At 61.8% G+C, this 57,671-nt stretch carries 45 protein-coding genes and 1 tRNA gene (2 of these 46 only partly in view); 16 read left to right on the top strand and 30 right to left on the bottom strand.

Annotated elements, in window-relative coordinates; genetic code table 11:
* Both prfB and lysS read left to right on the top strand, forming a co-directional pair.
* Nucleotides 1–828 (top strand): peptide chain release factor 2 gene (prfB, locus tag BRD58_RS15225; protein WP_107775223.1); it begins 271 nt to the left of the window's first position. Within the gene, nucleotides 1–828 belong to an annotated coding region that runs on past the window's edge; the region does not span the whole gene.
* A gap of 9 nt (nucleotides 829–837) precedes the next feature.
* A complete protein-coding gene (lysS, locus tag BRD58_RS15220) occupies nucleotides 838–2,355 on the top strand; it encodes a lysine--tRNA ligase (RefSeq protein ID WP_012849747.1) in 1,518 nt (505 codons plus the stop codon).
* Nucleotides 2,356–2,438: 83 nt separating this feature from the next.
* Here the strand turns inward: lysS and BRD58_RS15215 are convergent, their stop codons facing one another.
* The gene (locus BRD58_RS15215) at nucleotides 2,439–3,434 is read right to left on the bottom strand and encodes a YadA-like family protein (RefSeq protein ID WP_073383548.1); all 996 of its coding nucleotides are present in this window, start codon (nucleotides 3,432–3,434) and stop codon (nucleotides 2,439–2,441) included.
* 440 nt (nucleotides 3,435–3,874) lie between these two features.
* Here BRD58_RS15215 and BRD58_RS15210 point away from each other — a divergent pair.
* A tRNA-Gly gene (locus BRD58_RS15210) sits at nucleotides 3,875–3,948 on the top strand.
* A gap of 141 nt (nucleotides 3,949–4,089) precedes the next feature.
* Here BRD58_RS15210 and BRD58_RS15205 read toward each other — a convergent pair.
* From BRD58_RS15205 to BRD58_RS15165, 9 genes are all read right to left on the bottom strand, one after another.
* Nucleotides 4,090–4,692 carry a DUF5384 family protein gene (locus tag BRD58_RS15205; protein WP_015462269.1) on the bottom strand — a complete coding sequence of 201 codons (603 nt, stop codon included), beginning with the start codon at nucleotides 4,690–4,692 and terminating at the stop codon, nucleotides 4,090–4,092.
* Nucleotides 4,693–4,704: 12 nt separating this feature from the next.
* Nucleotides 4,705–5,220 (bottom strand): hypothetical protein, encoded by a 516-nt coding sequence (locus tag BRD58_RS15200; RefSeq protein ID WP_012849744.1) that lies wholly within the window; start codon nucleotides 5,218–5,220, stop codon nucleotides 4,705–4,707.
* 708 nt (nucleotides 5,221–5,928) lie between these two features.
* Complete coding sequence (gene lpxL, locus BRD58_RS15195) at nucleotides 5,929–6,855, bottom strand: LpxL/LpxP family Kdo(2)-lipid IV(A) lauroyl/palmitoleoyl acyltransferase (protein WP_012849743.1); 927 nt, start codon at nucleotides 6,853–6,855, stop codon at nucleotides 5,929–5,931.
* 556 nt (nucleotides 6,856–7,411) lie between these two features.
* Entirely contained in the window at nucleotides 7,412–10,459 is a 3,048-nt protein-coding gene (locus BRD58_RS15190) for a chondroitinase family polysaccharide lyase (protein WP_073383543.1), read from the bottom strand.
* Nucleotides 10,460–10,520: 61 nt separating this feature from the next.
* Nucleotides 10,521–13,589 (bottom strand): chondroitinase family polysaccharide lyase, encoded by a 3,069-nt coding sequence (locus BRD58_RS15185; RefSeq protein WP_012849740.1) that lies wholly within the window; start codon nucleotides 13,587–13,589, stop codon nucleotides 10,521–10,523.
* A 28-nt stretch (nucleotides 13,590–13,617) separates the two neighbouring features.
* On the bottom strand, nucleotides 13,618–15,708 hold the full coding sequence (locus tag BRD58_RS15180; protein ID WP_015462265.1) for an autotransporter family protein: 2,091 nt from the start codon (nucleotides 15,706–15,708) through the stop codon (nucleotides 13,618–13,620).
* A gap of 35 nt (nucleotides 15,709–15,743) precedes the next feature.
* A complete protein-coding gene (locus BRD58_RS15175) occupies nucleotides 15,744–16,628 on the bottom strand; it encodes an OmpG porin family protein (protein WP_073383539.1) in 885 nt (294 codons plus the stop codon).
* A 148-nt stretch (nucleotides 16,629–16,776) separates the two neighbouring features.
* Nucleotides 16,777–18,342 carry a sulfatase family protein gene (locus BRD58_RS15170; RefSeq protein ID WP_034167933.1) on the bottom strand — a complete coding sequence of 522 codons (1,566 nt, stop codon included), beginning with the start codon at nucleotides 18,340–18,342 and terminating at the stop codon, nucleotides 16,777–16,779.
* A gap of 454 nt (nucleotides 18,343–18,796) precedes the next feature.
* Nucleotides 18,797–19,732, bottom strand: coding sequence for a LysR family transcriptional regulator (locus tag BRD58_RS15165; protein ID WP_073383535.1), 936 nt, complete (start codon nucleotides 19,730–19,732; stop codon nucleotides 18,797–18,799).
* A gap of 145 nt (nucleotides 19,733–19,877) precedes the next feature.
* Between BRD58_RS15165 and lysA the strand changes: the two genes are divergently transcribed.
* The 3 genes from lysA (at nucleotide 19,878) to hycA (ending at nucleotide 24,458) form a co-directional block, all read left to right on the top strand.
* Nucleotides 19,878–21,137, top strand: coding sequence for a diaminopimelate decarboxylase (gene lysA / locus BRD58_RS15160; RefSeq protein ID WP_015462263.1), 1,260 nt, complete (start codon nucleotides 19,878–19,880; stop codon nucleotides 21,135–21,137).
* A 416-nt stretch (nucleotides 21,138–21,553) separates the two neighbouring features.
* Complete coding sequence (flhA, locus tag BRD58_RS15155) at nucleotides 21,554–23,686, top strand: formate hydrogenlyase transcriptional activator FlhA (RefSeq protein WP_073383531.1); 2,133 nt, start codon at nucleotides 21,554–21,556, stop codon at nucleotides 23,684–23,686.
* Between the two features lie 301 nt (nucleotides 23,687–23,987).
* Complete coding sequence (hycA, locus tag BRD58_RS15150) at nucleotides 23,988–24,458, top strand: formate hydrogenlyase regulator HycA (RefSeq protein ID WP_012849732.1); 471 nt, start codon at nucleotides 23,988–23,990, stop codon at nucleotides 24,456–24,458.
* A 47-nt stretch (nucleotides 24,459–24,505) separates the two neighbouring features.
* On the opposite strand, the gene hypE is transcribed toward hycA, so the two are convergent.
* The 18 genes from hypE to galR all read right to left on the bottom strand — a co-directional run bounded on the left by hypE (nucleotide 24,506) and on the right by galR (nucleotide 44,107).
* Nucleotides 24,506–25,534 carry a hydrogenase expression/formation protein HypE gene (gene hypE, locus BRD58_RS15145; RefSeq protein WP_069579291.1) on the bottom strand — a complete coding sequence of 343 codons (1,029 nt, stop codon included), beginning with the start codon at nucleotides 25,532–25,534 and terminating at the stop codon, nucleotides 24,506–24,508.
* A gap of 2 nt (nucleotides 25,535–25,536) precedes the next feature.
* Nucleotides 25,537–26,655 (bottom strand): hydrogenase formation protein HypD, encoded by a 1,119-nt coding sequence (gene hypD, locus BRD58_RS15140; RefSeq protein WP_012849730.1) that lies wholly within the window; start codon nucleotides 26,653–26,655, stop codon nucleotides 25,537–25,539.
* Between the two features lie 3 nt (nucleotides 26,656–26,658).
* Complete coding sequence (gene hybG, locus BRD58_RS15135) at nucleotides 26,659–26,952, bottom strand: hydrogenase maturation factor HybG (protein ID WP_012849729.1); 294 nt, start codon at nucleotides 26,950–26,952, stop codon at nucleotides 26,659–26,661.
* Nucleotides 26,952–28,070, bottom strand: coding sequence for a hydrogenase nickel incorporation protein HypB (gene hypB, locus BRD58_RS15130; RefSeq protein WP_073383526.1), 1,119 nt, complete (start codon nucleotides 28,068–28,070; stop codon nucleotides 26,952–26,954). The genes hybG and hypB overlap by 1 nt, the downstream gene beginning before the upstream one ends.
* Nucleotides 28,071–28,095: 25 nt before the next feature.
* Nucleotides 28,096–28,437 carry a hydrogenase maturation nickel metallochaperone HypA gene (gene hypA / locus BRD58_RS15125; RefSeq protein ID WP_015462258.1) on the bottom strand — a complete coding sequence of 114 codons (342 nt, stop codon included), beginning with the start codon at nucleotides 28,435–28,437 and terminating at the stop codon, nucleotides 28,096–28,098.
* A 70-nt stretch (nucleotides 28,438–28,507) separates the two neighbouring features.
* The gene (hypF, locus tag BRD58_RS15120; RefSeq protein ID WP_069579287.1) at nucleotides 28,508–30,832 is read right to left on the bottom strand and encodes a carbamoyltransferase HypF; all 2,325 of its coding nucleotides are present in this window, start codon (nucleotides 30,830–30,832) and stop codon (nucleotides 28,508–28,510) included.
* Between the two features lie 307 nt (nucleotides 30,833–31,139).
* Nucleotides 31,140–31,682: an electron transport protein HydN gene (hydN, locus tag BRD58_RS15115; RefSeq protein WP_015462257.1), complete on the bottom strand. Its 543-nt coding sequence runs from the start codon at nucleotides 31,680–31,682 to the stop codon at nucleotides 31,140–31,142.
* Nucleotides 31,683–31,859: 177 nt separating this feature from the next.
* Nucleotides 31,860–34,004 carry a formate dehydrogenase subunit alpha gene (fdhF, locus tag BRD58_RS15110; RefSeq protein ID WP_078057759.1) on the bottom strand — a complete coding sequence of 715 codons (2,145 nt, stop codon included), beginning with the start codon at nucleotides 34,002–34,004 and terminating at the stop codon, nucleotides 31,860–31,862.
* Nucleotides 34,005–34,309: 305 nt separating this feature from the next.
* Nucleotides 34,310–34,789 carry a hydrogenase maturation peptidase HycI gene (gene hycI, locus BRD58_RS15100; RefSeq protein WP_015462255.1) on the bottom strand — a complete coding sequence of 160 codons (480 nt, stop codon included), beginning with the start codon at nucleotides 34,787–34,789 and terminating at the stop codon, nucleotides 34,310–34,312.
* Complete coding sequence (locus BRD58_RS15095) at nucleotides 34,782–35,225, bottom strand: formate hydrogenlyase maturation HycH family protein (protein WP_012849721.1); 444 nt, start codon at nucleotides 35,223–35,225, stop codon at nucleotides 34,782–34,784. The genes hycI and BRD58_RS15095 overlap by 8 nt, the downstream gene beginning before the upstream one ends.
* Nucleotides 35,222–36,043 carry an NADH-quinone oxidoreductase subunit B family protein gene (locus BRD58_RS15090; RefSeq protein WP_012849720.1) on the bottom strand — a complete coding sequence of 274 codons (822 nt, stop codon included), beginning with the start codon at nucleotides 36,041–36,043 and terminating at the stop codon, nucleotides 35,222–35,224. Before BRD58_RS15090 ends, BRD58_RS15095 begins: the two co-directional genes overlap by 4 nt.
* On the bottom strand, nucleotides 36,040–36,597 hold the full coding sequence (locus BRD58_RS15085) for a formate hydrogenlyase complex iron-sulfur subunit (protein WP_034167937.1): 558 nt from the start codon (nucleotides 36,595–36,597) through the stop codon (nucleotides 36,040–36,042). Before BRD58_RS15085 ends, BRD58_RS15090 begins: the two co-directional genes overlap by 4 nt.
* Before the next feature lie 19 nt (nucleotides 36,598–36,616).
* Nucleotides 36,617–38,317: a hydrogenase large subunit gene (locus BRD58_RS15080; RefSeq protein WP_073383522.1), complete on the bottom strand. Its 1,701-nt coding sequence runs from the start codon at nucleotides 38,315–38,317 to the stop codon at nucleotides 36,617–36,619.
* 75 nt (nucleotides 38,318–38,392) lie between these two features.
* The gene (locus tag BRD58_RS15075; protein WP_078057758.1) at nucleotides 38,393–39,331 is read right to left on the bottom strand and encodes a respiratory chain complex I subunit 1 family protein; all 939 of its coding nucleotides are present in this window, start codon (nucleotides 39,329–39,331) and stop codon (nucleotides 38,393–38,395) included.
* Nucleotides 39,332–39,343: 12 nt separating this feature from the next.
* A complete protein-coding gene (locus BRD58_RS15070) occupies nucleotides 39,344–41,245 on the bottom strand; it encodes a proton-conducting transporter transmembrane domain-containing protein (RefSeq protein WP_034167938.1) in 1,902 nt (633 codons plus the stop codon).
* On the bottom strand, nucleotides 41,242–41,856 hold the full coding sequence (locus BRD58_RS15065; protein ID WP_073383517.1) for a 4Fe-4S dicluster domain-containing protein: 615 nt from the start codon (nucleotides 41,854–41,856) through the stop codon (nucleotides 41,242–41,244). Before BRD58_RS15065 ends, BRD58_RS15070 begins: the two co-directional genes overlap by 4 nt.
* Before the next feature lie 186 nt (nucleotides 41,857–42,042).
* Nucleotides 42,043–43,053, bottom strand: a complete 1,011-nt coding sequence (locus BRD58_RS15060; RefSeq protein WP_012849714.1) for a LacI family DNA-binding transcriptional regulator — start codon at nucleotides 43,051–43,053, stop codon at nucleotides 42,043–42,045.
* Nucleotides 43,054–43,099: 46 nt separating this feature from the next.
* Nucleotides 43,100–44,107: an HTH-type transcriptional regulator GalR gene (gene galR / locus BRD58_RS15055; protein WP_012849713.1), complete on the bottom strand. Its 1,008-nt coding sequence runs from the start codon at nucleotides 44,105–44,107 to the stop codon at nucleotides 43,100–43,102.
* Between the two features lie 593 nt (nucleotides 44,108–44,700).
* Here galR and aas point away from each other — a divergent pair.
* The 4 genes from aas (at nucleotide 44,701) to BRD58_RS15035 (ending at nucleotide 50,591) form a co-directional block, all read left to right on the top strand.
* Nucleotides 44,701–46,860 carry a bifunctional acyl-ACP--phospholipid O-acyltransferase/long-chain-fatty-acid--ACP ligase gene (gene aas / locus BRD58_RS15050; RefSeq protein WP_073383513.1) on the top strand — a complete coding sequence of 720 codons (2,160 nt, stop codon included), beginning with the start codon at nucleotides 44,701–44,703 and terminating at the stop codon, nucleotides 46,858–46,860.
* Entirely contained in the window at nucleotides 46,853–48,043 is a 1,191-nt protein-coding gene (gene lplT, locus BRD58_RS15045) for a lysophospholipid transporter LplT (RefSeq protein WP_012849711.1), read from the top strand. Before aas ends, lplT begins: the two co-directional genes overlap by 8 nt.
* Nucleotides 48,044–48,163: 120 nt before the next feature.
* Nucleotides 48,164–49,606 (top strand): alkaline phosphatase, encoded by a 1,443-nt coding sequence (gene phoA / locus BRD58_RS15040; RefSeq protein ID WP_073383509.1) that lies wholly within the window; start codon nucleotides 48,164–48,166, stop codon nucleotides 49,604–49,606.
* A 142-nt stretch (nucleotides 49,607–49,748) separates the two neighbouring features.
* Nucleotides 49,749–50,591 (top strand): polysaccharide biosynthesis protein, encoded by an 843-nt coding sequence (locus BRD58_RS15035; RefSeq protein ID WP_073383504.1) that lies wholly within the window; start codon nucleotides 49,749–49,751, stop codon nucleotides 50,589–50,591.
* Between the two features lie 72 nt (nucleotides 50,592–50,663).
* Here BRD58_RS15035 and BRD58_RS15030 read toward each other — a convergent pair whose 3' ends face one another.
* Together BRD58_RS15030 and mutH are read right to left on the bottom strand one after the other, a co-directional pair.
* Nucleotides 50,664–51,380 carry a TerC family protein gene (locus BRD58_RS15030; protein WP_012849708.1) on the bottom strand — a complete coding sequence of 239 codons (717 nt, stop codon included), beginning with the start codon at nucleotides 51,378–51,380 and terminating at the stop codon, nucleotides 50,664–50,666.
* 87 nt (nucleotides 51,381–51,467) lie between these two features.
* Complete coding sequence (gene mutH, locus BRD58_RS15025; protein WP_015462249.1) at nucleotides 51,468–52,154, bottom strand: DNA mismatch repair endonuclease MutH; 687 nt, start codon at nucleotides 52,152–52,154, stop codon at nucleotides 51,468–51,470.
* 690 nt (nucleotides 52,155–52,844) lie between these two features.
* Between mutH and rppH the strand changes: the two genes are divergently transcribed.
* From rppH to truD, 6 genes are all read left to right on the top strand, one after another.
* Nucleotides 52,845–53,378, top strand: a complete 534-nt coding sequence (gene rppH / locus BRD58_RS15020) for an RNA pyrophosphohydrolase (RefSeq protein ID WP_012849705.1) — start codon at nucleotides 52,845–52,847, stop codon at nucleotides 53,376–53,378.
* 12 nt (nucleotides 53,379–53,390) lie between these two features.
* Nucleotides 53,391–55,637, top strand: coding sequence for a phosphoenolpyruvate--protein phosphotransferase (ptsP, locus tag BRD58_RS15015; protein ID WP_034167940.1), 2,247 nt, complete (start codon nucleotides 53,391–53,393; stop codon nucleotides 55,635–55,637).
* A gap of 82 nt (nucleotides 55,638–55,719) precedes the next feature.
* On the top strand, nucleotides 55,720–56,064 hold the full coding sequence (ftsB, locus tag BRD58_RS15010; RefSeq protein ID WP_012849703.1) for a cell division protein FtsB: 345 nt from the start codon (nucleotides 55,720–55,722) through the stop codon (nucleotides 56,062–56,064).
* 53 nt (nucleotides 56,065–56,117) lie between these two features.
* Nucleotides 56,118–56,849 (top strand): 2-C-methyl-D-erythritol 4-phosphate cytidylyltransferase, encoded by a 732-nt coding sequence (gene ispD, locus BRD58_RS15005; RefSeq protein ID WP_015462246.1) that lies wholly within the window; start codon nucleotides 56,118–56,120, stop codon nucleotides 56,847–56,849.
* Between the two features lie 3 nt (nucleotides 56,850–56,852).
* On the top strand, nucleotides 56,853–57,326 hold the full coding sequence (ispF, locus tag BRD58_RS15000) for a 2-C-methyl-D-erythritol 2,4-cyclodiphosphate synthase (protein ID WP_012849701.1): 474 nt from the start codon (nucleotides 56,853–56,855) through the stop codon (nucleotides 57,324–57,326).
* Between the two features lie 3 nt (nucleotides 57,327–57,329).
* Nucleotides 57,330–57,671 carry the start of a tRNA pseudouridine(13) synthase TruD gene (truD, locus tag BRD58_RS14995; RefSeq protein ID WP_012849700.1) on the top strand. The gene runs 705 nt beyond the window's last position, so 342 of the gene's 1,047 nt are visible here — the first part of the coding sequence; the start codon lies at nucleotides 57,330–57,332; the stop codon falls past the right edge of the window.

The following is a 57,671-nucleotide window of genomic DNA, read 5'->3' as shown; positions in this document are numbered from 1 at the left end:
GACGACGAAGAGACCTTTAACGAGGCCGTTGCCGAACTCGATCTGCTGGACGTGAAGCTGGGGCAGTTGGAATTCCGCCGCATGTTCTCCGGCGAATACGACAGCGCCGACTGCTACCTGGATATTCAGGCCGGCTCCGGGGGAACCGAAGCGCAGGACTGGGCCAGCATGCTGCTGCGTATGTATCTGCGCTGGGCTGAATCCAAGGGCTTCAAAACCGAGATTATCGAAGAATCTGAGGGTGAAGTGGCCGGACTGAAGTCCGCCACCATCAAAATCAGCGGTGACTATGCCTACGGCTGGCTGCGTACTGAAACCGGCGTACATCGCCTGGTGCGCAAGAGTCCGTTTGACTCGGGCGGCCGCCGTCATACGTCGTTCAGCTCCGCCTTTGTTTATCCTGAAGTGGATGACGATATCGATATCGATATCAATCCGGCGGATCTGCGTATCGACGTTTACCGCGCCTCTGGCGCCGGTGGTCAGCACGTCAACAAGACGGAGTCCGCCGTGCGTATTACCCACATTCCGACCGGGCTGGTAACGCAGTGCCAGAACGACCGTTCTCAGCATAAGAACAAAGATCAGGCCATGAAGCAGATGAAAGCCAAGCTTTATGAACTTGAGATGCAAAAGAAAAATGCTGAGCGGCAGCAGATGGAAGATACCAAGTCCGATATCGGTTGGGGGAGTCAGATCCGTTCTTATGTGCTGGATGATTCCCGCATAAAAGATTTACGTACTAGCGTTGAGACACGTAATACACAGGCCGTGTTAGATGGCGACCTGGATAGGTTTATTGAGGCAAGTTTAAAAGCCGGGTTATGAGGAAACACTATGTCTGAACAACAGCAACAAGGCGCCGAACAGGCTCTGGACTTAAACAACGAAATGCAGACTCGCCGCGAAAAACTGGCGGCTCTGCGTAAGGAAGGCATCGCTTTCCCTAACGATTTCCGCCGCGACACCACCTCTGATAAGCTGCACAGCCTGTATGACGGTAAGAGCAAGGAAGAGTTGGAAGCGCTGAACGTTGAAGTTTCCGTTGCCGGGCGCATGATGACCCGCCGTATCATGGGTAAAGCCTCTTTCGTTACGCTGCAGGATATGGGTGGCCGTATTCAGCTGTATGTTGCCCGTGACGATCTGAAAGACGATGTTTACAGCGAACAGTTCAAGAAGTGGGACCTGGGTGACATCATCGGCGCACGCGGTACTCTGTTCCGTACTCAGACCGGCGAGCTGTCTATTCATTGCCACTCTATCCATCTGCTGACCAAGGCCCTGCGCCCGCTGCCGGACAAATTCCACGGTCTGTCTGACCAGGAAACCCGCTATCGCCAGCGCTATCTGGACCTGATCGCCAACGAATCTTCCCGCGAGACTTTCCGTACCCGCTCTAAGATCCTGGCCGCTATCCGCAACTTCATGGTCAACAAAGGCTTCATGGAAGTCGAAACCCCGATGATGCAGGTGATCCCGGGGGGCGCATCCGCCCGTCCGTTCATCACCCATCACAATGCGCTGGACATCGATATGTACCTGCGTATCGCGCCGGAGCTGTACCTGAAGCGTCTGGTGGTCGGTGGTTTCGAGCGCGTGTTCGAAATCAACCGTAACTTCCGTAACGAAGGCGTCTCTCCGCGTCATAACCCTGAGTTCACCATGATGGAACTCTATATGGCCTACGCGGACTACAAAGACCTGATCGTGCTGACCGAAGAGCTGTTCCGCACCATCAGCCAGGATGTTCTGGGCAGCAGCGTGGTGCAGTACGGCGATCAGACCTTCGATTTCGGCAAGCCGTTTATCAAGATGAGCATGAAAGAGGCCATCTGCCACTACCGTCCGGACATCGCCTCTGCCGATCTGGATGATATGGAGAAGGCCTGCAAGATCGCCGAGTCTCTGGGCATCAAGATCGAGAAAAGCTGGGGCCTGGGCCGCGTACAGTGCGAAATCTTTGATGAAACGGCAGAGAGCCAGCTGATTCAGCCGACCTTCATCACCGAATACCCGGCAGAGGTTTCTCCGCTGGCGCGCCGTAACGACGAGAACCCGTTCATCACCGACCGCTTTGAATTCTTCATCGGCGGCCGTGAAATCGGTAACGGCTTCTCCGAGCTGAACGACGCCGAAGATCAGGCAGAGCGTTTCCTGGATCAGGTGAAAGCCAAAGATGCTGGCGACGACGAAGCCATGTTCTACGACGAAGACTACGTGACCGCGCTGGAGCACGGCCTGCCGCCGACCGCCGGTCTGGGCGTGGGTATCGACCGTATGATGATGCTGTTCACCAACAGCCACACCATCCGTGACGTGATCCTGTTCCCGGCGATGCGTCCGCAGAAATAAGCCGGTCTTAATCGCTTATCCGCCCCGGCTATGCCGGGGCTTTTTTTTGCCATCGCGTTGCCGCTGACGCCGGTTTTCGCCGGTTACCAGCCATAGGCAATACCGGCCCCCACGACATTCCCCTCGGCGCTGTTCCACGCAGAGGCCAGACGAATGTCGGTGCGCGGCGTGATCTGGTACTGCGCCCCGACGGCCACCGCGTTGGCGTTCTGATAGTTGGCGACGCCAACCCCAACGCTAAAGGTCTGCCGGGTGGTATAGGGAATATCGGCCATCGCGGCGACGGAGGCGATGCCGCCGTTGCTCTCGTTATGCTGGTCGGTCATCTGCTGCTGCAGCCGGTTGACCCGTCCTTCTACCGCATGGCCGAATCGGTTAAGGCGCGCATTGGCTGCCTGCATATCGTTACGCTCTGTATTGCTTAAATTACGGCTATATCCCTGCAGCTGGCTGACGTTGACCGCATCCGTCGCCTGCGTGCCTGCGCTGAGGTTGGTGAGCTGGCGCGTGCTGCCGGGGGCGCCGATAGAGACGCTGTTGACGCGCGCGGTCTGGCTGTTGGCGCCGAGGGCGATGCTGTTCATATAGGATGCTTGGCTATCGTTGCCCAGCGCCATGCTGCTATACCCGGATGCCCGCCCGCTGACGCCGATGGCGGTGGAGTAGCTGGCGCTGGCCTGGGCATCGTCGCCCAGCGCTATCGCATTATCGGGCGTGGCACGCGCCCCATCGCCGAGCGCCGTGGAGTGCTGTCCTGCCAGGCTGGCGGCACCGGCGGCCAGCCCAGACTGTTGGCTGCGGCTTTCGTTACCGATGGCGACACTGTTGGCGCCGCCGGAGTAGGATTCGGCGCCGATGGCGGTAGCGGCATCGCCGCGGGTGCGACTGCTGGCGCCGAGCGCCGTATCATAGTTACCGTCCGCGCAGTTACTGTCGTTGCCCAAATGCACATCCAGAAGCCCGCGGTGGGCGGGCGCGACGCTGGGGAGTACCGGCGCTGGCGCCGCGACGGCGCCGTCGAACGGTGAGAGGGTCAAGAGAACGGCTGTAGAAATAATACCGATGCGGAATAGGGACATCGTAATATCCTCTTTTTTATCAATGATGGCTCAAGTATTAAAACTGTTAGATATTATGATGTTGTATTTGTAATCTGCCGTTTTCTTATGCAAATTGCGCTCTGTATTTTTAGATAAGCTCCCCCAGTGTCAGTTTTCGGTTGCAAAGGTTTTCTCTGACACATTTATTGGCTATTTCAGGTGATGAATTACGTTGTGATTACTGTTTCAGGTGATGTTTTAGGTCATGTTTCAATCATCATCCTCTCGTCCGCGTGCCGAGGGCATCGTGCGGCGGGGACAAAAAGGCAGAGCGTATACCGTGGAGAGGATGGGCGCGCGTGAAATGGCGAAGAAAGCGGCACATAGGCGGGCTTATAAGATATCTGCTGAAATATTCATCACTTAGCGCAGTTTTCTCTTGCTGCGGCGAGGGAAGTGACTATAATGGTTCACACATCGCGGGCGTAGTTCAATGGTAGAACGAGAGCTTCCCAAGCTCTATACGAGGGTTCGATTCCCTTCGCCCGCTCCAGATTTGCAAACCCTCGCCTCGGCGGGGGTTTTTGCTATTGGGGTTCCAGGCGCGCTCAATAACCGCCCCCGCTATAGTCCGCGGTTTTCAAGCGATAAAAAAAGGGACAGGCCGTCGCCTGTCCCATACCGTCAGAGCGGATCAGTTAAACCATCCGCTGGCCTTGTCTGCGGCGGCCTTGCCCGCATTCTCAATTCCGCTTCCCATCCGCTCCTTGAGGTGCTTATCGCCCTCGCTCTCGTTGCGAATGGCGTCGCCGACGGCGGATTTGTTGCTGATTTCAGCGCGCCGTTCAGCCGCATCCAGCTGCATCTGGTTTTTCTGCTCTTCATCAACCAGCTTGCTGCGGGCATGATTACGGGCTTTGGACAGCTCCAGCTCTGCGCGGCGAGCGTCCATCTCCATTTTCATGTTCTCCAGTTCCATCTGTCGCAGCTGATCTTGGTAGGACTGTTCGCGCTGCTTATCGGCTATCCGTTCCTGATGCGCCTCTCGCTGTGCGGCAAGCTGCTGCTGCTCTCGCTTGAGGCGGGCCTGCGCGGCGGCGCGCTGGCGCTGTGCGGCGATGGCCTGTTCATGGCGTAGATGGGCCTGGCGGGCGGCTTCTTCCTGCGCCTGCCTGCTGGCTTCCTCTCTCTCCCCCTGCTGTTCAGCGGCGGCAACCGCGTTTAGCTGGGATGAAAGCGGATTGGCGCAGGTCAGCGCCGGTATAGCCAGCAGCAGGGCGATTAATGGCTTGCGCATGGTAGACCCCGCTTATGACTTTTTCGGGCAGGCCGCGTTCGGCTGGATACGGGTTTCCCCTTGTTCCATCGAGATCACCAGTGCGATACCCGGCTGGAACTGACAGGTTTCGCCAACCTGAGTCGAGGTGTAGATCTTGCTGCCCTCTTTGTAGGTCAGGGAGACGCCGTGCACCAGGACCTTGTCTTTTACCAGTGAGCCCGCCGCAGCGCCGGTCGCGGCGCCGGCGGCACCACCGGCAACGGCGCCGGCCTTGGAACCATGCCCCAGGTTGTAGCCGCCGGCGGCGCCGGCAACGGTGCCCAGGATCGCGCCGACGGTCTGAGCCATCTCTTTGTTCTCTTTATTATCTACAGCAACCTTAGCAGGCAGAATAGAAATAATATTGACGGTTTTACTCTCCTGCTTCTGATTTAGCTGCGTCGGATTATAGACATCGGCGGCGTATTGGTCTGCATTATTCATACAGCCGGAAAGGAATAAAGAGGAGGTGACTGCCAGCAGTGCACAGGAAGTGTTAAATTTCATTTAATATACCATTCTCTGTCAAAAAACGCATGACGGCGCAAGACGCCGCGGCGGAATATCGTTACGCAAGAGTTCTCTCGCCGTCTGCGACGGTGAGTGAGAGGAAGAGGAGTTGGACAATCGAATTATTCTGCCAGTTTGATTATAAAAGCTGATGCATTTACATTCTAGGCGTTGATTATCGTCCCTGGTGCCCGCAAGGAACGATAGATTAATTTATAACTGATTGGATTTAACGCTTTTTATCTTCCGGAAGTGATTCTATGACCGATGCTTCATGCTGTAAACCCTGAGATTGGTGCATTGCGCTTTGGAAAACACTTAACATTTGACTTAGTGCACTATTGCTGACTATTGATTTGCGTTAATTCGCCGCGCTGAGGTAGGTAAGGTGTAATATATAAAAAGAGTTAATGTGTTTGTCGTGAATTTAGCAATATAGATAAACTGTTAGGTTATTTGATGATGGTCAAGCTGGAGGGTGCAATAGTATAAAAATTAGTTTAATGTTGGCTTGGTTTTCTCAGTTTATTACATGACTGTTGTGTGGTTTCTTCTATTATATTCCGTGTTGTTATTTTATGTTGTATAAATTAGCGTATTAAGCGTCATTACCGAGCGTCGCTCTGAGCCTTCGTTTGTTGGCCCGGCAGCGGATGTATATCAGGATATCGACTGCCGGGTAAACGATGCCGTGAGCGGTGTGACCTAACGGGTATACAGCGACGGCATACCTTCTGGGCGGGTCTTAAAGCGGCGGTGTAGCCAGAGGTACTGCTCCGGCGCACGCAGGATTTCGCGCTCGACGATGCGGTTCATGAAGGTGGCGGCCTGTACCATATCGTGCGCCGGGTAGCCTTCCAGCTCGGGCTCGATAATCAGCTGGTAGCCCTGAGCACCGGGTTTGCGGATCAGGACGGTGGTCAGTATCACGGCGTTGGATAGCCGGGCCAGGGTCGCGGTGCCGTTGGTGGTGGCGGCGCTGCTGACGGCAAAGAATGGCGCAAAGGAGCTGCCGCGCGGGCCGTAGTCCTGATCGGGGGCGAACCAGACCGCCTCGCCGCTTTTCAGCGCTCCGACGATCCCTTTTAGGTTTTTGCGATCCAGCATCTGCTTATTGCCGCGCGAGCGCCCGCGGGTCTGCAGGTACTCCAGCACCGGGTTGTTATGCGGGCGGTAGACCGCCATCATGGGGTTGCACAGTCCCATGACCCGTCCTCCGAGATCGAGCGACATAAAGTGGACGCCGACGACCAAGACCCCTTTTCCCTTCGCTCGCGCCGCCTGCATATGCTCCAGGCCGGAAACGTCAAACCAGCGGCGGATGCGGCGATCGGACCAAAACCAGGCGATGCCGAGCTCAAACAGAGAGATCCCCAGGGACTTAAAGTTTTCCCGGACGATGTGTTCGATCTGCGCCGGCGTTTTCTGTGGAAAGCATAGCGTCAGGTTTTGACGGGCGATGGAGGCGCGTCGGGCCATCAGTCGCATGGCGCACAGACCCAGAAAGCGTCCCAGGGCGCAGATCCAGCGGTAGGGCATCTGTACCAGCAGGTAGAGCAGGCCGATACCCAGCCATAGGCTAAAGTAGCGGGGATGCAGGAACGCCTGGCGGAAGTGAAACGGCTTTTTCATGGAAAACCTTATTTTTATCTATTGGACTGCGTATTCTTTTTATCGCGATAGCAGGATGGTGCTGCCATGACTTTTTTGATGTTATTTTTATCTGTGTCTTTGGGTGTTTTGATCTATTTAATTAATGTGAATTTATTTCCTATATATATTGACAGGTTTTATAACGTTTCTTTTGTATTATGCCTGTTTCCTGCCATGGCGACGCCGCGGGGGAGGGGGTCATGTCCGCTGGTCTCTGATTTTCAGATAAAACCGACTGTTAGCGGGTAAACGGCGCATCAGAGAAGAATGCCGGCGGGAAGATCCCGGGAGCGTAGGTCGAATAAATGCGAAATGTTTGCCCAATGGATGCAAACCAGCATCGCATTAACTCACGCACGGGGGGTTTTAGCAAGTTCTATTTTGTCAGGATAACGCGCTGGACGTAGAGGATTAGTCTGATAAATATTGTTGCGGCAGTGATATATAAAATATATTTACCGAGTGGGGCCTCAGGTTAAGCGTATCCGGGATGGCGAGGGGCGGCGTCGCCCCTCGCTTACCGACGGCGCGGACGTTAGCCGCGGTTGAGCGTGAGCACCAGCGGCTGCGCGGCGCGGGTGGTGACGCGCAGCAGGGTATTATCGCCCTGTCGGATCAGGCTGGCACCGTGGATCGGCTGCGCCAGCTGCCAGTGGCCTTTCAGCGTCAGCTGTGCGTGCTGGGGCGCCGGCTCACTGCTGCGCCAGGGGCGGGAGTAGATGCTCACCTCTTTCTGTTTACCGTCGGCGTCGCGCTGCTCGGGATCTTCCCCCTGATACAGCGCCAGGTCCGGGTTGACGATGCTCAGGCGCAGGGTGTCTTCGCGCGGCGCCAGCATGGCCATCAGCGGCGCGTCGGCGGCGAGCAGCAGACCGTCGCCCTGACGCTGGGCGGCGCGGAAGAAGGCGTAGCCCTCCTGTCCGCTGTTCTGGTCACGGACGGCGTGCAGCGTGTCGTCCTTTTGCAGAACCCGGTAAGCGGGTGCCTGGGTGCCGGGGTCATCGATGGCGATGGCATACTCATACCCCTGCTGCTGCGGTGCGCTGCCATGCAGCAGGCTGGCAACGGCAAACAGCCCCTGCGTCGGCGCATCGTTGCGATCGTCGAGAGAGTGCTGCTGGCGGTAGCTGACCCGCACCTGCTGACCCGCCGGCAGCCAGTAGCTGTTACCCGCCGGATCGACCAGATGGGCCGCGCCCTGCAGCGTCCGCAGGCTGTCCGGCTGATTGATTTGCTCTCCGTTGACGCCGATCGGCTGCTGCTGCGGAACGGCAAACTGGAACAGGGTGGTCTCCGTCGGGTGCTGGCGGTCGCTGTTGCTGATGCCGGAGCCCAGGGCGATCACGCGATTATCGAACAGGAAGTAAGATTTATTCGCGCGCAGACTCTCCTGCCCATACTTGCTGTGGCCGTGCAGCTTCATCGCAAACATGCTGTTGCCGTCCAGGGCGTTGGCGCCGACGTAGCTTTCCGTCGACAGCAGCATCTCTTCAATACCCGCCCCCGGCAGTTGGTTCAGCTGTGCCTTGAGCTGGGGATAGGGCAGGATCACCGTCGTGGTGCCCGGATAGCGGTTCCAGTCCCAGCCCGCGTGGCGGAATCCCTGTTGTGCCTTATCGGCCGGGATGATCTCCAGCTGGCCATACTGTAGGTAGCGGCCATAGCGGTTGTTCTTCTCATAGCTTTCGTTACCCACCAGATAGCGGCTGAAGCCGCGGGTGATGGCCAGCCAGGAGCGTCCGTCGTTCTGCTGCCCTGCGCGGCGCTGTATGGCCATTGCCGCATAGTTCATCGCCCAGGCGCCGCTGGGCTCGGCCTCGGCGGCGATCGCGGCGAACTGTGTCTCTCCGGCCAGGCGGGCATAGGCGGCGGCCAGCTCCGGATCGACCGACTGGCTGCCGTCCGGGGTGCCGGCCAGCGCCATCCACTTAAATGGCGCAATGGTAATGCTGTGCAGGCCGGTGGGGTGTCGACCGCTTAGGGTCAGCGGGATCTGGGTCTCTTTGGTGTAGATGCGCATTTTGAGCAGCACCTCTTTCAGCCGCTGGTGCGCGTCCGTCGGCAGGCGGAAAGGCGAACCGCTCATGGCGTAGACCGTCGGCGCCAGCCCGCCGAAGGCGTCTTTAGCGTAGGCCGGGTAGTGCTGAGAGTGATGGAAGATAGCGCCATCGGGCTTAAAGCCGCCGCCGACCCCCTTGGAGCTCAAGACGGTTTTCGCCAGCCACTGGCGGGTCTGGGCCAGCAGCGCGTCGCGCTGGGCGGGATCCGGCAGCATCAGAATGCTCTTCACCATCCACTGCAGTTGGGTGTTGAGGATGTCCACATTGGCATCCACAATGTCGGCCTCAGGCTCAAAGATGCGCCCGGTGGCGTTGTACCACATCATGGCCTGCTGCGTCGGCGCCAACAGGTGGTGCTGGGCCAGCAGGTTGCGCTGAATAAACCAGGCGTCGAACAGCTCTCGGGTCTGATAGCCGACGTGGGTGATGATCTGGTAGCCGCTGCCGCGGGCGAAGCCCTGATCGAGCACATAGCGGGTGGTATCCAGGAACTGGCGCTGCAGCGCGTCGCGCTGCTGTGCCGTCAGGCTGTCGCTGCGCAGGTAGCGCGCGCTTTGCAGCAGCGTTTTGCCGACGTCGCGAATGGGATTTCCCGCGGTGAGGGCATCGACGGTCTGCGGGGTGAAGACCCCCTTCACCTTCATAAAGTGTTGACGGTTTGGGTGGTCGAGCGGCGTTCCGCCGAGGGTGCCGTCCGCCAGCGTACGGATGCCCAGGCGGCGGTAGGCCTCAAGGTTCTGTTCGACCTGTTCGGGGGTGACGCGGCTGTCGCTGCGGATCCCCTGGTAGTCGTCGAAGCGACGGTACAGCGAGGCGCTTGGGCCGCTGCTGTCGCTGAAGGCGACATCGAAGTTCAGGGTGGGGAAGCGCTGACGCAGCATCTCGTCATACATCAGCAGCGCACTCCAGTTTTTGCTGACCATGTCGTTGACCGCGCGATTGGCAAACGGCGTCGTGTAGTCGGGGAGCGGCCAGCGGTTATCCACCGGTACCGCCGGCATCAGCTGATCAAAATAGAGCGTGCCGGCCTGCGCCGGCGCGGTGATGGTCAGACGGTCCATCGAGGCGCTCGGCGTGCCCTGCATATCGCGGTAGGGAACGGCGATGCCACGCCAGCCCTGAAAGTTGAGGCTGGCCTGAAAGTGGGCGTCGCTGCGTTCGCCTTGGCCAAAGCGGAAGGTGAGCGCATCGTTCACGGGCCGCGCGTTGTACACCCAGACCATAAAGGTCAGCGGGGTCGCGCTGTCGGCGGCGTCGCGGTAGCGGATCGGGGTCTTCACGGTCAGGGTGGCGCCGGGCTGATAGTGCCACTGCAGCGCATGCTGTCCATCTTTGGCGCGCAGATCGCTGATGCGTAGCGTGGCATTATGGGTGGAGATCGACGTCGGCAGCGTCTGTTCAAACAGGTAGACGTGGCCGGCGCCCGGCTCCTGGCTGACCGAGGGCAGGGCGGCGTAAAGGGGAGCCGACAGACAGGTCAGCAGCCCCAGCGTGAGGGTATTGATGCCGTGATGGTTGTGCATGGGCAGGTATCCCGTAATCAAACGTGGGCGGAGCGGACGGGAAGCCCCGTCCGCGATCCGGTTAAGGCATTTTTTTCAGCGCAATCTGCTGTGGAATGCCGAAGTCGATGCTGAACCGCAGGCGGGTTTCGTCGCCGCGCGCGGCGCAGGCGATCCCGTCGACCGGGGCGGCAGGCTGCCAGCGTCCCCGCAGGGTGACCTCGATGGTGACCGGCTTAGCCGCCTTCTGGCGCGTCATGTTCAGATCCGGCGTCACGGCGCTGAGCACCAGGCCGCCGTCCTGTGGTCGGGTCATCACGATGGCCGGGCGGTTGACGCCGATCACCGGGCCCTCCTTCAGGGTTGGCGTCCGGTAAAAGACATAGCCGGTGACCTGGCTGGCGTTGTCGCGGATCACGTGTACGCCGTCTTGGCTACGGAGGACCGTGAAGGGGGCATTCCCCTGCTTCAGCTGCTGAGCCAGATCGCGCATGCGCTGCGGCGTGGCGTCGAGCACCACCAGATACTGATAGGCGCCGTTCTTGACCGCCGTACCGTGATTGAGCCAAGCGACGCTGAACTCCCCCTCTGTCGGGGCCATGTTCTTATTGTCGGCGGAGCGCTGCAGCTGGCGGCGTACCTCTGCCGTCGGCCCCTGCACCAGCAGGTAGCCGTTGCCATCGGCGTCGATCAGCCAGTCGCCGTTCTGCAGGCTGCCCTGCCAGGCGGCCGCGTCGATGCGCTGACCGTTGACCCAGATGGCGCTGTCGCGTCCCGGTGAGTTGGCCAGTTGGAACAGGGTGGTCTCCAGCGCATGTTTACCATCGCTGCTGTTCAGATCGCTGCCGACCATGATCAGTCGGTCATCGACGGCCAGGACGCTCTTCAGGGCGCTCAGCCCCTGGTCAAAGCTGGGCTGCTCCCGGGACGGGCGCAGATCGAAGGCCAGCATGCCGTAGCGATTATCCAGCGATGAGGTGCCGCTGAAGGGATGTTCGCCGCGCAGCATCAGCGTGTGACGATTCGGGCTGTTGAGTGCCTCCAGCGGCAGGTGTAGCGTGGTGGCGCCCGGCATGCGGTTCCAGTCCCATCCCGCTTGGCGGTAGCCCTGCTCCTCCTGGGGGCCGTGAGAGACGATCTGGACGACGCCGTGGCTCTGGTAGCGGCCATAGCGGTTGTCCTTAAGATAGATCTCAGAGGACCAGACGTTGCTGTTAAACGCCTTCAGGGTCACCATCTTGTCGCGCCAGCGATGAATGCCGAAGGCGCCGCCGTTGAAGGCATAGAACCCCTGCGGCAGCGCCGCCGGTTGAAGCGATTCGCCGAACAGGGTCTTCGCATCCGCCGCCGTTTTATTCGCCAGGCGTAGGTAGATGGCGGCCAGGGTGGCGTCAGGCCGTTTGCCATAGGACATGGCCAGCCAGTAGTAGGCGTTGGTCAGACTCTCCAGCGAGGGGGAGTTAAACGGATGGCGTCCGGCCAGCGAAATACCGGTCTGCGGGTTGCTGTAGATCCAGGCGGCCACCATGGCCTGTTTGAGCTTGTCCAGGCCGTCCTGCTGCAGGGCGAAGGGGGTGCCGCGCAGCAGATAGGCCAGCTGGGCCGCATTCTTGAACGCCGGGAAGGAGTAGCCCGGGTAGTTCCCCTCGTGGCGCCAGGCGGTGCCGTCGGGACGCAGACCGTCATTGCTGCCCGGCGGCGTTTGCGCCAGTGCGGCGCTGATATAGTGGCTGAAGCTGTTCAGCAGATCGATGCGCTGCTGGGGATTGGGCTCCAGCAGTAGCAGGGCCAGATGCTGACGCGACAGGGTATTGAAGTAGTCCAGGTTGCTGCTCTCGGGCCCGACCTTCATGTCGAAGCTGGCCTTAAATTCGCGTGAGTACCACAGCAGGGCGTCGTAGACCGGCTGCGTTAGCTTGGCCTGATCCAGCACCGGGCTCATCAGCAGCGCCGAGATGTACCACCAGCGGGCGCTGTAGCCCCAGTGGTGGGTGGTGACCAGACCGCTGCCCTGGGCGAAGCCCTGGTCGAGCAGGTGGCGGGTCATCAGCAGATACATATCGGCCAGCTGGCGCTGCACGGCAGGATCGTGGCTTTGACGATAGGCGTGGCTGATATTGAACATCAGCGTGGTGTAGTCACCCAGGATGACATAGCGATCGAACTTGGCCTTATCCTGCGCGCTCAGGTGCTCCGGCTGGTAAAGGATCTTCTGCTTATCGGTGATCAGGTGACGGCCGCTAAGGGTGCCGTCGGCGGCCTGATGGATCTGCAGGGCGTCGAAGGCGGCGCGCAGTTTGCTCAGATCCGCTTCGGCTTTCAGGGTGCTGTCCTGCGGGCCGTTGACGAATTCGTCGATCAGGCGCTGGCGGATCAGCTCGACGCCGGCCTGGTTGGCGGGCGTCATCGCCAGCGTCGGCGTGGCGCGATGGAACTGGATCTCCGGCTCGGTATAGCGGGTTTTGACGTGGTAATCGGACCATTGATAGCGCGCGTCATCCACCGAGATCATCACCCGGTCAATGAACAGGCGGCCAGATTTCTCCCCGCTGGGGGCGCGCAGACGAAGGGTGTCGATACGATCGCCGAGGGTGCGGCCTACGCTGGGCTCCGCCGCGTCCTCGTCGCTGCGGACGCCGGCGCCGCTCATCTCCCGGTTGGCCAGATCGTTGTTCAGCGAGACGCCGACGGCGCGCCAGCCGCGGAAGTTCAGCTTGACCTGGGTACCGGCGTCGGCCTCATTGGTGCCATTCAGGCCATTGCCGAGATCGACGGTCAGGACATCATCGATGGGATGCTCGTTATAGATCCAGAAGGAGAGCACCGGCGTGGCGGCCCGTCCCCAGATCTTGGAGACCTGGGCATCCGTTGGAATATTCATGGCGTGGCGCAGCAGCAGGCTGCCGCCGCGCTGCCAGTCCCAGACCAGCGCCCGTTCCCCCATGATGGCGCGCTTATCGCTCAGGGCGACGCGCGAGCCGGGCGTGGTGGTGATGTCGCGGAGATCTTCCGGCTGATCAAAGCTGTAGATCTGCGAGCGCATCATTTCGGCGCGATCGCGGGCGTTGGCGTCCGGGGCCGCCGTGGCCGCCGCGTTGAGAAGCAGGGCGGCGATAGCGGCCGCTAGCAGGGTGCGATGCATGGATAACATGGTAGATTCCCTTTCCCAAGTGCGCCGATTAGAAACGATTGCCCAGGGTCAGGCCGATAACGCCTTCGCCGTAGCGGTCATCACGGTTATAGCCCAGACCGATCCCCAGGTTGAGCGACTCGCTGATATCCATGCGCGCGCTGGCATCGACGCGCAGCTGATTGCCGCCCACTCGGGCGCCAACGGTCTCTAAGGTCGAGCCGCCGTTGGTGATGGCGACCAGCGTATGCTGCTGACGGATGCGGCGATCGCCGTCGAGATCGTGCAGATAGCTGACCTGCATCGATGGCGTCAGCGTGCCCCAGCCGGTGGCGTACTGTGCCCAGGCGCTCAGGCCGCCGCCCAGGTGGTTCAGGCTGTATTTCTGGCTGCTGTTGCTCAGGGAGAGGATGGAGCCATTTTCACGCCAGGAGTCAAAGTTGAGCCACTGGTACTGGTAGGTGAGCATCGGGCGCAGGTGCAGGGCGCCCAGCTCCAGATTCAGGCCCGCGTTGAGCTGGTAGCCTGCCTGCATGCCGGTATAGTCGCCGTTGGCCTGGGTTTCGCCCTGCCAGCCGCTGTCGCCGCCGATGTGACGCTCGCTGTTGACGCGCAGATAGCCGATGTTGAGGTTACCGTCGGCGAACAGTATGCCGCTACGCCAGCCGAGGTAGGGCATCAGCTCGACCGCATCGATGCGTTTACTCTGGGTCACGCCGCGGCTGTCGGCCTGGCTATGGCTATAGCCGAGGGCAAAGCCGAGCATGGCGCTGTCGTCGATCTCCTGATCGGCGCCCAGGCTGATACCGTAGCGGTTCATGCGAAAGCCGTTGGCATAGTCATTGCCGCTCTGGGTACCGTGGCCGTACAGGGTGTTGACCCACAGGTTCCAGCCGCTGTCGCGCTCCTGCAGCGGCAGCTGACCCAGATAGCCGAGCTGGCGCTGGGCGATATTGTTACGCATGTCGCCGACCAGCTGGTTGGCGGCGCGGATCTCGCTGCCGTCGCCGTTAGGGGTCATCTGGTTGGCCAGCGTCGCGATGGCTTCGGCGTTGCTGCCGGCGGAGACCAGCAGCGCCAGCGCCTGATCAGAGGCGGCGCTGTGGGTACCGTTAAATTCATTCAGTACGTTGGGGACGATAAAGGCGGTGGTGCGCAGTGCGTTGGCCGAGGCGCCACCCTGCTCAGCCAGGGCCGCAAAGGTGCTGGCGCCGCCGTAGCTGACGCCGTAGTTGACGATCAGCTGATTGCCGCTGACGCCGCCGTTCATCTGCGGCGGAGAGGGCTCTATCCAGGAGTTGGTCTGGGTCAGCAGCGGGGAGATGTCGAGCTTGGCGCCATCCATGCCGGTGATAGTGACTTTGTCGGCGTTGGTGATGCCCTCGGTGGCTTCGATCAGCACGATATCTTTATTGATAATGTTCGAAATCTGACTGCCGTTGTAGCCCATGCTGACGGTACTGCCATCTTTATGCAGGGAGAGTTTGTCGACCCGCAGGATGGCCTCGTCCAGGTTGGTTCGATCGTTGAGCTGAAAGACCAGATTACTGCCTTTCTGGTTTACAAAGGTTCCGCCAAAGTGGATGGTGCTGTCTTGCCCGATGATGGTCAACGTGCCCCAGTTTTCGACCGTATTAAACCCACTGATATTGTTACCGTTGAAGATGGCGGTGCTGTTGTTAAGGGCAAAGTTGATCTTGTTGCCTTTTTCGGTGTTACCGTTACCTAAGATATCGCCGATAATGGTACTGCCATCGACGATATCTGCGCGCATCGGACCGCTTGCCTGACGGAAGTCCATGGCGATGCCATTGCCGCCTTGGACGGTCGCACCGCCTTTGACACTGAAGATACGCCCGCTGGAGAAACTTCCATCGACCTGAATAGCGGTGCCCTGTTTGCTGATAACGTTGACGCCGTTGATATAGACATTGTTGGTGACCGTGGTGCCTTTTTCAACCAGCATTGCGGGGGTATCTGGAGTATTGACGATGATGTTTTTATTGACCGTTGCGCCGCCACCGCCAATGATCATGGTATCGCAGATATCGCTGGCAGGATCGCAATCCGCGGCCCAGGCGGTGTTGTAGAGTGCAGAGGCAATAGCGGTATAGAGGAAAAGATGCTTATATTTATTCACGTGATAACCTCGGTGTTGGCATTCTTATTAGTGGATTAGAAACTGGCGCGTACGGCGACCTTGAAATAGTCGTATTCGGTCTTCAAATCGCTATTTTTTGTTTTGATTTTTTCGTGATAGTACTCGGTCATTACGCGCCACTGATTATTAATCGGATAGGCCAGTTGCAGGGTATAACGTGACATGTCTTTATTGATAAAGTCGCCCTTGGCATTACGCTCGGTGATCTCACCAAATACCGACTGACGGGTCGATGGCGAGATAACCAGGCCGATGGGGGTATTCCAGTTGAGATAAACACGCACCTGCTGGTTGCGCTGGAGTTCGCGGGTCTCAAACTCATTTTGCTTATTGGCGTGCTTGCCACTTTGGAAATAGGCGACGGTGGTATTGATATTCGGGGTGATAAAGTAGCGGATGCCAGGCTCTAACTCCCAGGAGAGATAGTCGGTATTGGTGGTCAGCCCCTTTGCCAGATTCTCTTTCTTCTCCATGCTGAACATGGCGCTGCCCGCCAGAGCCCAATTGTTCGAGAGGTTGTAGTAATAGGATGTCTTGGTGCTGTAGAAGTCAACGGTAATACGGTTGCCGTTGTCATACGTGGTTGTGTCCTGACGCACCTTGAAGCTGGGCTGGATCCAACCATTATTGATCTTGTAGCGATAGCCAGCCTGCAAATCCAGACGCTGATAGCGACTGTTATTATCGGCTTCACGCTGACGTAGTCCGGCATCAAAATACCAGTTGGATTTCGTGGGGTTAATATTGATATCTAAGCGGTAACCGGAGTAGTTAGCCGGCGTATCATAATCGGCGGTTTCCCAAGAAAATATGGTATTAATATTGGCTGACTGCGCGCTCAGAGAGGTCAGCGACAGCGCAATAAGCGATCCCAGAAGTAATTGATTGTGCTTGTTCATAGCATTCCTTACGATAATAACAACCGTGATGAATTAATGCTTTTGCTGGTATTGTTATGATTATTTTTCGAACGCAAACCAAACGCTGCCCTTACTGTCGACAGCGTCGACAGTAAGGGGGACGGGTAAATACGTACGATGCGTGGCGTTAGCTGGCTTTAGCGCACTCAGCCACTTTTTTGTTCAGTTTATTGGTGGTGGCGGTGGTAAATTCAACCGGGCGCCAAGAGTCACCGGTTTTTTCCAGCCATGGAATTAATTCTTCATCGGTGAGTTTTTTAATCAGAGCATCATTGCCAGCGGCAATATTCTTCATCTGATAGGGATCGTTAACATTATCGTACAGGGTGTATTTCAGCGGCTGGCCATCTTGGCGATCGATAACCAGGGTGTGGCTGGTGGTGCGTACGCCGCGGCGGCCGAAAGAGGGCTCGCCGTAGGGAACAAACAGGTATAGCTGAGAGCTGGCCGTTTCGCCCTTACCGTGGGTGATGCGCGATGCCAGGTTGCTGCCCTCGACCGTGCCGGGGATCCACTGCTCCAGTCCCATCAGACCGAGGATGGTCGGGTAGATGTCCGGCGCCGACATCAGCGCGTCATCGTTGCCCGGGGCAATTTTGCCCGGCAGGCGGAACATCATCGGGATGCGCATCGCCTCTTCATAGGGGACGTTCTTGGTCGGCTGACCGTTGGCGCCCAGGCAGCAGCCGTGATCGGAGAAGAACACCACCAGGGTATTCTCCGCCAGCCCCTGCTTGTCCAGCTCGGCCAGAATACGGCCAAACTGTTCATCGACCCCGTTGACCATCGCCATGTACTCCTTGAAGTACTGCGGGCCATAGCCTTCTTGGTAGTTGGCCTGCCAGTCGACGTTGGGACGGGTGTTGAGATCGCGCGAGCTCTTGCCCGGGAAGCGGTCCAGGTATTTTTGCGGCACCTGATCGTAGGGGGAGTGCGGCGGGTTCATGGACACCACCAGCGCGAACGGCTTGTCGGCGGCGCGGAAGCTGCCTTTCTCATTGCGCAGGAACTTAATGGCCATATCGGCTTCGTGTTCGGCGCTCCACTGATCGACATACATCGGCGATTCACGCGGGGTATTATTGCCCCAGTACATCGGGCGCATATGCAGATCGTAGGTGCCGTAGGAGTACCAGAAGTCAAAGCCGTGGCGGCGATCCGGGGCGGTCCAGTCGTTCCAGTAGCGCCCTTCCATCGGGTTGTTGTAGCTTTCAATAAAGGGGGCCTGGGGGGCGTCCAGATGCCATTTGCCGATGTAGCCGGTGCTGTAGTCCAGCTTTTTCAGTACGTCTGACCAGCACTGGGCGTAGCGCGACAGCTCAATCCCGACCTTGCCGCCAAAGTCATGCGCGTTGCCGGTGATGCCGTTGCGGATCGGGTACTGCCCGGTCATCAGCATGCCGCGAAACGGCGTACACAGCGGGTAGTTGGACACGGCCTGGCGCATCACGCGAGACTGCTTGGCGAAGGCGTTTAAGTTCGGCGTCAGCGAGGGGTCCTGTCCCATAAACTGCAGCGCCTGGGCGCGGAATTCGTCGGGAAACACGATCAGCAGATTCGGCGCATCCGCCGGTCTGGCCTGTGCGCCTTTTCCCTGCTCCTGCCCCAGCGTGGCGGCGAGGGCGGCCGGCGCAGAGATGGCTGCACCTCCGGCGGCCAATCCTTTCAGAAAGCTCCTGCGAGTAACGGACATCAAACCCCCCTTCTTGTTTTTGCGTTTTCTTTCGTTTGGTTTTTACACATCTTATTTATACTTTTTGTGCAGCTCAAATCATAAATTAACGAAAATCATGGAAATAAAAGCAAGATCACACTAAATGCACTACGGCGCGGTGAAGGGGGGACGAGGGGCGGAGAAAACTGTGAGGTACTTAACAGGTATTACCGCGTAGCATACGGTTTTTAAAGGCGTTACCGCGCGATGACCAGACGGAAATCGTGATGGTTACGGGGGAGGATTTCCGTGGCGAGCCGCCGCGGCGTCGGGGTGACCATCGCGCACCGAAAATAGCAACGCATGCAATCGAAAGCGTCGTGATTAATAGATAAATAACGATAAATCATGTTATTGCATGCCTTCTGTTTTATAAAAACTAAAACGAAAGGTGTTTGTGTAGCTTGTTTGTGCAATAAATGATCTTTTGCTTTCAATGATTTTCGTTGTTGTCGTGGGGCTCGCGCAGCTGTTCGGCGACGGCCGTGATCTCCTCCTGCAGCGAGGCGATAAAGGTCTCTACGGCGGCGGAGCCGGGGCGGTGGCGGGGGCGGATCAGGCTGACGGTAAAGGGAACGGCTACGCTGAAGGGGCGCCACGCCAGTCCGCGGCCGGCGAAGTCCAGCGCGGTCAGAGGATTGACGATAGACAGCCCGATTCCCTGGCGCACCAGCGCGCAGACGGCGGCGGCGCTGTGGGTTTCTGCCACCATCCGGCGTGCGATCCCCGCCCGTTGAAACAGGGCATCCAAGGTATGGCGATAGCTATCGCCGGTCGACAGGCTGATATAGGGCTGCGCCGCAAAGTGGGCCGGGGTCAGGATGGCATGGCGTAGCAGCGGGTGATCGTCCGGCAGTACGCAGACCTCATTCAGCGTCGCCAGGGCGTGGCGATCGCAGCCCGGCGGCGTGCTGCACTCTTCCGTCAGCCCCAGATCGTAGCGCTGGGCCGAAAGCCACTCCTCCAGCAGGGGGGACTCCTGCGGGGTAATGGTCAGGCTGACCTCCGGATAGCGGGCGAGAAAGCGGCGGCAGACCTGCGGCAGCAGGGACTGGGAGAATGCCGGCAGACAGACGATATCCAGCGTGGCCCGACGAAACTGGCGGATCTGGCTGGCGGCATCTTCGATACGCTCAAGACCGTAGTAGGCGCGCTGAACCTCTTCAAACAGCTGCAGCCCCTGGGCGGTTGGCCGCAGACGACCGCGCACCCGATCGAACAGCTTTAGCGCCAGCAGCTGCTCAAAGCGGGCCAGTTCGCGGCTGACGGTCGGCTGAGAGGTGTGCAGCTGCGCGGCGGCCTCGGTGAGGTTGCCGCTGGTCATCACGGCATGAAAGATGGCGACCTGACGCAGGGAAATACGGTGCATGGCGGGCTCCGGCGACGCGCGGCGGTACAGGAAACGGGCGTATTCCATATCATAAATGAATAGACTTGTGACAAATAGATATTTTTTATTCGCTCAGCGCGCTGCTACATAAAGAGGAATGCTGATTTTTCCGGAGCCTTTTGCCATGCCCTATCCTCTGAATCAGGCCGGTTATGCCCTGAATGACTCGCTGCTCGCCGCTCTGCCGGGCCGCTTTGGTACGCCGCTGTGGGTTTATGACGCGGCGCTGATCGAACGCCAGATAGCCTCTCTGCGCGCCTTCGACACCATTCGCTTCGCGCAGAAAGCCTGCTCCAACCTGCATATTCTGCGCCTGATGCGTCAGGCCGGAGTGAAGGTAGACGCGGTATCGCTGGGGGAGATTGAGCGGGCGCTGGTGGCGGGATTTCGCCCGGGCGGCGACGATGAGGAGATCGTCTTTACCGCCGACGTGATCGATGAGGCGACGCTGGATCGGATCTGTGCGCTGGGGATCACGGTTAACGCGGGATCCTGCGACATGCTGCGCCAGCTGGGCCGCCGAGCCTCTGGGCACCCGGTCTGGCTGCGCATCAATCCGGGCTTTGGCCACGGCCACAGCCAGAAGACCAATACCGGCGGAGAAAACAGCAAGCATGGCATCTGGCATCAGGATTTGGCGCAGGCGCTGGCCCTGATCGATACCTACGGCCTGCGTCTGGTCGGCCTGCATATGCACATTGGCTCCGGCGTGGATTACGACCACCTGGCCCGGGTCTGCGATACGCTGGCCAACCAGGCGATCGCGCTGGGGCGTGATATCCAGGCGATTTCCGCCGGCGGGGGGCTCAGCATACCCTACCGCGACGGCGACGCCGCGGTGGACGTCAGGCACTACTATGGGCTGTGGGATGCGGCGCGGCGGCGTATCGCCGCGCATCTGGGGCATCCGGTGCGTCTGGAGATCGAGCCGGGACGCTATCTGGTGGCGCAGGCCGGCGTGCTGCTGGCGCAGGTGCGGGCGGTGAAGTCGATGGGACAGCGCCACTTTGTCCTGGCGGACGCCGGGTTTAACGATCTGATGCGCCCGGCGATGTACGGCAGCCATCACCATATCTCGCTGCTGCCGCAGGATGGGCGCGACGTCGCGACGCCGTGCATCGAAACGGTGGTGGGGGGACCGCTGTGTGAGTCGGGTGATGTGTTTACCCAGCGCGAGGGGGGCAAGGTGACCTCGTGCGCGCTGCCGGCGGCGCAGGTGGGAGACTGGCTGGTGTTTCACGATACCGGCGCCTACGGGGCCTCGATGTCCTCCAACTATAACAGCCGTCCGCTGCTGCCGGAGGTGCTGGTGGAGGGGAATAAGGCCCGGCTGATCCGCCGTCGTCAGCGAATGGATGAGCTATTGGCGCTGGAGCAGATATAATGATTTCAGGAATCGTTCTGCGCCATTGCTCTCAAATTAAACATATTAAATTGTTGCCTTATGTTTCACGAGCCAACAATAACGTTATTTAACTAATTAGATCATATTTCCCCCAGAGCGGATCGCCTACACTCAGCGGCCTGATTTCTTACTGCGTGATTGGGGTGGGACGTCTCCCGTAGCGGGGCGGCAGCGACGGTCATGTTGGCCCAGCGCAAGGCGCGAGCGGCAAGATGCGTCACCCCCAATACGCCGTGAGTAGCGCAGCGCTGGGCGTCGGGCTCCGCTGCATGATGCGCGCCAGAAATGGGAACGCTGCACCGTCGGACCGGAGCCACTGGCCTTCGCGTCTTGCCCCCCATTTCTGGCTCAGCGTCGACGCCACGCACCGTTACAGCAATGGGATACAGTCGAGTATGAAGAGCACGAAAACCTGTTCGTTATCGCGCCTGGAGCCGATCTGGCAGGATTTGTTGCATCAGGCGACGCAGAGTCTGCTGGCTCAGCGTTCGCTTCCCGAGCTGATGCGTGCCCTGCATCAGCTCTCCTTCTCCGCGATCCGCTTCGATCGCGTCAATATTCTGCGCTTGGATCCGCTGCATAACCGCATCACCCTGTATCGCTACGATCCGCAGCAGGATCGGGTGATCCAGGACGGCGATGTCCTGCTGGCCGATGGCCCCGGCGGGCGAGTCTGGACCGAGCAGCGCCCGGTCTGCTGCTCGGGCGCCGATTTCTGCGTTGACTTCGCCGCCGTCGCCGCGCTGCCGCACTATGCCGGGATTACGGCCTATTGCCAGCTGCCGCTGACCACGGAGCGACAGCGTCTGGGCGGTATTGAGTTCATTAAGTATCGAGCCGATGCCTTCAGCGAGGGAGAGCTGGCGCTGGCGGCGCCGCTGGCTGAGATCGTGGCGCAGATCTTCGAGCGTCTGCTGGAGCGGGAGCAGTTCCAGCAGCAGGAGGAGCTGCTGCGCCGCGAGCGTGACCATTTCCGTATTTTGGTGGACGTGACCAATGCGGTGACCTCCAAGCTGGAGATGGATGCGCTGGCGGCCGAGGTCTCCAAGGAGATCCACCGCTTCTTCGGTATCGACTACATCGGGCTGTCGCTGATCGAGCAGGGTGACGAGCGCCTTAAGTCCTATATCACCGGCTATCAGAGCGGCAAGGCGGTGCTGCGCGAGCAAAAGCTGCTGCCGCTGGCCGGCTCGTTGGCCCAGCGGGTGATCCGGGATAAGACCATGCTGCTGATGGATCTCTCCGATTCCGCCCGCCTGGCGCCGCAGGATCGTCAGCTGGCTCAGATGCTGAGCTTTGGCAACCGTACCGTCTGCCAGCTGCCGCTGATCTTTGGCAATAAGGTGCTGGGCGTGCTGAAGCTGGCCCAGTGCCAGGCGGGAGTGTTTAATCCGCGCAACCTGAAGCTGCTGCGTCAGATCGCCGCCCGCATCGCCATTGCCGTCGATAATGCGCTGGCCTACGGCGAGATTTCGCGCCTGAAGGACAGCCTGGTGCATGAGAACCGCTATCTGACGGAGTGCATCCGCCAGGAGGGCGACTTTGGCGAGATTGTCGGCCAGAGCGAGGCGATGCGCAGCGTGCTGGAGCAGGTGGAGATGGTGGCGGCCAGCGACTGCAGCGTTCTGATCCTGGGGGAGACCGGCACCGGTAAGGAGCTGATCGCACAGGCGATCCATAACCTCAGCCTGCGTAATCAGAAGCGAATGGTCAAGATGAACTGCGCCGCCATTCCCAGCGGACTTCTGGAGAGCGATCTGTTCGGTCACGAGAAGGGGGCCTTTACCGGCGCCAGCGCCCTGCGCATGGGGCGCTTTGAGCTGGCCGACCACGGCACGCTGTTTCTGGACGAGGTCGGGGATATCCCGCTGGAGCTGCAGCCCAAGCTGCTGCGGGTGCTGCAGGAGCGCGAGATCGAGCGCCTGGGCGGCAGCCGGGTGATCCCGGTGGACGTGCGGCTGATCGCCGCCACCAACCGCGATCTGAAGCAGATGGTGCAGGATCGCCAGTACCGTAGCGATCTCTACTACCGGCTCAACGTTTTTCCTATCGTTATTCCGCCGCTGCGGGAGCGCCCCGAGGATATCCCGCTGCTGGTTAAGTTCTTCACCCGCAAGATAGCCAAGCGGATGAACCGCACTATCGACAGCATTCCCACGGAGACCATCCGCATGCTGAGCCAGCTGCCCTGGCCGGGTAACGTGCGTGAGCTGGAAAATATTATCGAGCGGGCGGTGATCCTGAGCCGTGGTCCGGTGCTGAATCTGCCGCTGGATGAGCTGCAGTACCATCTCTCCCCGCCGCTGGCTAACCGAAGTATGCCGATCTCGGCGCCGATGGCGTCCGCGTCGTCGGCGCCGGAGCCGGGGGAGGCGAGCGAGCGAGAGCGTATCCTGCAGGTGCTGCGCGAATGCAACGGCATCGTCGCTGGACCGCGCGGCGCGGCGGTTCGCCTGGGGCTGAAGCGCACGACGCTGATCTCGCGCATGCAGCGTCTGGGGATCTCGGCCCACGACGCCACCCTGTAGCCTCAGGCGTCGCCAGGGGTGTCACGGCGGCATCGACATTAGTGTCGATGCCGCCGTCGTTTTAGCGGGTGCCCCGCGCCGCGCGGCATCCCCTCTGGCGATAAACGCATCATCTGCGCTGAAATACGTTATTTAAGTTACTAATTTCCTGTAAAACATCATACAAATAATTAATAATTAAAACTGGCACGTATCCTGCTTATTTTGGTGACCGACGGGCGGTTATGTCGATCGCGCGTCGGCTGCACGGCGCATCACATCGCGATGCGCGCAATCTCTGGAGTATGGTGGAGTAATTACTATGAAGGTCAGCGAACTAACCGAGAAGTCGCTATTTATCCATAATAAAAATGAGAAGCTGATGGCGCAGTGGGCGACCTATAAAAGCAGCCTGATCAAGGCGACCACCTCTTCCCGACTGAAGATTTTCCATGAGTTCAGCTGCGGTGACGGCGACAGCGTCAACTTTACCGTGTTTGACCACTTTATGGTGGAGATCCGTCTGGCCGGGGAGTTTTACAGCAAGACCATTCAGTACGGCCTGCGGCTGAACGGCGGCGATGAGGATCGCTTTGTCGAGCTGGGACGGGCGACCTTTGACGACGAGGGGATTCTGGATGGCCGGGTGAGCAATCGCGATCGCGACGGCGTACTGGAGCACTACCTGGAAAAAATTCAGTCGCTGTATGACACCCTGTACCATGCCATGCAGGACAGCCGTCCGCTGCATGAGGTGCTGTTCGCCCGCTGGGGTGGCAACGTTCCCGCCTAACCCCCAGGGGAAAACACCGGGCGGAGATGCCCGGTGTCGATCCGCGCTCAGCAGATGCGCGGCAGCGGTTCGCTGTGCGGCAGGTCGAGCAGACGCGCCGCGCCGAACAGGCCGACCAGGCGCACCTGACGCCGATCGGTGGCGACGCCGATGGTGGCGGCATTCGCCCCCAGCGGGTGGGCATGCAGGCAATCCAGCACCGCCTGCTCCGCCTCGGGCGCGACGGCCAGCACCAGCTTGCCCTCGTTCGCGAAGTTGAGCGGCTCCAGCCCCAGCAGTTCGCAGATCCCGCGCACCGCGTCTTTTACCGGCAGCGACTTCTCGTCGACATCCATGCCACAGCCGCTGGCCTGGGCAAACTCATGCAGAATGGCGGTAACGCCGCCGCGGGTGGCATCGCGTAGGGCGCGTACGCCCGGGATGTTACGCAGCGGCGCGATCAGCGGCGCCAGCACGGCGCAGTCGCTGCTCAGTTCGGCCTCTAGCCCCAGCTTTTCCCGCAGATTAAGGATCGTGGCGCCGTGATCGCCCAGGGTGCCGCTGACGATCAGACGATCGCCCGGCTGGATCTCGGCGGCCGCCCAGCGGATATCCGCCGGAATGGCGCCGATGCCGGCGGTATTGATAAAGATCTTATCCGCCGCACTGCGCTGCACTACCTTGGTATCGCCGGTGACGATCTGGATCCCGGCGTCGCGTGCCGTCTGGGCCATGCTCTGAACAACCTGCTCCAGATCGCGCAGCGGCAGCCCCTCTTCCAGGATGAAGCCGCAGGAGAGAAACTTGGGATAGGCGCCGCTGACCGCCAGATCGTTGGCCGTGCCGCAGACCGCCAGCTTACCGATGTTACCGCCGGGGAAGAAGATAGGATCGATCACGTAGCTGTCGGTAGTGAAGGCCAGCCGATCGCCCAGCTGGTTGAAGCCGCACAGCGGCAGACGCGCCTGATCTTCACGGGCGTTGAGCGCCGGATTGTCAAACAGCGGTAAAAACAGGGTATCGAGCAGCTGTTGCATTGCCAGGCCGCCGCTACCGTGCGCCATGGTAATCACATCGTCTTCAGACCATTTGCTCATGCTTATTGCTCCATTCCTCGACGATACTGGTAGAACGCCGCGCAGGCCCCTTCCGAAGAGACCATCAGCGCACCAAAGGCATTCTGGGGATTACAGCGGGTGCCGAACAGCGGGCACTCCGCCGGTTTGCAGCGGCCGGTCAGCACGTCGCCGCAGCGGGCGAGCGGATCGTCAGCCACGCGCTGGCGCTGGGGGTGAAAACGCAGCTCGGCGTCAAACGCGGCGTAGGCCGGGCTCAGGGCTACCCCGGAGTGTGCGATTTCACCGAGTCCGCGCCATTCGCTGCTGTCGCGGGTGACAAACACCTCATCCAGCGCCCGCTGCGCCAGGGCATTACCGCTGTCCGGTACGATGCGGCGGTACTGGTTTTCCACCTCGCAGCGTCCTTCGCACACCTGGGCCAGCAGCATATCCAGAGACTGCAGAATATCCAGTGGCTCAAAGCCGGTGATCACCAGCGGCTTGTGAAACTCATCGCAGATAAAGGCGTAGGGATGGGCGCCGATCACCATGCTGACGTGTCCCGGCGCAATGAAGCCATCGATGCGCACATCGGGCTGCTGCAGCAGGCTGCGCAGCGTCGGGGTAATGGTGATGTGCTGGCAGAAGACGCTGAAGTTTTTCACGTTCTGGGCGCGAGCCTGCTGCAGGGTGACGGCGGTGCTGGGCATGGTGGTTTCAAAGCCAAGGCCGAAGAAGACCACCTCGCGATCCGGCATCTGCTGCGCCAGGTTCAGCGCATCGAGGGGAGAGTAAACGATGCGTACGTCCGCCCCCTGACGCTTGGCGTCGAGCAGGGAGCCGCTGCGACCCGGCACGCGCATGGCGTCACCAAAGGTGCAGAACACCACGCCGGGGCGGCGGGCGATCTCCACGCACTGGTCGATACGCCCCATCGGCAGTACGCAGACCGGACAGCCCGGACCGTGTACGAATTCGATCTCTTTGGGCAGCAGCTGATCGAGGCCAAATTTGAAGATGGCGTGGGTATGCCCCCCGCACACCTCCATGATCTGCAGCGGCAGACGGCAGCTGGCCGGCAGTTGGCTGACGCGCTGGCGGATCTTCGCCAGCAGCGCCTCCGCCAGCTGGGGATCGCGGAATTCATCAACAAACTGCATTTATCACTCTCCGCTGCGCGCCGCGCCGGCGCCGACGCGCATAAAGTGCGCCACGTCGGCCTCTACCGCTTCCATGGACTTCAGCGCCTCCAGCGTATCCTGCGCCTCCTGCTCGTCCAGCACGCTCATGGCAAAGCCGACGTGCACCAGCACCCACTGACCCAGCAGATCGCGGGTGTCGCCTTCGCACACCAGCGCGATGTTGACGTCACGCTTCACGCCGCAGACGTCGACCTGCGCCAGCTGGTGGATATCGTCGCCGACGGCGACCACTTTTCCCGGAATTCCCAGACACATTATTGATTTTCTCCCAGCGTGGTTTCCAGCCAGGCCAGCCAGGCGTCCATTCCCTCTCCGCTGGTGGCGGAGAGCTGGATCACCTGGATCTGCGGGTTGATGCGTCGCGCGTTGGCAATGCAGGCGTCGACGTCGAACTGCAGGTAGGGCAGCAGATCGATCTTATTGATGATCATCAGGCTGGAGGCTGCAAACATATGTGGATATTTCAGCGGCTTGTCTTCACCTTCGGTGACAGACAGCACCGCGACTTTATGGCGTTCACCCAGATCGAAGCTGGCCGGGCAGACCAGATTGCCGACGTTTTCAATGAACAGTAGGCTGTGGTCCGGCAGCGCCAGGCGGTGCATGGCGTCATGTACCATCTGAGCATCCAGGTGGCAGCCTTTGCCGGTGTTGACCTGAATCGCGCTGACGCCGGTGGCGCGAATGCGTTCGGCGTCGTTGGTGGTCTGCTGATCGCCTTCGATCACCGCGCACGGGAAGCGGCTGGCGATGCGTTTCAGGGTTTCGGTCAGCAGGGTGGTTTTACCGGAGCCAGGGCTGGAGACCAGATTCAGCGCGGCAATATGCTGGCGAGTGAAGTGTTCGCGGTTATGCTCGGCCAGCGCGTTGTTTTTGCTCAGTACGTCCTGCTCGATCTGCACCATGCGGCGTTGGCTGATGCCCGGCGCGTGGGCGCCCGCCTCGCCGTGGCCATAGTCCAGATCGTCGTGATGCTGGTGGGGCGCGAACGCCGTCTCGTCGGCATGGCGATGGGCATGGCTATGCTCATGCTCGTGTTCGTGCGCATGGTCATGATGGTGGTCATGGTCATGGTCATGGCTATGGTCATGACTGTGGGTATGCGCAGGGTGGCTATCATGGCTATGGGCATGCTGCTGTGCCTGTTCAGGCGTAGCGAAGACATAGTGATAGTGGTGGTGCACATCGCCATTATGGTGGTAGTGATGATGCACATTCACGACGCGCGCGGCGTCCTGGCTCTCATGGTGATGGCCATGATGGTGGTGACCGTGGTGATGCGCATGACCGTCGCTGTCGTGACGGTGAGCGTGAGGGTGTTCGTCGCCTTCAATATGCAGTTCGCCGGCTGCACAGCCGCAGGTGGTACACATATAGGGGATCTCCTGAGCGTTAGGGTTACTCAATCTCAATCTGTTTGATTTGCATGCTGTCACCGCCGTCGACGCGCAGATTGTGGCTCTGGCAGTGCGGGCAGCCCGCGTCGTGGCTGGTTACCGTGATCGGGCGGCTGCAGTTCCAGCACCAGGCCTGGGCCGGAACGGTGTTGATTCGCAGCGCGCAGCCCTCGGCCAGGGTGCCGCGACAGACGATGTCAAAACAGAAGGTTAATGCGCTCTCTTCAATGCAGGAGAGGGCGCCAATGTCCAGCCAGACCGATGTGACACGCTTGGCGCCGCTGTCGCGCGCCTGGCGTTCAATGATGTCAAATGCGCTCTGGCAAAGGGATAATTCATGCATGGTCATTCTTCTTTCGTTGTGCCGGGCTTATCCTCGGGGAAAGCGGACGGCTGAACCTTGATTACCGTCATCAGTTCACCGATTCCTCGGCGCTGCATGACGCCTGCGCGGGATCTATCGCCTCTTTTAGGCAGTGAGCGGCGATGATGGCCTGACCGAGAGCCAACGCGCCGTCTCCGGCGGGCAGGCGCAGGGGCAGCAGCAGACGGTAGTCCGCCAGCCGCGCCAGCAACAGCTGACGCAGCAGTCGATTGTGCAGCACCCCGCCGGACAATACCAGCGTTTGGCACCCTTCGCGTTCGGCGTGGTAGCGCAGCAGCGCCGCGAGACCGTCGGCCAGCGCCCGGTGAAAGGCCAGCGCGCGCAGGGGCACCGGTGCCCGCCAGCCGAGCCAGTCGCGCCAGAAATCGCCCATGGCCAGCTCACCCTGCGCGTCAAGGCTCAGGGTGACCGGCGTCTCCTGGGGCCAAGCCTGCCAGGCCTGCGCCTCTAAACGGCAGGCCGCCTCGCCCTCAAAGCTTATCTGCTCGTGGCAGAGATCCAGCGCCGCCGCCGCCGCGTCAAACAGGCGTCCGCAGGAGGAGGCGCGCGGGCAGTTCAGGTCGCGATCGATGGCCCGGGCCAGCAGCGGCCAGTTTTTTGCCTGTATCCGCTGGGTTTCCGGGTAACGCTGCCAGTCGGGGACAAAGCGCAGCAGCTGGGCCAGCAGGTTACGCCAGGGCTGACGGGCGGCCAGATCGCCGCCGGGCAGCGCCACCGCCGGCAGCCCGCCCAGGCGGGTGTACCCCCGGTAGTCGACCCGCAGGCACTCGCCGCCCCAGAATTCACCCGACTCACCGTAGCCGATGCCGTCCAGCGCCAGGCCGATCAGCGGGGTCTCCTGCGGCGTAATCCCGTGTTCAGCCATGCAGGCCGCCAGGTGTGCATGGTGATGCTGCACCGCGATCAGCGGCAGCGCGCGCGCGTCGGCCTGCTGCTGCGCGAGCCTGTGGCTGTGGTAGCCGGGGTGGCGATCGCAGGCGATAGCGCGCGGGCTGAACTGGTACGTTTGCAGCAGTAGCTGCCAGGTCTGCAGGAACTGCTGCTGAATGCGCGCCTCGCCCAGATCGCCCAGATGCTGGCTGAGCAGGGCGCGTCCGCGCTGCAGCAGGCAGAAGGTATTTTTCAGGTCGCCGCCGACGGCGGCGACGTCTGGGAGCGTGCTAAAGGAGTCGGGCAGCGCAAGGGTATCCGGCACATAGCCGCGGGCCCGGCGCAGCATCTCACTCCCCGCCGGCGCGTAGCGCACCAGCGAGTCGTCGGCGCGCTGGACGATATCGCGGTTGTGCAGCAGCCACAGATCGGCGATGTCCACCAGATCCGTCAGCGCCTGGGCGTTATCCAGCGCCGGCGGTTGGCCGTTGGCGTTACCGGAGGTCATCACCAGCGGTCGCCCGATCCGCGCCATCAGCAGGTGGTGCAGCGGCGTGCTGGGTAGCATGACGCCGACTTCATCCAGGCCGGGTGCCACCCGCGGCGGTACGGCGCTGGACGCGGGGATCAGGACGATGGGCGCCGCCGGACTGCTCAGCAGGGCCTGCAGCCCGTCGTCCGGCGCGGTGCGGCAGTAGCGCGCCAGCCAGCTCAGGTCGGGCAGCATCAGCGCCAGCGGTTTTCCCGGGCGCCGTTTGCGTTCGCGCAGGCGGGCGATGGCGGCGTCGTTTTCGGCGTCACAGGCCAGATGAAATCCCCCCAGCCCTTTGACGGCGACGATATGTCCGGCATCCAGGGCCTGGGTGACGGCCTGCCAGGCCGCCTCGCCTTCGCGCCGGTCGACGCCGTTGGCGCCGCAGGTCCACATCGTCGGGCCGCAGAGGGCGCAGGCGGTCGGCTGGGCATGAAAGCGTCGGTCGGCGGGATCGCGGTACTCGCGGGCGCAGGCCGGGCACAGCGGAAAGTCGGCCATGGCGGTAAAGGGGCGATCGTAGGGCATACGGCGGATGATGGTAAAACGCGGGCCGCAGTGGGTACAGTTGATAAACGGGTAGCCGTAGCGGCGGTTGGCCGGATCGCGCATCTCAGCCAGGCACCGTGGGCAGGTGGCGGCGTCGGGCACGATCTGGGTATCCATGGCACCCTGGCGGCTGTCGACGATCCGGAAACCGTCCGCGGGCGTCTCTGCCCAGGGGTGGCGTTCGATGGTATCGATATGCGCCAGCGGCGGGCAGTCTGCGTGCAGTCGCTGGATCAGCGTGTCCAGATCCGCCGGCAGGCGAACCACCAGCCAGACGCCGCCGGCGTCGTTGCTGACCTCGCCATGTAGCCCCAGCGCCTGGGCTATCTGCCAGACATAGGGGCGAAAGCCGACGCCCTGAACCTTTCCTTTTATCCGTAATGCGATGGCGTTGTGTTCCAAAAAAATAACTCCGTGCCAGCGCGCTGCGGGGCTGGCGTTGATACCTGGGTTGTCCGGGGATAGCGGCGCTGCGCTGGTTGACCGGGAATAAGACTAGCGGCAGCGGCGCCAGGCCGCATTGATATCAGGCAGCCTACACGCAAATCGCAGCGCGTTAAATAAAGCGAACGGTGAATAAATTGTCGCAAATGGGCCGGGGGCCGTGCAACGCGGCATGTCATATCTGAGCGTTGGCTCTCGCTTTGCCGCGGTGCGCCGGTTGCGGGGGAGACCCCCGCGAGAACGGTGGGGAGGGGCGTATGCCCGGTTACAGCAGATCGCCCAGGTTATCGAAGGCGGCGCGCTGGCGTCGCTCCTGGATCAGCGCCTGCATGGCGTTGCGATCGATAAGCTTCAGGGCCTTGGTCGGGCAGGCTTCCACGCAGGCCGGGCCGTTGGCGCGGTGATTGCACAGATCGCACTTGTTGGCCTCCGCCTTGCTGCTGCTGATACAGCCGCTGCTGCCGTAGCGCTGCGTCACCGTGGTGGTGACGACCTCCATGGTGCCGTAAGGACAGGCGACCACGCAGGTCTTGCAGCCGATGCATTTTTCCTGGTCAACGCAGATGAAGTCCTGCTGGCGGCTGATGGCACCATTGGGGCAGACATTGGCACAGGGGGCGTCTTCACACTGGCGGCACAGGATCGCCGTGCTGATGTTGTCTCCCTTAATGACGTGAATGCGCGGGGTGAAGTTATCGCGGCTGAGGTTATGCAGCTCGCTCTCCTCCCGGTGGGCCATGACGCAGGCGATTTCGCAGGTACGGCAGCCGATGCATGTTTTGGGGTCCGCAATGACAAACCGATTCATTCAATTACTCCCGATATCGTTATAGTGTCGCGCCGGGGAACACCGGCGGAGTCGCTGCTGCTGACCCCGCCGGACGGTTATCAAAAGTGATACGCGGCGTGTTAGTTTGATAATCCGCCGCGCACCCCGTTGATAAGGCGTTCAAAGGCGCGTTATTGTTTTGAGAGCCGCAGCCCGTTACCCCTCTGCGCTTTCGCGCAGATGCCGCTTGATACTGTCATACTCACGTTCCACGTAGGCTTCCGCCGCCGGCTGATCGGCGATGGCCTCCAGGGTGACCGCGCAGTATTTGTATTCCGGCGTCTTGGTAATGGGGCTCAGGTTCTCCGCGACCAGCTCGTTACAGGCGCCGATCCACCACTGGTAGGTCATATAGACCGCCCCGCGGTTGGCGCGCTCGCTGACGGCCGCCCGGCTGATGACCTTGCCCTGGCGCGAGCGGATCCACACCAGATCCTGATCGCGGATGCCAAAGGTCTTGGCGTCCTCGGTGTTGATCTGAATATAGCCCGGCTCGTCGGCCAGCGCGGCCAGCGCCTTGCAGTTACCGGTCATGGAGCGACAGGAGTAATGGCCCACTTCGCGTACCGTCGCCAGCACCAGCGGATAGTCGTCGCTGACGCGATCGATCGGCGGACGCCATTCGCAGGTAAAGAACTGGCCTTTGCCATTGGGAGTGTCGAACTTGCCGCCCTGGTACAGGTACTGGGTGCCGGGGCTTTCCAGCGTCGGGCACGGCCACTGGATATAGGCCAGATCCGCCATCTTCTCGTAGGTGGCGCCGTAGTAGATCGGGCACAGCTCGCGCAGCTCGTCCCAAATCTCCTGGGTATCGCTGTAGCGCATCGGGTAGCCCATCGCCGTTGACATCAGGCCGATGATCTCCCAGTCGCGCTTCACGTCGCCCACCGGCTCCACCGCTTTATAGAAGCGTTGGAAACCGCGATCCGCGGAGGTGTACACCCCTTCGTGTTCGCCCCAGCTGGTGGCCGGGAAGATCACGTCGGCGATGGCCGCGGTCTTGGTCATGAAGATGTCCTGCACGATCAGCAGATCGAGCTGTTCGAAGGTGCGGCGAATCGTGGCGAGATCCGGCTCGGTTTGCAGCGGATCTTCGCCCATCACGTAGTGCGCCTTGATCAGGCCGTGATCGATATTGTGCGGCACCTCGCTCAGGGCGTAGCCAATCTTGTCGTTCAGCTTTTCAACGCCCCAGGCCTTGGCAAACTTCTCCAGTACGCCCGGCTGATTCACGTACTGATAGCCGGGGAGGGTGTTGGGCAGCGCGCCCATATCGCAGGCGCCCTGTACGTTGTTTTGCCCGCGAACCGGGCCGACGCCGACGTGGGGCTTGCCCAGGTTGCCGGTCAACAGCGCGATGCTGGTCAGGGTACGTACGGTCTCCACCCCCTGATAGAACTGGGTGACCCCCATGCCCCACAGGATGGTGGCGCTGGGCGCCTTGGCATACATCCGCGCCGTTTCGCGGATCATCTGCGCGCTGATGCCGGTGGTCTCTTCAACCGATTCCGGGGTGTAGGCGGCGACCAGATCGCGGAAGGTGTCAAACTCCTCGGTATGCCGTTCGATAAACGCGCGATCGTGCAGGTTTTCAGCGATGATCACCTGCGCCATCGCGTTGAGGAACGCAATGTTAGAGCCGTTTTTCAACGGAACGTGGATGTCGGCAATGCGTGCGGTTTCAATGCGACGCGGATCGCAGACAATGATTTTTGCCCCTTTCGCCTTCGCATGGAGGATGCGACGGGCGACGATGGGGTGAGAGTCCGCGGCGTTGTAGCCGAAGACAAAAATGCAGTCAGTATCTTCAAGTTCGACGATAGAGTTGCTCATGGCGCCGTTACCGACCGATCGCTGCAGACCTGCAACCGAAGGGCCGTGTCAGACGCGTGCGCAGCAGTCGATATTGTTAGTACCGATAGCCGCGCGGGCGAACTTTTGCATCACGTAGTTGGCTTCGTTGCCGGGACCGCGCGATGAGCCGGTGGTCATAATGGCATCCGGGCCGTACTTCTCTTTGACCGCCAGCAGACGGGAGCTGGCGAAGGCGATCGCCTCGTCCCAGGAAACCGCTTCCAGTTTGCCGCCGCGCTCGCGGCGGATCATCGGTGACTTCAGGCGCGGGGTCAGGATTTTGGTATCGTGGATAAAATCCCAGCCGTAGTACCCTTTCAGGCACAACTCGCCCTGGTTCGTCACGCCATTCGCCCCTTCGGCACGAATAATTCTGCCGTTATCCACCACCAGGTTGATTTTGCAACCCGAGGCGCAATAAGGGCAGACCGTGATGACTTTCTTCATCAACATTGCTCCTATTTTTATGACCACCGGACGTTGCGTACCCGTCCGGCGTAACTATCTACAGAGAGCCTTGGCGCATCGGTGTGCGTCCCGCCTGTCATGTACGGGCGGCGGCACAGAGGCCGTCCGCCGCGCTCTCCCGATTATATATGCATGATGCGTGCCAGGTTTTCCCATCAAGCCAGGTGGCCTAATTGCCTGAACTATAAAGGCTGGCGTAGGAATCCCGTGATGATCCGCATCAAAGTGCCGACGGACTCGACAAAACTGTCGCACAATTTTGGCACCCGGCTCGGCGCCGCGCGTCAGATCTCGCCTGAGGGCACCGTCAGACGTGCGATGCCGCCGTCGTCTCCCCAGCGGTGCAGGCGCTGATACAGCGTCTCGACCGCCTCTTTGACCGGCTGCATCATCGGCGCGTAAAAAGCCACGATGGCCGGCTGGATCCCGATAAAGGTGATATCGTCCACGTCCTCGCGCAGCTGGGCTATCAGGTAGCTCAACGGCAGGTTATGGGTGGTGACGATAAACAGCTCGGCGATGTCGCGCTCGTCGATAATGCGGATTTCGCCCGGCTCCAGCCCCATTTCCGTCGCATCGACGATCAGCAGCTTCTGCGGGCGCAGTTCGCGCACGGTGTGGGCGTAGCTTTCCGGGCTGCTGCCGCCGTCGATGACCTGCCAGCCGGGGATAGGGTGTCCGCACAGCTTCTCCGCCAGCAGCGGGCCGGCGCCGTCGTCGCCCATCATGCTGTTGCCTACGCACAGGATTAGATTGTCAGCCATTGTGTCGTTTCACCATCAGATAGATTGTCGGTTCATTCTCGATCAGCTGCAGCGCGTCGATCAGGCTGCGGCTCCACGCCTGCTGCGGGGGCGTCATCGCCGGCAGCGCCCGATCCAGCGCGCAGGCCAGCGTGTGAATATGGCTGATATCGATGCCGATCTCGCCAAAGCGCAGCACGCCTTCCAGCTTGCGCCGCGCCTCGCCGGCTTCCAGCTGCGCTATCCACGCCCGGTAGTCGCTCAGGGGCAGGGAGAGGTAGGGCTTCAGGCAGTCGATCACCCCCAGGTGGTGACCGATGGCCAGGCTGTAGTAGATAACCTCTCGCGCCGCCGGCGGCGTTGCCGCGTCATCTTCAGCCTGCTGTACAAACTTGGCGTTGAGGATGTGAAACACCACCGTCGGGTCGGGAAAGTAGGCGGACGCGCGTTCGGTCATCGGCGATCTCCCTGGGGGGCCGCATCGCTGCACACCTGCATCAGCCGTCCCATGACCTCGCTCAGGCGCGGATCGTTTTCCGCCGCCAGGAAGCGGTCGAGGCGTTGCTCCAGGGTATCGGCGTCGCGGCTGGCCAGCAGGGCCATAAACTTGTCGGCCAGCTGGCGGCCATAGCGGTAGCCGGACATGCGCCGAGCCTCGCGATCGATCAGCACCCGCAGGGTCTGCGGGATATCCGGGTGCAGGATGGCCGCCTGTTCATCGTCCTGCTGGCTGTGGTGCTGCGCCTTGAGCTTTTGATCCAGCAGGCCGAGGGCGACGGCAAAGCCATACAGGGTCGCCGCCGGCGTCGGCGGACAGCCGGGAATATAGACATCCACCGGGACGATTTTGTCGGTGCCGCCCCAAACGCAGTACAGATCGTGAAAGATGCCGCCGCTGCAGCCGCAGGCGCCGTAGGAGATCACGATTTTGGGATCGGGGGCCGACTGGTAGGCGCGGATCGCCGGAATGCGCATGGCGCGGGTCACCGCGCCGGTGAACAGCAGAATATCGGCGTGGCGCGGCGAGGCGACCACCTTGATGCCGAAGCGCTCCGCGTCGAACAGCGGGGAGATGGCGGCGAAAATTTCAATTTCGCAGCCGTTGCAGCCGCCGCAGTCAACGCGATAGACATAGGCCGAGCGGCGGATGTCCTTCAGCAGGGTCTGCTTCAGGCGGGCGGCCTGTGCATCCAGCGTGATGGGCACCGGCTGGCCGTTGGCGTCGCGCGGACCGATTAATGCGCCCGCCGGCGGGGTAGTGATGATCTGGCTCATTGTGACGCCTCCGGCATCAGGTGACGGCCCAGCGCAATGCGCGCCGTCGGGATCATGTTGTGTTGACGCTTGCACGCCGGGCAGGTTTCAAACTGGGCCCGGCGCGCCTCGGCCTGGTCGGCCGTCAGGTGACCGGCCTGGACCAGCAGGGCCATGGCGTAGTCGATCTCTTTCTGCGCGGCGTAAGGCGCGCCGCACTCGACGCAGCGGCAGACGCGGAACTCGGCGCGCTGCTGCAGATCCTCTTTGCGCCACACCGCCAGCTCAAACTCCGGCGACAGCACGATGGCGGCGGTGGGGCACACCTCTTCACAGCGGGCACAGAAGATGCAGCGCCCCAGATTGAGCGCCCAGGTCCGTACGCCGCTGGCGGCGTCGGTCTGCATGGTCAGGGCGTTGGCCGGGCAGGCGGCGGTGCAGGCGCCGCAGGCGATGCACTGCTGGGCATCATACTGCGGCTTGCCACGGAAGTTGGCGTCGACATCCAGCGGACGCGCCGGATAGGCGACGGTAGCATGGCGATGACGCAGGGCAGTTTTTAACAGTTTCAGCATAGTCTCTCGTCTCCGGCGATCACTTCAGCGGTGAGTCCTTGCGCTCCAGACCGTAGCGCTCAATCTCTTTGTAAGGCACGCTCACTGACCTGCGGCGGTTGACGTCCACCAGGGTGACGCGGTCGGTACAGGAGTAGCAGGGGTCGAGACTGCCGATGATCAGCGGCGCATCGGATACGGTGTTGCCGCGCAGCATGTAGCGCAGGGTCGGCCAGTTGGCGTAGGTCGCCGCGCGGCAGCGCCAGCGGTACAGCTTCTGGTTGTCGCCGGTCATCGACCAGTGGATATCGTCGCCGCGCGGCGCCTCGGTAAAGCCCAGGGCAAAGCGCTGCGGAACATAGGTAAAGCCTTCGACCGCCAGCGGGCCGCCCGGCAGGTTATCCAGCCCGAATTCGATCATGTTGAGGGCGGTAAACACCTCGTTAATGCGCACCTTGACGCGCGAGATGACGTCGCAGCCCTGCTCGCTGTGGACCTGCATCGGCAGCAGATCATAGCCGGCGAACGGATGGTCGGCGCGAGTGTCGCGCGCGTGGCCGCTGGCGCGAACCATCGGGCCGACGTTGCTGAAGTCGCGGGCGATCTGCGGGTCGAGGCGGCCGATACCGACGGTGCGCTGTTCGATATTGGGGGTGCTGAACAGGATATCGACCAGGGTTTTGACCTCGGCGCGCATCTCTGCGGCCAGACGGCGGGTGGCGATCATGTCCTCTTTGAGCATGTCACGACGGATACCGCCGATCAGGTTCAGGCCGTAGGTTTTGCGCGAGCCGGTGAGGATCTCCGCCATCTTCATCGATTTTTCACGTACCCGGAAGAACTGCATGAAACCCGAATCGAAGCCGACGAAGTGGCAGGAGAGCCCCAGATTGAGCAGGTGGCTGTGCAGACGCTCGACCTCCAGCAGGATGGAGCGGATAGCCTGGGCGCGCTGCGGCACCTGGATGCCCAGCGCGTTTTCGACCGAGCTGGTGTAGGCGGTGCTGTGGGCAAAGCCGCAGATACCGCAGACGCGGTCGGAGAGGAAGGTGACCTCGTTGTAGCCCATGCGGGTCTCCGCCAGCTTTTCCATGCCGCGGTGGACATAGAACAGGCGATAGTCGGCGTCGACGATGTCCTCGCCGTCCACGAACAGGCGGAAGTGACCTGGCTCGTCAGAGGTGATGTGCAGCGGGCCGATGGGAACGATTTTACCGCTGCTGCTGTCGTTGACGAAGGGGTAGGTCTCGCGATCGGTGGTCGGCGCCGGGCGCTGACGATAGTCCATCGCATCCTTGCGCAGCGGGTAGAGATCGTCCGGCCAATCGTCCGGCAGCACCAGGCGACGCTCGTCCGGCAGGCCGACGGCGATCAGTCCATACATGTCGCGGACTTCGCGCTCGCCCCACACGGCGGCGGGCACCCGCGGCGTGACCGACGGGTATTCGCGGGTCGCGGCGTCGACCAGCGCCTTGACGGTTATCCAGCACTTGGTCCCGCGCTCCATCGACAGAACGTAGTAGACCGCGTAGCTGCCGCACAGCGGGCGCTCATCGTTGCCGAACAGGACGGACAGCCAGCCGCCCTGCTGATAGTACAGGTATTCGACCACCTCCGGCAGCATGTCGGTCTTCACCGTGAGGGTGGCCTGGGTATCGGTCTGCCAGCTCTCCTCGATAATGGCGTGGGGGAACTGTTGACGCAGCGCCGCAATGTAGTGTTGTCCGGTGTGTTGTGTCATTTTACTTTGCGGCCTCATGGGTTGTGCCAAAAAAGGGAAAACGGGTCGTCGTGGCGATAGATGTCATGGTTCGCCTCACGCGATCAGCCAGGAGAAGAACGCCAACAGCGCCAGGCCAAAGCCGGCCCAGGTGGTGTAGCCGGTCTTCAGGAAACGCAGGCGCGCCATGCTGTTTTCCAGCAGGGAGACGACGACGATGCCGATCAGCAGCTTGACCAGCGCGATGACCAGCGCCAGCAGCAGGGCGCCGCCGCTCAGGGTGGCGCTCTGCCCCCAGGGGATGAACACCGCGATAAACAGCTGCAGCACCACCAACTGCTTGAGACTGATGCCCAGCTTGAGGATGCCCAGCGCGCAGCCGGCGTACTCTGTCAGCGGCCCCTCCTGCAGCTCCTGTTCGGCCTCGGCCAGATCGAACGGCAGCTTGCCCATTTCAATGAAGGTAGCGAAGGCGCAGGCCAGCAGCGCCAGGCCCAGCGCCAGCGAGGCGTGCTGATGCCAGTCATGCACATAGCCCCCCATCAGCCCCAGGTTGCTGGAGCCGGCCAGCAGCGCGGTCACCCACAGCCCCAGCATCAGGATCGGCTCGACCAGAATGCCCAGCAGGGATTCACGGCTGGCGCCGATGGCGCTGAACGGGCTGCCGGTGTCCAGCCCCGCCAAGATGAAGAAGAAGCGGGCGACGGCGAACAGGTAGACCAGGGTTATGACGTCACCCAGTCCCGGCAGCGGCGTGCTGCGGGTGACCAGCGGCAGGGCGCTGGCGATGGTCAGCATGGTGCCGACCATGACGTAGGGCATCATCTGGAACAGCGCGCCGCTGCACTGCGGGGCGATGTTCTGGCGCCGCAGCAGCTTGGCGATATCGCGGTACTCCTGCAGGAGACCGGGGCCTTGTCGGCAGTGCATGCGCGCCCGCAGCACGCGCGTGATACCGCTGGCCAGCGGCGCCAGCGCCAGCAGGATCAGCGCCTGGCCCAGGGCCAGGGCGAAAATGGAAAGTGAACTCATCATCACATCATCTCCTCAGGAGAACACGGCAACCAGCAGCAGCGCCAGTTCGCACAGCGCCAGTACCGGGTAGACACGCAGGGCGCCCTCGCTCAGCAGTCCGCCGCACAGCGGCGCCGGATTGCAGACCCGACGCAGGGCAAACAGCGGGGAGAACAGGACGCGCAGCGGCTGGGCAAAGCCGCCGGCGGTAACCACCATGCCCGCCTCATGGCCGTAGCCGCAGGTCCAGGCATCGCCGTGGCGGCGCGCCGGCAGGCGGCTGCCGCGGTATAGGGCGCTCAGCAGCAGCGGCAGCAGCGGGAAGGCCAGCAGCAGCAGGGTCATCAGCGGCGGCGACAGCAGGGTCAGGTTACCGCTGCCCGGTGACATGATGGCGCCCATCGTCAGCGCATCGCTGCCGATGGCCAGCTGCAGCACCTGAGCGCTGAGGCGCAGCAGGGCGGGAACCACCCAGGGGGCGCCGACCCCAAACAGGACGCAGCACAGGCTGAGCAGCAGGGTCGGTAGCAGCATATTCCACGGCGTCGCGCCCGGATTGGCCGCCGCCTCGCTGCGCGGGGCCCCCAGGAAGGTCATGCCGAAGATTTTGGCTACGCACATCACCGCCAGCGCGCCGGCGATCGCCAGTGCCACCATCGCCAGCGGTGCCAGCAGGCGCAGGGCGCCGGCGCCGCGCTGGCTCAGGCTGAACAGGGACTGGTAGGTGTACCATTCACTGACAAACCCGCTCAGCGGCGGCAGGGCCGCCATGGCCATCAGCGCCAGCAGCATCATCAGCCCCAGCAGCGGCATGCGCCGCAGTAGGCCCCCCATCTTATCGATGTCGTGCAGACCGGTGGCGTGAGTCAGGGCGCCGGTGCCGAAGAACAGTCCGCCCTTAAACAGCGTGTGGTTGATCAGATGGAACAGCCCGGCCAGCAGCCCCATCACCGCCAGCAGCGGACTGCCCAGCGCGACGCCGATGACGCAGGCCGACAGCCCGAGCAGGATGATGCCGCTGTTTTCCACGGTGTGATAGGCCAGCAGGCGGCGCAGATCGTGCTCCGCCAGGGCATACAGCCCGCCGATAAAGGCGGTGAGGGCGCCGCAGCACAGCAGCAGCAGCCCCCACCACAGCGGCGGGACGCCGAGCCAATCGATGCTGAGCTTCAGCAGGCCGAACAGGCCTATCTTGAGCATGACGCTGGCAAACAGCGTAGCCGCCGGCGCCGGGGCGTGGGCGTGCAGCTCCGGGATCCAGCCGTGCAGCGGCACCAGGCCAGTGACGATGCCAAAGCCGAGCAGGCCGAGCAGCAGGACGATGCTCTGCTGTGCGTGGCTCAGGCTGGCCAGATGGAACTCGCTCAGCAGCAGCGTGCCGCTGGCGCGCCACAGCAGCCAGAAGCAGAGCAGCAGCGCCAGCGAGCCCAGGCGGGACATCAGCCAGTACAGTCCGGCGGCGCGGCGCGCCTTGGCGCTGCCGCCCTGGCAGACCAGCAGCGCGGCGCTCAGGCTCATCAGCTCCAGCATCACCATAAAGGTCGGCGCATCGTTCGATACCACCAGCAGGCTGATGGCGGCGCTCAGCAGGTTCATCAGACAGCCGCTGCGCGCGGCTTTACCGGTGTCGTGCCGGGAGACGCTAAAGGCCGACAGCGCGCACAGTAGGCTGATAAGCGAGGTGAGCAGCAGCATCAGGTTATTCAGCGGGCTGAACAGTACCGGCAGGCGGTTGAACAGCAGGATCGCCGGAGGAAACTGCGGCGCCTGCAGTAACAGGGCGGCGGCGGCGGCGCTGCCGCAGAGGCCGGCCAGTAGCCCGCCGGCGGCGGCGATGCGGGCGCCCAGTCGGCCGATGCCGCTGAACGCCAGCGCGATGACGGCGCTGCACAGATACAGCGCCAGCATCAGATTAAACAGCTGCAGAATACTCATAGGGCGTCATTTCCCCCGGATATACGAGCGAGAGCCAGCAGGTCGGCGCGCTGGGCATCGAGTACGTTCAGGCGTTTGGCGGCGCTGGCGTCCTCTAGGCGGCGCGCATCCACCAGTACGATGGCATGGGTTGGGCAGGCGCGGACGCAGGCCGGTCCGGCGTCGCTAAACTGACACAGGTCGCACTTCACCGCGATGCTGCGGATGCCGGGGTACCAGTCCAGGAACGGGCCGACGATGAGGGGAGCCGGGGGCGCAGGCGGCGCCAGCGGCGTATTGCTGTTGGCGGGAATATGCAGCGGTTTGCTGCCGCCCAGCGTGATGGCGCCGAAGGGGCAGGCGATACCGCACAGTTTGCAGCCGACGCACAGGCTTTCATTGAGCTGAATCGCGCCGTCCTGGCGAGTAATGGCATTGACCGGGCAGACCAGGGCGCAGGGGGCATCTTCGCAGTGATGACACATCTGCGGCGCCGACTCGTGGCTGGTCTTGACCAGCGTCAGGCGCGGCTGTGCCTGCAGGCCCTGCGCCTCATGCTCCTGCGAGCAGGCGGCCATGCAGGTATTGCACCCGATGCACAGTCGGGGATCCGCAATCACAAAGCGGTTCATGTTATGTCCTCAAAGACAGACTATAAAAAAGATCCGCCCCGGATAAGCATAAATCGTGCCAAGAGAATTGTTGCTGTGCTTATTGTTTTAAATCAATGGATTGTAATATGACGATGCTGTCGACATCGCTCGATAAGGTGACGATGTCGACAGCGTATGCGGCATGTCGACACTTATGACGATGCGTTACTGCGCCGCGGGGGCGTCAGCGACCGACTCACGCAGACGCATTTCGCCGCAAAAGGGCGGCAGGGCGTCGACAGGGTCGCCGCGGCTCAGGCGCAGGGCCTGCTGGATCGCGGCGGCGATCATGGCATCGATGGGCAGGTAGACCGTGGAGAGCGCCGGCATCAGGTAGGCGGCGATGGGCTGGTCGTCAAAGCCGAACAGGGAGACATCCTGCGGGACGCGCAGCCCGGCCTGGCGCAGGGCGCGCAGGGCGCCGATGGCCATATCATCGTTGCAGCAGAACAGGGCGCTGAACGGCGCGTCGCGGTTCTCCAGCAGCCGCAGGCAGGCTTGGTATCCGCCCTCTACGCTGTTATCGCCGTGGGCGACGCGCTGGGCGGGTGCGCAGAGGCCATGGGCCTGCAACGCGTCGCGGTAGCCCTGCAGGCGGGCCTGTCCGGTCGGGGTGTCGATGGTCAGGGTGATACAGGCGATGCGACGATGGCCGCGGCCGATCAGATACTCCACCGCCTGGCGCGCCGCCGCGCGCTGTTCAAAGAAGATACAGCGCTGCGCCGCCTGCGGCAGCGCTCGGTTGATCACCACCAGAGAGGGGTACTGAGAGACCAGCTTCATCAGATCGGCCTCGGCCATAAAGCGGGTATACAGAACGATGGCGTCGCAGCGCCGATCGCTGAGCATCTGCACCGCTTGGCGCTCGCCGTCGGGCGTATCGTGGCCGTCGGTCACGATCAGCTGCTTGCCGCTGGCTTCGACCTGCGCGGCGGCCTGGCGCAGCAGGCGGCCAAAGTAGGGGCCGTCAAAGTGGGAGATCACCAGTCCCAGGGTGTTGGAGGTCTGGTTGGCCAGCGCCTGGGCCAGCAGGTTGGGGCGATAGCCCAGCTCCTCCATCGCGCGGAATACGGCGCTGCGGGTGCTTTGCTTGACCTGTCCGGTGGCGTTGAGCACGCGGGATACCGTCGCTTTGGATACGCCTGCGCGGCGTGCGACGTCCAGCATGGTGATCATAGTTCCTTCTCTCCCTTGGCTGACGGCGATGACGTGCAGCAGTGTATCACAGCGTCCGCAGGGGAGAGACGGAATGGCGACATACCAGCGTGGGGCTGAACATGTTGGTGGTTTCCGGCGGCGTTTTCCCCGCGGCCAGCGCCAGCGCCAGCTCCGCCGCCTGGGTCGCCATGGCCACCACCGGATAGCGGATGGTGGTCAGCCGCGGGCGCAGGTAGCGTGAGATCAGCACGTCGTCAAAGCCGATCAGGGAGACCGCACCCGGCACCTCAATGCCGTTGTCGTTCAGCACCGATAGCGCGCCGGCGGCCATGGGATCGTTATAGCAGGTGACGGCGCTGAACTTACGCCCGTGTCCCAGCAGTTCGGTCATCGCCTGCTCGCCGCCGAGCTCATCGGGCGAGGCATGGACGATCAGCCGTTCATCGATCGGCAGATCGTGCTGGCGCATAGCCTCCAGGTACCCCTGCAGGCGGTCGTGGGCGTCGGAGATGGCATGGTTGGAGCAGATACAGGCGATGCGGCGATGTCCCTGCTGGATCAGATGACGGGTCGCCAGCCAGCCGCCGTAGCGGTCGTCCAGCGCCACGCAGCGCTGCTCATAGCCGGGTAGCGTTCGGTTGATCAGCACCATGCCGGGGATCTGCTGCATCAGCGCCGCCAGCTCATCGTCGGGAATGGTCTTGGCGTGGACCACCAGCGCCGCGCAGCGGTGGCGGATCAGCTGTTCGATGGCCTGCCGCTCCTTGTGCTGCTCATGGTATCCGTTGCCGATCAGCAGAAAGTTGCCGGTGGCGTAGGCTACCTGCTCGACCGCCTTGACCATGGCGCCAAAGAACGGGTCGGAGACGTCGCAGACTACCAGCCCCAGGGTCTCCGTCGACTGCTGAGCCAGCGCCCGCGCATTGGCGTTGGGGTGATAGCGCAGCTGCGCCATGGCGGCGTGCACCGCCGCGCGCGAGCCTTCGCTGGCCTTGGGGGAGTTATTGATAACCCGGGAGACGGTGGCTACCGATACGCCGGCAAGCCTGGCAACATCTTTGATCGTAGCCATGTTCTTGAGTGTCCAACTGCAAACCGTAAACGTTTACACCAGTGTTGCGGAAAAGCGCCGCGCCTGCAAGCCGAGGATGGGCGTTTGAGCCTCTAATATGTGCGAAAAACAACAAAGTACACCGCTGGTTACATTTCGCAGTCGAATGTTGCCATTCGGGACTTCATGTATCGCAGGGATGCCCCGTATGCTGAATGTCCCAGAGGTATTGATTGGTGAGAGTTCAGTTTTCAGTTGCTGAAGCCAACAAAATTACACCGACCTACGCGGATGCGTAGGTTTTTTTTGCCTCATTTTCCCCTCGATTACACTCTGTTTCACTTTGAACCGTTAGCTTGCGAATTATTCGTGGCGGCGTCGGCCGTTATTTTCCTACACTGATTGTCCCAGAGGTATTGATGGGTGACGTTCTGGTTTTCCCGCCGGAAAGCCGACCAACGCTTACACCGACCTACGCAGATGCGTAGGTTTTTTTTTGCCCGTCGCGCCCGCCCGTGCTCGGGCGCAGATATTCCCGCCTGTGCAGTTTGCGGCGCTTCTGGCATGGGGTAGTATGCTAGCCGCGCTATTCTGCCGCACATAGGGAGATGTCCATGCTGTACCGATTCATCGGCGCGCTGCTGAAAACGCTGTTCCGTCTTCGTCTGACCGGCTTCGATCAGCGTTTCGATCACCCGAAGCTGCTGATCGTTCCCAACCACGTCTCCTTCTTGGATGGCGTTCTGCTGACGCTGTATCTGCCGGTTAGGCCGGTGTTTGCCGTCTACAGTTCGATAGCAGACAGCTGGCTGATGCGCCTGGTCGGGCGCTTTGTCGATATCGTCGCCCTGGATCCGCGCAAGCCGATGGCGATCAAACGGTTGATCCGCTTGGTAGAGCAGGGCAGGCCGGTGGTGATCTTCCCCGAGGGACGTATCACCGTGACCGGCTCGCTGATGAAGGTCTATGACGGCGCGGCGTTTGTGGCGGCCCGCTCCGGCGCAGCCCTGCTGCCGGTGCGCATCGAGGGCGCTGAGTTCAGCCACTTTGGTCGTCTGAAGGGGCTGTTTCGTCTGCGCCTGCTACCGCCGCTCTCCCTTCATCTACTGCCGGTGACGCATCTGGCGATGCCGCAGGCCGCGCGGGCGCGCGAGCGGCGCCTGCTGGCCGGTGAACGCCTGCACGCCATTATGATGCGCGCGCGTCTGGAGGCGCAGCCGATGACCACGCTGTTTGCCGCCTATTTGGCGGCGATGCGGCGCTATGGGGCGAGCAGCCGGGCGATCGATGACATTAACCTGCGTGAGGACAGCTACCGCGGGCTGCTGAAAAAGAGCCTCGCCGTCAGCCGGATCCTGCAGCGCTTTACCCGCGAGGATGAGCACGTCGGTATGCTGCTGCCCAACGCCACCGTCACGGCGGCGACGATCCTCGGCGCGACGCTGCGCAATCGGGTGCCGGCGATGCTGAACTACACCGCCGGCGCCGCCGGGCTGCGCAACGCCCTGCTGGCCGCCGGGATCGAGACCGTGGTCACCTCGCGACAGTTTTTGCAGAAGGCGCGCCTGGAGCAGCTGCCGCAGCAGGTGGACGGCGCACGCTGGATCTACCTGGAGGATCTGCGGGATACGCTAGGGTGGCGGGATAAGCTCTGGGTGCTGCGGTACCTGCTGCGACCCGAGGGCGCGATGCTGCCGCGCCAGCCCGACGATGCGGCGCTGATCCTGTTTACCTCCGGTTCAGAGGGCGCGCCTAAAGGGGTGGTACACTCTCACCGCAGCCTGTTGGCCAACGTGGAGCAGATCCGCTGCGTAGCGGACTTTACCCCGCGCGATCGCTTTATGTCGGCGCTGCCGCTGTTTCATGCCTTCGGGCTGACGGTGGGGCTGCTGACGCCGCTGCTGTGCGGCAGCCGGGTCTTTCTGTACCCCAGCCCGCTGCACTACCGTATGGTGCCGGAGATGGTGTATGACCGAAACTGCACCGTGCTGTTCGCGACCTCGACGTTCCTGGGGCACTACGCGCGCTTCGCTCATCCCTATGACTTTGCCCGTTTGCGCTATGTGGTTGCCGGCGCAGAGAAGCTGGCGCCGGAGACGGCGCGGCTGTGGTTTGAGAAGTTTGGCATCCGTATTCTTGAGGGATACGGGGTGACTGAATGTGCGCCGGTGGTGGCGATCAATGTGCCGATGGCGACGCGCATCGGCAGCGTCGGCTGCATTCTGCCGGGAATGGAGGCGCGGCTGATCCCGGTGGCGGGGATCTCGCAGGGTGGCTGTCTGCAGCTGCGTGGCCCCAATATTATGAAAGGCTACCTGCGGGTCGAGGCGCCGGGGGTTCTGCTGCCGCCGCAGGCGGCGAACGCGCAGGGTGAGATGGAGGCGGGCTGGTACGATACCGGCGATATTGTGACGCTGGATGCACAGGGCTACTGCACGATTGTCGGACGCCTTAAACGGTTTGCCAAACTGGCTGGCGAAATGGTGTCGCTGGAGCGGGTTGAACAGCTGGCGCGCGCGGCGTCGCCGCAGGGCGAACATGCCGCCAGCGCGCGAAGCGATCGGCTCAAGGGGGAGGCACTGGTGCTGTTTACCACCGATGCCGAACTGGGGCGGGAGCAGTTGCTGGCGGCGGCCCGCGTCAGCGGTGCCCCAGAGCTGGCGGTGGCGCGGGATATTCGCTACCTGAAGGTCCTGCCGCTGTTGGGCAGCGGCAAGGTGGATTTTGTAACGCTACGCCGTATGGCGGAGTCTGAGGATAGCGTGAATGGATGAGACACAGCGCGCCTCCGTCGGTGAGCGCGGACGGGGAATGCGAGCGGTTGTTGTGGCGCAGTTTTTCTCTGCGTTTGGCGACAATGCCCTGCTGTTTGTGACGCTGGCGCTGCTGAAGGGGCTGCATTTCCCGCAGTGGAGTCAGCCGGCGCTGCAGATGGCCTTTGTTGCGGCCTATATCGTGTTTGCCCCCTTTGTCGGACACCTGGCCGACGGCTTTGCCAAAGGGCGGGTGATGATGGGGGCCAACGCCCTCAAGCTGCTGGGGGCGCTGCTGATCTGTCTCGGGGTGAATCCCTTTGTCGGCTATACCCTGGTCGGGATTGGCGCGGCGGCCTACTCTCCGGCCAAGTATGGGATCCTGGGCGAGCTGACGGACGGCGGTCGCCTGGTGAAGGCCAACGGCGTCCTGGAGGCGTCGACGATCGCGGCGATCCTGTCCGGATCGGTCGCCGGCGGCATGCTGGCCGACTGGCACGTCAGCGCGGCGCTGGCTATCTGTGCGCTGATCTATGCCGCGGCGCTGATCGCCAACCTGTATATTCCACGCCTCGCGCCGGCGCGCCGGGTTGAGGCGTGGCGACCGGGCGCGATGCTGGCGGAGTTTAGCGCGGCCTGCCGTACCCTGTGGCGTCATCCGCAGGCCCGCTTTTCGCTGGTGGGAACCAGCCTCTTCTGGGGCGCCGGGGTGACCCTGCGCTTTCTGCTGGTGCTGTGGGTGCCGACGGTGCTCGGCGTGGCGGATAACACCACCCCGACGCTGCTGAACGCCATGGTGGCCATCGGCATCGTGATCGGGGCGGCGGCGGCGGGGCGGCTGGTCACCCTGAGCACGGCGCAGCGCTGCATGCCCGCGGGGATCCTGATAGGCCTGCTGGTGCTGCTGTTCTCCCTGCAGCACAGCCTGGCGCTCTCCTACCCGCTGCTGCTGCTGGTCGGGGTGTGCGGCGGCTTTTTCGTGGTTCCGCTCAACGCGCTGCTGCAGCAGCGCGGGCGCGAAAGCGTAGGCGCCGGCCACGCGATCGCGGTGCAGAATCTGGGGGAGAATGGCGCCATGCTGCTGATGCTGGCGTGCTATTCCGCCGCGATTCGCTGCGGGGTGCCGGTGGTGGCGGCCGGCGCGGGCTTTGGCCTGCTGTTTGCCCTGGCGATCGTCGCGGTTTGGCGCTGGGGGCGGCGCTGAGGCGCCGCCTGTCATTCAGCCTTCACCGGAGTGTCACCTAACCGACATTATCTCTCCTTATACTTCGTGCCAATTCATTCATTAATTGATCGATTTTCCTCTTGGACACGGAGTCTTATCATGGCGAGCCATACCCCTTTCTCCCTTTCTTTACTGATGCTTTCTCTTAGCCTGGCCCTGCCGCTGCAGGCCGCGCCCGCTGCGCCGAGCGCAGAGCAGGTGCTGACCGAACGCGCCGCGCGCGGCGATATTACCCAGCGGGGCGGCGCTCGCCGTCTGCTCGGCGATCAGACCGCGGCGCTGCAGGCGTCGCTGAGCGCCCGTCCGGCCAAGAACGTGATCCTGCTGATCGGCGATGGCATGGGGGATGCGGAGATCACCGCCGCCCGTAACTATGCGGCCGGCGCGGGCGGAATGCTGCGCGGTATCGATGCCCTGCCGCTGACCGGGCAGTACACGCACTATTCGCTGGATCGCCAAACCCATCGACCGAACTATGTCACCGACTCGGCGGCCTCGGCGACCGCCTGGAGCAGCGGGGTAAAGACCTATAACGGCGCCTTGGGCATCGATGTGACGGGCAAGTCCCACCCGACGCTGCTGGAGCTGGCGCGCGCGGCGGGCAAGTCGACCGGAAACGTCTCGACTGCGGAGCTGCAGGACGCCACGCCGGCGGCGATGTTCGCCCATGTCAGCGGACGCAAATGCTATGGTCCGCAGCAGACCCTGGCGACGTGCCCGGAGAACGCCCTGGATAACGGCGGCGCCGGATCGATCACCGAGCAGATGCTGAAGGCGCGCGCCGATGTGACGCTGGGCGGCGGGGCGAAGACCTTTGCGCAGACGGTGAGCGCGGGGGCATTTAAGGGGAAGACCCTGCTCCAGCAGGCGCAGGCGCAGGGCTATCACATCGTCAGCAATCTGGATGAGATGAACGCCGTCACGGAGGCCGACGATCGGCGTCCTTTGCTGGGCCTGTTCGCCGAGGGCAACATGCCGGTGCGCTGGCTGGGGCCCAAGGCCACGCGGCACGGCAACCAGCAGGCGCCGGTGACCTGTCAGCCGAACCCGCAGCGCAGCGACAGCCAGCCGAGCCTGGCGCAGATGACCGAGAAGGCCATCTCATTGCTGAGCAAGAATCCCAACGGCTTTTTCCTGCAGGTTGAGGGGGCATCGATCGATAAACAGGATCACGCTGCGAATCCGTGCGGTCAGTTTGGCGAGACGGTCGATCTGGATGAGGCGGTGCAGAAGGCGCTGGCGTTCGCCCGCCGCGATGGCAACACCCTGGTGGTGGTCACGGCCGACCACGCCCACACCAGCCAGATCGTGCCCAACGACGCCAAGGCGCCGGGGCTGACGCAGACGCTGATCACCCAGGATGGGGTACCGATGACCATCAGCTACGGCACCGCAGAAGAGGCGGATAGCCAGGAGCATACCGGCTCTCAGCTGCGCATCGCCGCCTACGGTCCCCACGGAGCCAACGTGGTCGGCCTGACGGATCAGACCGATCTGTTCTTTACCCTGCGCGACGCGCTGGGACTGAAAACCGCCCCCTAAGCCGTGACCGAGATCGTCGGCCCGGGAGCTATTGTCGCCCGGGCCGCTTTTTTTATCCCGGGTAACGCATAAAAGTATCAGTGAACTATTTATTATTCTTATGGTATGTTTTATGTGCATTTATTTACACATCTAATTAAATATGTTCATAAAACATCCTGTTTCGCCCGGTGCGGACGACGACGTCGATGCTGAGCTGGATGAACATCTACGCTTTTATCAGCTGTGCGGCGTCATGGCGGCGGCCAGCAGCGTCCTGCTGACGTTAATGATGGTGCTGATGTTCCCCGGTGATTTTAAAGAGCGCACCTATATGCTGGCCGGGGTCTATCTGGGGCCGGTGACTTTGCTGCTGCTGCTGGGGATGCTGCGTTTTCCGCGCATCTGCGCCTGGGCACTGCTGATTGGGTTTAATGCGCTGCTGCTGTATCTGTTTCTACGGGGAACCGCCTTTAATCTGGCGATCAGCTTCCTGTTTGTCCTGTTTTTCCTGTTTGGCGCCATCGCGACGACGCAGCGCCAACGCCAGGCGCGGGGCGCGGCGCGGCCGCTGTGGCTGGCGCGGCGTGGCTGGCGGCCGGTGCTGGTATTGATGCTGCTGGCGCTGCTGATAAGCAGCTTCAGCAGCGGCTTTGCCCTGCGCTGGCTGGATAAAAAGCGAGAGAATCCACTGCTGTGGATCGAGTATCGCCGCCAGATGCTGGGACGTTATCAGCACCTGACGGTTGCCGAAACGCCGAATGCCCCCGGGATTTGGCTGCGGCGGGTGCGCCTAGAGGGGCGTACGCTGGTGTTTGTCTACCGCGTGCGTCTGGAGGGAGAGGCGGCCAGCGAGGCATCTCTGCGCCGTCACGCCCTGAGCGACTTTCTTCAGCACTGCCACGAACGCGGCGTGCGTCAGTTCGGCATGAAGGTGATGTATGTCTACCGGGTGCATCAGGAGGAGCGCATTCTGGTGCTGAATCGCAGGGACTGCGTGGAGTGAGTCGTACGGACGGGGAATCGGTGGGATAAGCAGAGGGGCGTTTACGCCCCTCTGTCGTTGGTGTCGCGCGGCTTATTCGCCGTCGCTGGCCTTTTTGTTACGGACCAGATTGAGGCTTTCCACCGCCATGGAGAAGAACATGGCGAAGTAGATATAGCCTTTGGGGACGTGTACCGCAAAGCTTTCCAGGATCAGGGTGAAGCCCACCAGGATCAGGAAGGCCAGCGCCAGCATCTTGACCGACGGATGGCGGGCGACAAACTCGCCGATCGGCCGGGCGGCGAACATCATCACGCCCACGGCGATGATCACCGCCGCCATCATGATGAACAGGTGATCGGACAGGCCAATGGCGGTGATCACGGAGTCCAGGCTAAAGATGATATCCAGCATCATGATCTGCACGATGGCCCCCATAAACGAGTGCACGTGGGTAGCATGGTTATCGTTGCTGCCCTCGATGGTCTCGTGCACCTCTTTACTGGCCTTATAGATCAGGAATAGCCCGCCGAGCAGCAGGATCAGATCGCGGGCGGAGACCGCGTGGCCGAACAGGTTGAACAGCGGATGCACCAGGTGGGCTACCCAGGCGATCGAGGCCAGCAGGCACAGGCGCATCCCCATGGCGGCCAGCAGGCCGATGCGGCGCGCTTTGTTTTGCTGTTTCTTGGGCAGCTTCGCCACGACCAGGGAGAGGAAGATGATGTTATCGATGCCCAGAACGATTTCCAGAATCGTTAAGGTCCCCAGCGCCAGCCAGGCGTTAGGATCGGCAATCCACGCAAACATAGAGATAAATACCTAAACAAATCATAAACGGGAATTATACACCGAGAGTGTCCCGCTGCGCAGCGCTCGCGGGGCGTAAAACAACATTTACAGCAGAAAATGGCGGGCCAGCAGCGCCGCGGTGAAGTTCTTTTTCAGATAGAAGCCGCGCGGCAGGGTCATTATCGGTTCGCCGCGTTGGCCGATGCCTTCGGTCAGCGCCCGGCTGTTGGCCGCCTTGGGACGCAGCTGCAGCACCTCGCCGTGGCGGGCGGTGATCGACTCAACCCGCCCCAGCACGATCAGATCCATCAGCTCCTCCCAGTCCCGCCGCAGCGCCAGCTCCTCCTGCGCAGAGGGGGTCCACAGCAGCGGGGCGCCGACTCGGCGCTCGGCCAGCGGGATCTGACGCTCCCCCTCTACCGGGATCCACAGTACGCACTGCAGCTTGCGGCGCAGATGGCAGTGCTCCCAGGTTAACCCGGTATTTCCCGTCAGCGGAGCCACGCAGACAAAGGTGGTCTCCAGGGGCCGTCCCTGGGCATCGATAGGGATACTCTTCAGCTCGACGCCCAGCGCAGGAAAGTCCTGCTGCGCCTTACTGCCCGAGCAGGCGCCGAGGCAGCGCTCCAGCAGCAGACCGACCCAGCCCTTATCACGGCGCAGATCGCGCGGGATGGTCAGGCCGGCCAGCGCGGCCAGCTCGGCATAGGTGTATCCGGCCAGACGCAGGGCGCGCTGCAGCAGCGCCTGGCGATCCGCCGGCGGCGAGTGGGGAGGAAACGGTTCGTTCATCATCTGGTTAAAAAACGTACGCTCATTCAGGGCTTATCAACAGCGCGGGCGACAGCGGCGCAGGCTATAAATAATATTATGATTCATAATGAAATTTTTTATAACGCTCTCCCCGCTCCGGACCGGGATCTGCTATTGTGCACCACTAGCCACTGACAATGAACAGGATCTTACACCTATTTATCCACAGATATTTTGGATAACCCGTTTTATCGGCGGACACTGGTTTGATTTACAGCCTTGACGGACGCGGTTTTTTGCGAAATTGCTGCCGCAGTGTGCAAGTTTTGCGGATATGTTGTGGATAAAATCGGCATTGCGCGATCTTTAGACAGCGCGGGATCCTAAGCGTGCATGGATCACATTTTTATCCTGTATACAGGGTGAGGTTGTTGATTAATTAATTGAAAGATATTGAAATATTTTGTGGTGGCGTTGAGTGGCTATGGCGGTGACGATAAGTTTTACCCCTCTTTCCAGACACTTCTACACAAATATATCCACAGAAAAAGTGAATAAAAGCCGCCTCGCTATCGCGTGTGTGTTTATAACTTTGCATTTATCTGTGAGTTATCCCGAAATTATGCGGCGCACGCGCGGGAAATCTCGGCGTTGAGCCAATGGTTTACCGCTTGGTGCGAGTGTGAAACAATCATGTCATCTTGCGATTTTGCTTATTGAGGTAGTCTGGTGATCGATGATGATGGCTACCGCCCGAACGTAGGTATTGTAATCTGTAACCGGCAGGGGCAGGTGCTGTGGGCACGTCGCTATGGGCAAAACTCCTGGCAGTTCCCGCAGGGCGGGATCAACGCCGGGGAGACCGCCGAGCAGGCGATGTTCCGCGAACTGTTTGAAGAGGTGGGGCTGGGACGTAAGGATGTGAAAATTCTGGCCTCTACCCGTAACTGGTTACGCTATAAATTACCTAAACGTTTGGTGCGTTGGGATACGAAGCCGGTGTGTATCGGCCAAAAGCAGCGCTGGTTTTTACTGCAGCTGCTGTGCAGTGAGGCGGAGATCAATATGCAGCGCAGCAATACGCCGGAGTTTGATGGTTGGCGCTGGGTCAGCTATTGGTATCCGGTGCGTCAGGTAGTGTCGTTTAAGCGCGATGTTTACCGCCGGGTGATGAAGGAGTTCTCATCCGTTGTCATGTCATTGCAGGAGAGCGTGGCCCAGGGGGGGCGTTCGTCTCCCGGCTATCGCCGTAAAAGAGGTTAAGTGGCAGTAATCATGCTTACGCGCCTGCGCGAGATCGTGGAGAAGGTGGCTGCGGCCGCCAGCCTGAATGACGCGCTGAATGTGCTGGTGGACGAAACCTGTCGGGCGATGGAGACGGAGGTTTGCTCGGTTTACCTGGCCGACAACGATCGTCAATGCTACTACCTGATGGCGACCCGCGGTCTGCAAAAGCCGCGCGGTCGCGTGGTGGCGCTCTCTTTTGACGAAGGGATCGTCGGCCTCGTGGGCCGTCTGGCGGAGCCGGTAAACCTGGCGGATGCGCCCAGCCACCCCAGCTTTAAATACCTGCCGCAGGTGCGCGAGGAGTGCTACCGCGCCTTCTTGGGCGTGCCGATGATCTATCGCCGCCAGCTGCTGGGGGTGCTGGTCATACAGCAGCGTGCGTCCCGTCAGTTTGATGAGGTCGAAGAGTCCTTTCTGGTGACCCTGGCGACTCAGCTGGCCGGGATCCTGTCACAAACCCAGCTCAATAGCCTGTTTGGCCGTTTGCGCCAGAACCGCCTGCGCGCTATCGCCGCGGCGCCCGGCATCGCGGTGGCCAAGGGATGGATGGATATCAGCCAGCCGGCGCTGGAGCACGTCTATGAGGCCTCCACGCTGGATACCGACAGCGAACGTGAACGACTGGCGCGGGCGCTGGAGGAGGCGGCCAGCGAGTTTCGTCGCTACAGCAAGCGCTTTGGTGCCAGCGCACAGAAAGAGAGCGCGGCGATCTTCGATCTCTACTCCCACCTGCTCAACGATCCGCGTCTGAAGCGCGAGCTGATGCGTCACGTCGACGGCGGCGCGGTGGCCGAATGGGCCGTGAAGCAGGTCACCGAGCACTTTGCCGACCAGTTCGCCAGCCTGCAGGACAGCTATATGCGCGACCGCGCCAGCGATTTGCGCGCGCTCGGGCAGCGCCTGCTGTTTCATCTGGATGATAACGCCATCGGTCCGGCGCCGTGGCCGGAGCGCTTTATTCTGGTGGCCGATGAGCTGACGCCGACCCTGCTGGCGGAGATCCCGCAGTCCTGTTTGCTGGGGGTGGTGGTGCGCGACGGCGCCTCGAACTCCCACGCGGCGATCATCCTGCGCGCGATGGGCGTGCCGACGGTGATGGGGGCCGATATTCGCCCTGCGCTGCTCCATGAGCGGCTGCTGATCATCGACGGCTACCGTGGCGAGGTGCTGGTCGAGCCGGAGCCGGTGCTGGTGCAGGAGTACCAGCGCCTGATCAGCGAGGAGCAGGCGCTGAGCCGCAAGACGGAGGCTGAGTCGGATCGTCCAGCGCAGCTGCGCAGCGGCGAACGGATCGCCGTGCTGCTGAACGCCGGCCTGAGCGCGGAGCATGAGCAGCGTCTGGAGGCCTGCGTCGACGGCGTGGGGCTGTATCGCACCGAAATTCCCTTTATGCTGCAGAGCGGCTTCCCGTCAGAGGAGGAGCAGGTCGCACAGTATCAGGGCATGCTGCAGATCAACCCGGCGAAGCCGGTGGTGCTGCGCACCCTGGATATCGGCGCCGACAAGCAGCTGCCCTATATGCCGATCAGCGAGGAGAACCCCAGTCTGGGCTGGCGTGGGCTGCGGATCACCCTCGATCAGCCGGAGATCTTTCTGGTGCAGGTGCGCGCGATGCTGCGCGCCAATGCGGCCAGCGGCAACCTGGGGATCCTGCTGCCGATGGTGACCACCCTGGCCGAGGTGGATGAGGCGCGTCGCCTGATCGACCGCGCCGGGCGAGAGGTTGAGGAGATGCTGGGCTATGCCCTGCCGCGCCCGCGCATCGGGGTGATGCTGGAGGTGCCGGCGTTGGCCTTTATGCTGTCGGGGCTGGCCTCTCGGGTCGACTTTATTTCGGTCGGCACCAACGATTTGACCCAGTATCTGCTGGCGGTGGATCGTAACAATACCCGGGTGGCGGCGCTGTATGACGGCCTGCATCCGGCGATGCTGCGCCTGCTGCAGCAGGTGGTGCGCGAGTGCGCCGAGCTGGGGCTGCCGGTCAGCGTCTGCGGCGAGATGGCCGGCGATCCGATGGGCGCGCTGCTGCTGGTGGGGCTGGGATTTCGCCAACTGAGCATGAACGGCCACAGCGTGCCGCGTATCAAGTATCTGCTGCGTCACCTGGATCTGCAGGATGTCGAAGGGCTGGCCGCCCGCATGGTGGCGACCCATTCATCGACCGAGGTGCGTCACCTCACCGCCTCGTTTTTGGAGCGGCGCGGCGTCGGTGGTCTGATCCGCGGCGGGATGTAGGGCGCGTCCGGGGAATTTTGCCGTCATGATGGAGTCCTGACGGAAGTTATGGGATGATTGGGCGGTTTTTCAGGGGGCGTGAATGGGTAAACTGACGCTATTATTGGTGGTGCTGTTGGGCTGGCTGCAGTATTCGCTGTGGGTCGGCAAAAACGGCGTCCATGACTATATGCGGGTGAAGCAGGACGTCGCGACGCAGCTGGCGAATAATGCCAAGCTGAAATCGCGCAACGATCAATTGTTTGCCGAGATCGACGATCTTAACGGCGGCCAAGAGGCGATCGAAGAGCGCGCGCGCAATGAGCTGGGAATGATTAAACCGGGTGAGACCTTCTACCGCCTGGTGCCCGATCAGAACAAACGCCGTACGGCGGGGACGGCTACCCAGCCAGCCGCGTCCTACCCGTCAGTGACGGCGAGTCACTGAATTCTTTGCATGGCCCGCGCCATGCCTTCATATCCGATAACGATAATTCACCGATGAACGACAACGACTCCGTTAACGTACCGTCCATTGTCGCCATTGTACCGGCCGCCGGGATCGGCAGCCGGATGCAACGCGCTACTCCCAAGCAATACCTCACGCTGAATGGCAAGACCATTCTGGAGCATGCCGTGACGGCGCTGTTCGCCCATCCGGCGGTGCGCCGGGCGATCGTTGCGCTGCACCCGCAGGACACCGGCTTTGACGCGCTGCCGCTGGCGGCGGATCGGCGGGTGAGCCGGGTGACGGGCGGCGCGACCCGCGCCGAGTCGGTGCTGGCTGCGCTGCTGGCCGCCGACGATGCCGACTGGGTCCTGGTGCACGATGCGGCGCGCCCCTGCCTGCGGCCCAACGATCTGGCGCACCTAGTGGCCTGCGTTGATGCTGCGCATCAGGGGGCGATACTGGCGACGCCGGTCTGTGACACGATGAAGCGGGCCGAAGCCGGTCTCCCGCTGATCGCCCATACGGTGGCGCGTCAGGATCTGTGGCATGCCCTGACGCCGCAGCTGTTTCCCCGCGCGCTGCTGATCCAGTGCCTGCAGCGCGCCCTGCGCGAGGGGGCGACGGTGACCGATGAGGCCTCGGCGCTGGAGCACTGCGGCTATCATCCCCGCTTGGTCAGCGGGCGTTCGGACAATATTAAAGTTACCCGTCCAGAGGATTTGGCGCTGGCAGAGTTCTATCTGGCGCGCCACGCCTCTTTGACGCACTCACAGGAGCAATAACCGATGAGAATTGGTCACGGTTTTGACGTTCACCGCTTCGGCGGCGAAGGGCCGCTGATTATCGGCGGCGTGCGCATCGCGCACCCACAGGGGCTGCTGGCCCATTCCGATGGCGATGTCGCCCTGCATGCGGCGACCGACGCCCTGCTGGGGGCGGCGGCCCTGGGGGATATCGGCAAGCTGTTCCCGGATACGGATCCCGCCTATAAGGGGGCGGACAGCCGCGCGCTGCTGCGTGAGGCATACCGTCGCATTCGCGCCAAGGGCTACCGTCTGGGTAATCTGGACATTACCCTGATTGCCCAGGCGCCGAAGATGGCGCCGCACATTCCGCAGATGCGGGTGTTTCTGGCCGAGGATTTACAGTGCCCGATCGATGATGTCAACGTGAAGGCGACCACCACTGAAAAGCTGGGCTTTACCGGACGCGGCGAGGGGATCGCCTGCGAAGCGGTGGCCCTGCTGGTCAAGGAGTGATCGATGGAGTTTTCCACGCTGCAGTATCTGCACGGGCGCCCGGCGGCGACCGGAGTGCTCAAGGCTTTCGCCGAGGATTTTTTTGTCGCAGAGGATCTGGGATTCGCCCCGGACGGCGAGGGTGAGCATGTGCTGGTTCGCCTGCGTAAAGAGGGGTGCAACACCCAGTTTGTGGCGGAGAACCTGGCTCGCTTTGCCCGTATCGCCGCGCGCTCGGTCAGCTACGCCGGGCTGAAGGATCGTCATGCGGTGACCGAGCAGTGGTTCTGCCTGCATCTGCCGGGGCGCGATACCCCAGACTTCAGCCAGTTTGTGCTGGAGGGGTGCCAGGTTCTGGCCGTGACC

Source organism: Edwardsiella piscicida (genome assembly GCF_001896205.1).
GTDB classification, from domain to species: Bacteria; Pseudomonadota; Gammaproteobacteria; order Enterobacterales; family Enterobacteriaceae; genus Edwardsiella; species Edwardsiella piscicida.
The sequence above is the reverse complement of the archived record's forward strand: the minus strand, read 5'-3'. Positions and strand labels throughout refer to the sequence as shown.

What these genes read in the sequence shown, in the direction of transcription:
- BRD58_RS15205 (WP_015462269.1), bottom strand. Translation starts at nt 4,692, where the DNA reads ATGCGCAAGCCATTAATCGCCCTGCTGCTGGCTATACCGGCGCTGACC.
- BRD58_RS15065 (WP_073383517.1), bottom strand. Translation starts at nt 41,856, where the DNA reads ATGAACCGCTTTGTGATTGCGGATCCCCGACTGTGCATCGGGTGCAAT.
- BRD58_RS15085 (WP_034167937.1), bottom strand. Translation starts at nt 36,597, where the DNA reads ATGCTGAAACTGTTAAAAACTGCCCTGCGTCATCGCCATGCTACCGTC.
- lysS (WP_012849747.1), top strand. Translation starts at nt 838, where the DNA reads ATGTCTGAACAACAGCAACAAGGCGCCGAACAGGCTCTGGACTTAAAC.
- hypE (WP_069579291.1), bottom strand. Translation starts at nt 25,534, where the DNA reads ATGAGCAAATGGTCTGAAGACGATGTGATTACCATGGCGCACGGTAGC.
- BRD58_RS15060 (WP_012849714.1), bottom strand. Translation starts at nt 43,053, where the DNA reads ATGATCACCATGCTGGACGTCGCACGCCGCGCAGGCGTATCCAAAGCG.
- galR (WP_012849713.1), bottom strand. Translation starts at nt 44,107, where the DNA reads ATGGCTACGATCAAAGATGTTGCCAGGCTTGCCGGCGTATCGGTAGCC.
- BRD58_RS15090 (WP_012849720.1), bottom strand. Translation starts at nt 36,043, where the DNA reads ATGAGCCAGATCATCACTACCCCGCCGGCGGGCGCATTAATCGGTCCG.
- BRD58_RS15070 (WP_034167938.1), bottom strand. Translation starts at nt 41,245, where the DNA reads ATGAGTATTCTGCAGCTGTTTAATCTGATGCTGGCGCTGTATCTGTGC.
- BRD58_RS15030 (WP_012849708.1), bottom strand. Translation starts at nt 51,380, where the DNA reads ATGTTTGCGTGGATTGCCGATCCTAACGCCTGGCTGGCGCTGGGGACC.
- hypD (WP_012849730.1), bottom strand. Translation starts at nt 26,655, where the DNA reads ATGCAGTTTGTTGATGAATTCCGCGATCCCCAGCTGGCGGAGGCGCTG.
- BRD58_RS15095 (WP_012849721.1), bottom strand. Translation starts at nt 35,225, where the DNA reads ATGACCGAACGCGCGTCCGCCTACTTTCCCGACCCGACGGTGGTGTTT.
- hycA (WP_012849732.1), top strand. Translation starts at nt 23,988, where the DNA reads ATGAAGGTCAGCGAACTAACCGAGAAGTCGCTATTTATCCATAATAAA.
- hycI (WP_015462255.1), bottom strand. Translation starts at nt 34,789, where the DNA reads ATGGCTGACAATCTAATCCTGTGCGTAGGCAACAGCATGATGGGCGAC.
- BRD58_RS15170 (WP_034167933.1), bottom strand. Translation starts at nt 18,342, where the DNA reads ATGTCCGTTACTCGCAGGAGCTTTCTGAAAGGATTGGCCGCCGGAGGT.
- flhA (WP_073383531.1), top strand. Translation starts at nt 21,554, where the DNA reads ATGAAGAGCACGAAAACCTGTTCGTTATCGCGCCTGGAGCCGATCTGG.
- BRD58_RS15080 (WP_073383522.1), bottom strand. Translation starts at nt 38,317, where the DNA reads ATGACACAACACACCGGACAACACTACATTGCGGCGCTGCGTCAACAG.
- BRD58_RS15165 (WP_073383535.1), bottom strand. Translation starts at nt 19,732, where the DNA reads ATGCACCGTATTTCCCTGCGTCAGGTCGCCATCTTTCATGCCGTGATG.
- lplT (WP_012849711.1), top strand. Translation starts at nt 46,853, where the DNA reads ATGGATGAGACACAGCGCGCCTCCGTCGGTGAGCGCGGACGGGGAATG.
- ptsP (WP_034167940.1), top strand. Translation starts at nt 53,391, where the DNA reads ATGCTTACGCGCCTGCGCGAGATCGTGGAGAAGGTGGCTGCGGCCGCC.
- hybG (WP_012849729.1), bottom strand. Translation starts at nt 26,952, where the DNA reads ATGTGTCTGGGAATTCCGGGAAAAGTGGTCGCCGTCGGCGACGATATC.
- mutH (WP_015462249.1), bottom strand. Translation starts at nt 52,154, where the DNA reads ATGAACGAACCGTTTCCTCCCCACTCGCCGCCGGCGGATCGCCAGGCG.
- lpxL (WP_012849743.1), bottom strand. Translation starts at nt 6,855, where the DNA reads ATGAAAAAGCCGTTTCACTTCCGCCAGGCGTTCCTGCATCCCCGCTAC.
- lysA (WP_015462263.1), top strand. Translation starts at nt 19,878, where the DNA reads ATGCCCTATCCTCTGAATCAGGCCGGTTATGCCCTGAATGACTCGCTG.
- BRD58_RS15200 (WP_012849744.1), bottom strand. Translation starts at nt 5,220, where the DNA reads ATGAAATTTAACACTTCCTGTGCACTGCTGGCAGTCACCTCCTCTTTA.
- phoA (WP_073383509.1), top strand. Translation starts at nt 48,164, where the DNA reads ATGGCGAGCCATACCCCTTTCTCCCTTTCTTTACTGATGCTTTCTCTT.
- BRD58_RS15175 (WP_073383539.1), bottom strand. Translation starts at nt 16,628, where the DNA reads ATGAACAAGCACAATCAATTACTTCTGGGATCGCTTATTGCGCTGTCG.
- BRD58_RS15215 (WP_073383548.1), bottom strand. Translation starts at nt 3,434, where the DNA reads ATGTCCCTATTCCGCATCGGTATTATTTCTACAGCCGTTCTCTTGACC.
- hypB (WP_073383526.1), bottom strand. Translation starts at nt 28,070, where the DNA reads ATGTGTACCACCTGCGGCTGTGCAGCCGGCGAACTGCATATTGAAGGC.
- hypA (WP_015462258.1), bottom strand. Translation starts at nt 28,437, where the DNA reads ATGCATGAATTATCCCTTTGCCAGAGCGCATTTGACATCATTGAACGC.
- ispF (WP_012849701.1), top strand. Translation starts at nt 56,853, where the DNA reads ATGAGAATTGGTCACGGTTTTGACGTTCACCGCTTCGGCGGCGAAGGG.
- BRD58_RS15075 (WP_078057758.1), bottom strand. Translation starts at nt 39,331, where the DNA reads ATGATGAGTTCACTTTCCATTTTCGCCCTGGCCCTGGGCCAGGCGCTG.
- BRD58_RS15185 (WP_012849740.1), bottom strand. Translation starts at nt 13,589, where the DNA reads ATGTTATCCATGCATCGCACCCTGCTAGCGGCCGCTATCGCCGCCCTG.
- hydN (WP_015462257.1), bottom strand. Translation starts at nt 31,682, where the DNA reads ATGAATCGGTTTGTCATTGCGGACCCCAAAACATGCATCGGCTGCCGT.
- BRD58_RS15190 (WP_073383543.1), bottom strand. Translation starts at nt 10,459, where the DNA reads ATGCACAACCATCACGGCATCAATACCCTCACGCTGGGGCTGCTGACC.
- ftsB (WP_012849703.1), top strand. Translation starts at nt 55,720, where the DNA reads ATGGGTAAACTGACGCTATTATTGGTGGTGCTGTTGGGCTGGCTGCAG.
- ispD (WP_015462246.1), top strand. Translation starts at nt 56,118, where the DNA reads ATGAACGACAACGACTCCGTTAACGTACCGTCCATTGTCGCCATTGTA.
- BRD58_RS15035 (WP_073383504.1), top strand. Translation starts at nt 49,749, where the DNA reads ATGTTCATAAAACATCCTGTTTCGCCCGGTGCGGACGACGACGTCGAT.
- aas (WP_073383513.1), top strand. Translation starts at nt 44,701, where the DNA reads ATGCTGTACCGATTCATCGGCGCGCTGCTGAAAACGCTGTTCCGTCTT.